Raw genomic sequence first — 57,671 nt, forward strand, 5'->3', positions numbered from 1 at the left:
AATTCCATATCACTTTTTGAATTAAAATTAATTAAACGTATAAGCCCTATAAAGTTAGATCAAATAACGTCTAGGCGCACTCATCCTTATAATTATTTTCCATACTTCTTTTTAATACCTATACTACTTATAATACTAACTTCTGTATTAGCCTACAACAAGATTATTACCGTAGTACAGGCTGCGTTCTTTATTATTTTATTCTTGAATACCTCTTCATTTATAAATATGTTTTTTTACTCTTATAACTTTATCATATTCTATATAGAGATTACCAAAAAGTCATCTGAATTAAGAAGCAAAAACAGAAAGTTAAACACCATGAATACTGAGCTTGTAGAGCTCAATCAAAAACTAAAGAAAAAAAATGCGTATCTAGAAGATTTTGCTACAATTACTTCTCATAATTTAAGAGAACCTATTATAGCTTTAGAAGAACTCCAAAAAGTATCGGAACAAATAACTTCAGACGAAAGTTTCACTAACGAAGAAGTACAAACTATGTTCAACACTTCTATCCAAAGACTTAATCAAGGTATAAACTCTTTGGTGCAATATCACAATTTTATTAAAAATGAAGATTTAATTGATGATCAAAAGATATCCTTAAAAGCTGGTATAGAATATATTTATTCCAATTTAGAAAAATCCATACCCAAAAATACATCCTTAACTATTTCTATTAAAGACGATCTTATTTTATCTAAAAATTGTATCGATACGGTGTTTAGGAATTTATTGAGCAATTCCTTTAAATACAAGCGAGAGAATGTTGATTTAAAAATCACAATTTCAGCCTACAAAGTAAATAACACATACAATATTCTATACAAGGACAACGGATCTGGTATTAACTTAATTTTCTTCAAAAAACATTTATTTAGAAAACGAAAAAGGTTTCATAAAAGAAGTCATAACTCAAATGGCTATGGACTTTACTTTACAGAGCTTTGTATTAAAAAGCTAAACGGTAAAATGGATATATTTAGCACACCTGGCAAAGGCACTGCTTTTAGAATTAAAATAAAACTTCCCCATTCATATGAATAAAACAGCAATCATTGATGACAACATGATTTTTAGGAAAGTGACAAAGGTGCTCTTACTAAAAACAGGTATTAAAGAAGAAAATATTCTACTATTTGATAATGGGAAAGAAATGTTTGATTTTATGGAAAATCAATCGGAAGACATTCATTTTCTACCTGAAATAATTTTTTTAGACCTAAACATGCCTGTAATGGACGGATGGGATTTTTTGAGCGCTCTTAAAGCTTTTAGACAAAAATACAATTACAATCCTAAAATCTACATTTTAACTTCATCGGTTGATGATAAGGACTATCAAGAAGTGATTAAAATTACATCTGTTGAAGATTATCTTATAAAACCTATAGATCAAAATACCCTAACAAAAATCTATCACAAATAATTTTTCTTAAAAACTACCCTAACTCCCTATTTTATTTAACTTTATCTATTGAACCAACACTGTTTTCATGGATAAAATAACATTATTGATCCACTGTAAGGACCAACCGAATATTATCGCCTCAGTTTCTAATTTTATAGCTAATAATAAAGGAAATATCGTTTATTTAGATCAGCATGTAGATAGAGAACAAGACATCTTTTTTATGCGTTTGGAATGTGAATTTTCTTCAAGTTCATTCTCTTTAGAAGATTTTAAAATGGATTTCAAAAATGGTCTTGTAAAAACATTCCATCTAAAGTGGAGAATTTACTCTTCAGAAAAGAAACCAAAAATGGCTGTTTTTGTTTCTAAATATGACCATTGTTTATATGACATTTTAGGAAGATATAATTCTGGTGAATTAAATTTAGAAATCCCTTTTCTTCTCAGCAACCATAAGGATTTAAAACCGATTGCCGATAATTTTAAAATTCCGTTTTACCATGTTCCTGTAACTAGAAATAACAAAACAGAAGCTGAAAAGAAACAACTAGAATTATTAGAATCTCATGATGTAGACTTTGTTGTTTTAGCCAGATACATGCAAATTGTGTCTAGCACAATTATTGATAAGTATCCTAATAAAATTATTAATATTCATCATTCATTCTTACCTGCTTTTGTTGGCGCAAAACCATACCATTCAGCCTTTAAACGTGGTGTAAAAATTATAGGTGCAACAAGTCATTACATTACAGAAGAATTAGATGCTGGTCCAATTATCGCGCAAGATGTTGCTCACATATCCCACACCTACACTATAAACGATCTAATAGCAAAAGGGCGTGATTTAGAAAAAATAGTACTTTCTAATGCTATAAAACTTCACGCTAATAGAAAGGTAATGGTTTTCAATAATAAGACTGTTATTTTTTCTTGATGCAGATTTTTAGCGTTTTAAAACTATACTTGTTTAATCAATTGAGTTATCTTTGATTACTCAAAAATCATTATATATCATGAAGAAAATATTCTTACTACTTACTGTTTTCTCACTTATTTCTTGTGCTGAATTGCAAGATGTTGTTAACCAATTACCACAATCTGGTGGAGTTTTAAGTAATGCTGATATTGCATCTGGACTGAGACAAGCTTTAGATCTTGGTATAGACAAACAAGTTACAAAACTGACACAAACCGATGGCTTTTATAAAAATGAACTCGTAAAAATCTTGCTTCCTGAAGAACTTCAAAAAGTAGACAAAGGACTTCGTGATATAGGGCTTGGTAATCTTGCTGACGAAGGTTTAAAAGTATTAAATAGAGCTGCCGAAGATGCTGTAAAAGAAGCTACCCCTATTTTTGTTAACGCTGTTAAAGGTATCACTTTTGATGATGCAAAAAATATCCTGCTAGGTGAGGATAACGCAGCAACTCAATATTTAACCTCTAAAACGCAAACCGAACTTTACGACAAATTCCATCCTGTTATAAATAATTCTTTTGCTAAAGTTGGTGCAGATCAAATTTGGTCTAACCTTATTAATAAATATAACGCTATACCTTTTACAAATGACGTTAATCCAGACTTAACGGATTATGTAACCCAAGAAGCTTTAAGTGGCGTATACACTATGATTGCTGTTGAAGAAAAGGAAATTAGAACTAAAGTTTCGTCAAGAACCACAGACTTATTAAAGAAAGTTTTTGCGCTTCAAGATTAAGAACAGCTCTCTTTTTACAATATAAAAAAGCAAAATCTATTAAGGTTTTGCTTTTATTTTTTAAAGTCCGTCTTACTTAATAAATAAATTTACAGACAATAACAAAACAACACTAAGCTGCTGTCTCATAACTTATTACTTAGAGGGCTATTAAACTACATTTAATTATATCCTAATATTAACATAACATTAGTCACGTAGAAAGTCAGCATCTTTGCAGTGCAAAAGATTAAGTTAGTAAATAGTCTTACACAAGATTAAGAAACAGTTAGTTAGTTAGAAGTCGGTATTGTAGTTAGTACCGACTTTTTTTATGCAAATAACCTACTAAAATATTTGTAAGATTCTAGCAAGCGACTTCCGTACCAAGAAAATAGTTCACCATCAACAATTACAACCTCTTTATCTGGAAAAATTAATTTTAATTCCTTTATATGTTTTTCTTTGAATGGATAAGGTTCGCTTGAAAGTAATATAACTTCAGCCTCTTTTAATTTTGGATTATCTAATTTGATTTCAGGATAGCGTTTTTCACCTTTAAAAACATTTTCGAAACCAGCATCATTAATCATACAATTAATAAATGTTTCTGAAGCTACCGCCATCCAAGGTTTCTTCCAAATAAAATAAGCGACTTTTCGTTTTTCTCTATTCTGAATTATAGCACGAAAGTCTAATCTTTCCTTTTTGATATTTTCAATCAAATCCAAAGCACGATCTTCTACTTCAAAAATTTCACCGTACATTTTAATAAGCTCAAAACAATCTTCTAGATTATTGACATCACTAATATGAATCGGAGCAACTTTATTTAAGCTTTCAATTATTTCAGGTGTATTTTCTTCCTTATTACAAAGAATGATATCTGGTTGAAGTGTCTTGATTTTGTCGACATGAATCTGTTTAGTTCCGCCAACAATAGTTTTGGACTTAAGAATATGATTAGGATGAACGCAAAACTTAGTAATACCAACTACGGAATTCTCTAAACCTAAATGCACCAATAATTCTGTTTGAGAAGGTACTAACGATACAATTCGTATAGGTTTTTGTTTTAAATCAACGCTTCGATGTAATTGATCTAACACAACCAAAACTATTATAAAAGCTTTAATTCATCTTTCATCTGAAGCTGTAATTCTTCTGCTTTTTTTGCAACTGCTTCGGCAAAGTCGTCGTTTTGTGACGCGTAGATAATTCCTCTAGAAGAATTTATTAGTAATCCTACATTATCATTCATACCATATTTACATACATCTTGAAGATTTCCACCTTGAGCACCAACTCCAGGCACTAATAAAAAACTATCTGGAATTATTTTACGAATGTCAGCTAAAAATTCGGCTTTTGTAGCACCAACTACATACATTAAATTTTGAGCATTTTCCCAAGTTTTTGAAGTTTCCAAAACTTGCTTATACAACTCTACTCCATCAACTGTTTTAGTTTGAAAATCAAACGCTCCTTGGTTAGAAGTCAAAGCCAAAAGAATGGTGTGCTTATCTTTAAACGCTAAAAATGGTTCTACAGAATCCTTACCCATATATGGAGCAACTGTAACACTGTCAAAACCTAGATCTTCAAAAAAAGCTTTGGCGTACATAGAACTGGTATTACCAATATCTCCACGTTTTGCATCTGCTATAGTGTAAATTTCTGGATGATTTTCATTAAGATATTTAATGGTTTTCTCTAGTGCTTTCCATCCTTTTAAACCGTAAGCCTCATAAAATGCTGTGTTTGGTTTGTACGCCACACAAAGGTGATGTGTTGCATCAATTATAGCTTTATTAAAAGCAAATATTGGATCTTCCTCTTGCAATAAATGTTGAGGAATTTTATTTAAATCTACGTCTAATCCTATACACAGAAAGGATTGCTTTTTTTTGATTTGAGTGATTAGTTGGTTTGTTGTCATCTAAAAGTTAATTAAAACAGTGCCTATAATATTATTTTCATCAACGAAACCTCTATATCTAGAATCTATAGAGTTATCTCTGCTATCCCCTGAGAAAAAATACTTTTCTTCAGGAAGAATGATTGGTCCAAAATTATTAGTTGTCCAATCAGAATTCTCATTAAAAATCTCATTGGATAACATTGACCTTTCTTTATCATAATTTCTATCTAATTGTATAGGTAAATCATCAACAAAAGAATCATCTAAGAAAGCAATAATAGAATCAGAATAATAATATTTATAGAAATCCTCATCTTCAATTTTCCCTCTGATATAAGCATTGAAAACTTTTGGTGAAATTTTATAAGCAAATCTTAAATTAATATCTTTATCTATATTAACGCCATTTACAAAGTAATTTCCATTTACACATTTCAAAGTATCACCAGGTACAGCAATTAATCTTTTTACAATTGTCCAACCTTCTAAACTATCTGAAAATTTAAAGTAAGCAAAATCTAATGGCCTAGGCTTTTTTAAGCTTGATCCAAGAAACCTAGATCCAACTTTTAGATTTGGTTCATTTGATGTTGATGGGACTTGAAAAGCCATCAAAACTCCGGACCATTTCAATAGCATATAAACTATTATGAAAGCCAAGAGAACAATAAATACAATTTTCTTTGTTTTCATATACTAAATTCCTGCTTTCTCACAGGAACGAAAAATAAAAAAGCCTCAAAAAAGAGGCTTCAAAATTTTAAATTACATCGTCGCTAGCTTTTAACAACTCCGTGTTTTCTGCTAACATCAATTCGTCTATTATTTTCTGAATATCACCATTAATGATATTGGATAAATCGTAAAGTGTTAAACCAATTCTATGATCAGTTACACGTCCTTGAGGATAGTTATAGGTTCTAATCTTAGCACTTCTATCACCAGAGCTCACCATACTTTTACGCTTCTCAGAATCTGCTTGACGTTGCTTTTCAAGCTCTAAATCGTATAAACGTGTACGTAAAACTTTTAAAGCTTTCTCTAAGTTTTTGTGCGATGATTTTTGATCTTGACAACTCACAATCATACCTGTTGGTTCGTGGTGAAGCTTAATTGCAGAATAGGTCGTGTTTACCGATTGTCCACCTGGTCCTGTAGATGTGGTACGCTCTATACGTACTTCTGTCATGTCTAATTCAAAATCAATATCTTCTGCTTCTGGCAAAACCATAACTGTTGCAGCACTGGTATGCACACGCCCTTGAGTTTCTGTTTGCGGTACACGTTGTACACGGTGTACACCAGCTTCAAACTTTAGTGTTCCGTAAACATCTTCACCTGAAACTTCAAAAATGATTTCTTTGAAACCACCTGATGTTCCTTCACTCTGACTTACAACATCTACACTCCAGCCTTTGTCACTGCAATATTTAGAATACATACGGTATAAATCACCAGCAAAAATACTAGCTTCATCACCACCTGTTCCTGCACGCACCTCAACAACTACATTTTTAGCATCGTCTGGATCTTTAGGAATAAGCATGAAACGGATATCTTCTTCAACTTTTGGAAGTTCTTCTTTAGCTTCCTCTAGTTGCATTTTTGCCATTTCTACCATTTCTGCATCAGAACCATCCGCTATGATTTCTTCTGCTTCAGAAATATTATCTAAAAGTTCTTTATAAACTTCACCTTTATCAACAATCTGTTTAAGATCCTTGTATTCCTTATTAAGTTTAATATAACGTTGTTGATCTGAAATAATATCTGGCTGAATAATCAGGTCGTTTACCTCATCAAAACGTTGTTTTACTATCTGTATTTTCTCTAACATCGTTCTTCAAAAAATTGGAAGTCAAAAGTACAATTTTTTATGGATTTTATAAGAATTGTATTTTATTCTAAATTCAGAAAATATTTTTTGCGGTCTAAGCGTTTTAGATAGTATGCTAAGGCAGGTTTCCTCTATACTAAACTACTATAAACCGCTCGCTTCCTGGTCATTTTTAGTGACTATTGGCATTACGGTAATTAATCCAGAATTGATATTGGCGCTATGCACCAAATTATTTCTAACAGGTTTGTTATGGTTAATGCTTTCTGACCGAAAGTTGAGAAGACGCTTAAACTTCTATAGAATAAGCGGTGTATCTGATTTAAAATTCTTCGGGACATTATTTTTAATAGATAGTATTATCACCGGAACATTTATAACCTTAATAAAAGGCTTTATTTAATTACCCTTAAACTTTAAAGACCAGACATAAAAAAAGCTACGGGAATTAATCCGTAGCTTTTCATATTTTAGACTTAAAACTGTTTTCTTATCCGCATTTAGAAGAACCACAATCGTTACAGGTTAAACAGCCTTCTTGATAAATTAAGTTTTCCGAATTACAATTAGAACATTTTTGACCTTTGGCTTTTGTTCCATCAGCAACATAGCGTTTCAATGCTCTTACTACACCATTTTTCCAAGTATTAATATTCTCACCATCAAGTTGTAGACTATTTATTAAATCAACTATTTTATCAATAGACATACCGTGACGCAATGTACTAGAAATAAGCTTGGCATAGTTCCAATACTCCGGGTTGAATTTATAAGACAGACCTTCTATCGTTGTTTTGTAACCTCTTTTATTTTTATACTGAAAATCATAACGAGAGTTACCATCTTCGTCTCTATTTTTAATAATAAGACCTCCTTCTGCCCAACGTGGAATTAAAATACCATCTTCATCATCCGCCAGTCCTGTAAAAATCTCATAAGGTTTACCATCTATTAACCCAATAAAGGCAATCCATTTTTCTTTATTATTTTGAAAACGGACAACATCTGCCTCTAAAATTTGCGGACGTTTTACTGGAAAAGCTGAAGTAGATTCTTCATTTTCGTTATCTTTCTTTTCATCATTAGAAATTAAAACACCAGATCGTGATCCATCCCTGTAAACTGTTACACCTTTACAGCCAACTTCCCAAGCTTTTAGATATAAATCACCGACCAATTCTTCAGAAACATCATTAGGAAGGTTAATTGTTACACTAATTGAATGATCTACCCATTTTTGTACGGCACCTTGCATAGTCACTTTACTCAACCAATCTACATCATTTGAGGTAGCTTTATAATATGGTGATTTTTGTACGAGCTCATCGAGTTCTTCTTGCCCATAATTTTTAGTAGTATCTATACCATTGACTTCCATCCATTGTTTAAATCTATGATGAAACACTACATACTCTTCCCATGAATCTCCAACTTCATCTACAAAATCAACCCTAACGTCTTTATCATTTGGATTAACTTTTCGTCGTCTTTTATAAACTGGTAGAAATACAGGCTCAATTCCTGAAGAAGTTTGTGTCATCAAGCTTGTAGTACCTGTTGGTGCAATAGTTAATAAAGCTATATTTCTTCTACCATACTCTAGCATTTCATAATATAATTTCTCGTCTGCTTCCTTTATACGTTGAATAAAAGGATTATTTTCTTCTCTTTTTGCATCGAAAATTTCAAAAGCACCTCTGTCCTTTGCGGTATAAACAGATGCTCTGTAAGCTTCAATGCCTAAAGTTTTGTGAACTTCAACAGAAAAAGCATTACCCTCTTCACTTCCATATTGAATTCCTAAAGCCGCCAACATATCTCCTTCGGCAGTAATACCAATTCCTGTTCTACGTCCTTCTTTGGCTTTTGTTCTAATATTCATCCATAAATTTCGTTCCGTAGCTTTAACTTCGTCTAACTCTGGATCTGCATCGATTTTCTCTAAAATAGCATCAATCTTTTCAAGCTCTAAATCAATAATATCATCCATAATGCGTTGTGCCACATGCACATGCTTTTTAAACAGTGTAAAATTGAATGATGCTTTATCCGTAAAAGGATTCTCTACATAAGAAAATAAGTTGATAGCTAACAAACGACAAGAATCATAAGGACATAATGGTATCTCGCCACATGGATTTGTTGATACGGTTTTGTAACCTAAATCAGCATAACAATCTGGCACAGACTCATTAATTATTGTATCCCAAAATAAAATACCAGGTTCAGCCGATTTCCAGGCATTATGAACTATTTTTTTCCATAATCTGTCAGCTTCGATAGTTTTGGAAAATTTAGGATTTTCACTAAATATTGGATACTTCTGAGTATAGTCCGTATTAGACTTTACGGCTTTCATAAAAGTATCATCTATCCTAACAGAAACGTTAGCACCCGTAACTTTTCCTTGCTCTAATTTTGCATCAATAAAATCTTCAGAATCTGGATGATTTATTGAAACTGACAGCATAAGAGCACCTCTTCTTCCATCTTGAGCCACCTCTCTGGTTGAATTTGAATAACGCTCCATAAAGGGCACAATACCTGTTGATGTTAAAGCAGAATTTTTAACAGGTGAACCTTTTGGCCTAATATGAGATAAATCATGACCAACACCACCACGTCGTTTCATTAATTGCACCTGTTCTTGATCGATTTTCATAATTCCACCGTAAGAATCAGAATTTCCTTCATTTCCTATAACAAAACAATTAGACAATGAGGCTATTTGATATGGATTACCAATACCTGCCATTGGACTTCCTTGAGGTACGATATATTTAAAATCTTTTATATGATCAAAGATTTCATCTTCCGATAATGGATTTGGGTAACGCGCTTCAATTCTGGCAATTTCTTTAGCAATACGCCTATGCATATCGTTTGGAGTTAACTCATAAATATTGCCTTGAGAATCTTTTAATGCATACTTATTTACCCAAACTCTCGCAGCTAAATCGTCTTCATTAAAATATTGTAATGAAGCTTCAAAAGCTTCTTCTTGTGAGTAAGTTTTGGAATGTACTTTGGACTGGGTTTGTGTACTCATGGTTAGTTTGTGATTTAAGTCGTTAGATGAATTAATTGCAACAGCAAAGTAAACAAAAATCAAAAACTTACAACATGGCAAAAATCAGAAAGTTTTCAAAAAAAATTCATAAAATATTAAAAATCATACATTTAAAATTTTATCAACACAAAAAAGTTAACAAAAAAATATTTTATTTTAGCACCTTTAAAAAAATAAGACAGATAAAAATCGTTTAACTCAAAGAGGTTTGAATAAGAAAATTTTTAAGAATTTGGAAATTACAAGCCAGAAAAAAGAATTATTTTGAATCACCCTATTACTAACTCTTTCCAATACTATTTAAGTCCACAACAACACCTACTCCAAGTAGCTGTTTCCACTGTAATTTAGGACCAGAAATAACATATTCTTGGTTAGTCGTTTCATCAGTTTCTACTTCGGTTTTGACATCATTATCGTACCTTAGATGAGAGCCTAACATCGCTTTTACGTATTTGTTTACTTTCATATCAAAAGTAAGCTCCCATTCTAAATCTACATTACCAAAACTATTGATGTAGTCTGTATAAAGCCTTACAAGACTATTCACTTTTATATTCTCAAATAACTCTTCTTCGTATTGATTTGTTAAAAGAATACCTAATTCATTTCTTGTTTTTTTCCCTGGTTTTAGTAGATTCCCTTCATCATCATAAATTGCTGGATCTACACCAAAAGCTCCAATATTTGCTAAATAATCATCTAGCACAAATGTTGTTTTAACAGTGAGCGGTGAGGCATAAAAAGACAAACGATCTATGTGCCTACCATATTCCATACCAGCTCCAAAAAACATGTAGCCTGGTGCCATAAATTTGGAAATAGGTTGCGAAGTATCAGGATAATTATATCCGTATGAAAATTGAGAATTAAAGCTAAACTTTGCAGAATAAAACCAATTACTTGTGGAGTCTTTTTGAAATCCTAAATTAGAAATTAATTCAATAACATCTTCTGTTTTTTGCACACTTTGATCTTCTTGTTTATTTATACCATAACGCAATGACACAGAGGAATTCCAAAATAGATATTCGTCTTTATATTTAGCAGCTGCTTTTCCTGTTGCAATAGCAGAAATAGAGTTTGCACCACCAGCATTCCAGTTTGTAAAAGATACTTGGTTAAGATACAAACCTACTTCTTTTACCATTTTCCAACTTGGTGCAATAACTTTTTTAGCTTCCTTGGACTTGAAAAACAAAGAGTCTGGTTGAGCTGTTAGATTATTTATAAAAAATAAGGAAGCTACAACTAAGAAATACGAAAAATATTTTGTCATTTTATTAATAATTGAATGTACCATACTCACTTTGAATAGTCAACTTCTTTTCATCTGAAGATTCTACTCTACCTATAACTTGAGCATTTACATTAAACGATTTTGAAATAGCTATAATATCTTCAGCTACTTCTGGCTTTACGTACAATTCCATACGATGACCACAGTTAAAAACTTGATACATCTCTTTCCAATCGGTTTTAGACTGTTCTTGTATCAATTTAAATAACGGTGGTATTTTGAACATATTATCTTTGATAATATGAAGGCTTTCTACAAAGTGTAAAATTTTTGTCTGAGCACCACCACTACAGTGCACCATACCGTGTATAGAATCACTTTGATATTTATTTAGGATTGCTTTTATAATCGGAGCGTATGTTCTGGTTGGTGACAACACTAGTTTACCTGCATCTATTGGTGAATCTGCTACTTCATCTGTTAGCTTTATTGTACCTGAATATACCAGCTCATCTGGCACCGCAGCGTCAAAACTTTCTGGGTATTTTTCTGCTAGGTACTTTGCAAACACATCGTGTCTTGCTGATGTAAGTCCATTACTTCCCATTCCTCCGTTATATTGAGCTTCATAAGTCGCCTGACCAAAAGATTCAAGACCAACAATAACATCTCCTTCAGAAATATTTGCATTGTCTATAACATTAGAGCGTTTCATTCTAGCTGTAACTGTAGAATCTACTATGATTGTTCTTACCAGATCTCCAACATCTGCAGTTTCACCACCTGTTGAGTGAATAGTAACTCCAAACGAATTCAAATCTTCAATAAGCTCTTCTGTTCCATTTATAATGGCTGAAATCACCTCTCCTGGAATAAGATTTTTATTCCTTCCTATTGTAGAAGACAACATAATATTATCTGTAGCACCAACACACAGAAGGTCATCAATATTCATAATTAAAGCATCTTGAGCTATGCCTTTCCATACCGATATATCGCCTGTTTCCTTCCAATACATATAAGCTAAAGACGACTTTGTACCAGCACCATCTGCATGCATTATTAAGCAATAGTCATCATCATTGGTTAAATAATCTGGAACTATTTTACAAAATGCTTTTGGAAATAAACCTTTGTCTATATTTTTAATAGCGTTATGCACATCTTCCTTTGAGGCAGAAACACCACGTTGTGCATATCTTTTGCTAACCGAATTGCTCATTGAGGATTATTAAGATTGGTTATGCAAAAATAAGGATTGTGTTTAATTATTAGGAACTATTGGGTTAGAATTAATAACTGTCTTTATTTTTTTTCTAAGTTTTTCTCTTTTTTTCTGGCCACCAAAGTAGACGTTAAGCCCTAAACCTATTCTGTAAAACACATCATCTGTGTCTCCAGTAGTCATTTCATCAAGCTCATCTGTAAAAGCATGATTATATTCCCCAAAAATCTTTAATCCTAAATGTTCTAAAACAATAACTTCAACACCAAACCCACCCTGAACTTTATTCGAAGTTTCCTCAAAATAGTTACTAGCATTATACCCTCCTCCTGCATATAAATAAGGTGTAAATCGACCAAAAGGGTTTAATAAAAGTTCTAAGTTTAAATCAAAAGACATAAAGCCTTTATTATAAAACTCTTTATAAGCTAGATTATACTTATTGTAAGTTGCATTAAAATTAAGATGGCTTGTAATATGGTATTTAAAACCACCTCTAAAGTAAATTTCAAATTCAGGATCTTGATAATCCCCATTTATGATAGAGTTTCCTGCTGCCACATCTAATCCCCAGACCCCTCGGTAATCATAGAAGTCGAGCCTGTTTATTATTAACTTTTCCTTTCTACTATTTTGTTCTTGAGAAAATGAAAAATTAATGCACACCAGGCACATTAAAGTAAATAAAAAAACGACTCTATGTTTAGAAATCATAAACTACAATTTAATAGTACGTTTATTTCACATAGATATAGGAGCGCCGCAATATAGAAAAATATTTAGCAATACATTAATTATGAGGAAAATGTATAACACAAAAAAAGATAAAACTGTTTCCAATTTTATCTTTCTTCTTTATGACAATAATTAAATTGCCTATGTTAAAAATCTTTTTTAAGATTCTGCTTGTAGCTTTGACTGAATATCTACAATGTTTTCTTTAGTAACATCGTTCAAGTCTTCTGAATTGTCTTGTGAAAGAATTAAGGTTGCACCCACAAGTATAGCTACGCTTAATAGTAACTTTCTCATTTTTACAAATATTGATTAATAGCACTACAAAAATACTAAATAAACCCCTTGTAAAAATGGGAGATACAAGTTTTTTAACATGATTTAACCCCCTTTTCGATAATTCGTTAAATGTAATCGACAAACGACATAAATCACAATTTTTAATTTAACTTTTGTACGTATGATTACGTATGCTTTTCAACGAATTAACATTCAAATAACACTCAAAATTACTATTTAGTGAATAGTAACTCCCTGTATTTTGTCAATGGCCAAAGTTCATCATCTACCAAAAGTTCTAGCTTATCACAGTTGTATCTAATCTTATCAAACAAGGGCTTAACTTTATTACAATAGCCGTCTGCCTTTTTATCTATATCTATATAGGTATTACAAGTTTTTCGCTCTTCCGTCATTTGCGTTACCAAAGAATTTATAGCCTCTATATGTTTTGAAATCTGCTCTATAAGAGACAATTGTTCTTTCGCTACTTCTTTAAAATTATCTCCATAAATAGTTTTTAAACCCGTAACATTCTTTATCAATATATTTTGATATCTCACCGCTGTTGGTACAACATGATTTCTGGCAATATCACCTATTACACGACTCTCTATTTGAATTCGCATAACATAGTCTTCCATCTCAATTTCATAGCGTGCTTCAGATTCAACTTTGTTCATCACACCTAAATTTTCAAAAAGTTCTAAAGTTGATTCTGATATTTTAACCTTTAAGGCTTTAGGTGTTGTTTTGTTATTACTCAAACCACGTTTCTTTGCCTCTTTCTCCCAATCTTCACTATAACCATTACCTTCAAAAAGAATAGTTTTCGACGTCTTAATATACTCGCGCAACACATTGAAGATAGCATCATCTTTTTTCATGCCTTTTCCATCTATCAATTTATCAACTTCAACTTTAAAATCGATTAACTGCTTAGCTACAATTGTATTTAAAACCGTCATCGGGTTTGCACAGTTTGCAATTGATCCCACAGCTCTAAATTCAAATTTATTCCCTGTAAAAGCAAATGGCGAGGTTCTGTTTCTATCTGTGTTATCCAGAAGAATTTCAGGTATTTTCCCAACAACATTAAGCTTTAGATCTGTTTTTTCCTTTGGAGATAATTTACCTTTCGTTACCGTTTCAAGCTCTTCTAAAACCTTAGTTAATTGCTCTCCTATAAATATTGAGATAATTGCAGGAGGTGCCTCATTTGCTCCTAACCTATGATCATTACTAGCCGAAGCAATAGACGCTCGAAGGAGCTCTTCATATTTTAATACTGCTTTAATAGTATTAATGAAGAAGGTTAAAAATTGAAGGTTACTCATAGGTGTTTTTCCTGGAGACAGAAGATTAACACCTGTATCTGTACCTAAACTCCAATTATTATGTTTACCCGAACCGTTGACACCCGCAAAAGGTTTTTCATGAAGAAGTACAGAAAAATTATGACGTTCAGCAACCTTCTGCATCACATCCATTAATAAAGAGTTATGATCTACAGCTAAGTTAGCCTCCTCAAAAATTGGAGCTAGCTCAAATTGATTTGGTGCCACTTCATTATGTCTTGTTTTTACAGGAATCCCTAAAAGCATGCATTCATTTTCTAAATCCCTCATGTAAGCCATTGCTCGATTAGGAATAGTACCAAAATAATGATCATCTAACTGCTGTCCTTTTGCTGGCGAATGCCCCAAAAGTGTTCTTCCTGTTAAAGCAATATCTGGTCTAGATGCCACTAGCGTGCTATCGATTAAAAAGTATTCTTGCTCCCACCCCAATGATGCATTTACCTTTTTTACATTTTTATCAAAATACTTACATACAGCTACTGCAGCATTATCTACTATCTGAAGCGCTCTCAACAATGGTGTTTTATAATCTAAGGCTTCACCTGTATAAGCCACAAAAACTGTAGGAATACACAGTGTAGTTCCATAAACAAATGCTGGTGAAGAAGGATCCCAAGCCGTATAACCGCGTGCTTCAAAAGTGTTTCTTATTCCTCCATTTGGAAAACTTGAAGCATCAGGTTCTTGCTGAACTAACTGACTTCCTTCAAATTTTTCAATAGATAATCCATCGCCTATAGTTTCAAAAAAGGCATCATGTTTCTCTGCTGTGGAACCCGTTAAAGGCTGAAACCAATGTGTATAGTGTGTTGCACCTTTAGAAACAGCCCATTCTTTCATTCCTGTTGAAATATGATCAGCAGTAACTCTATCTATTTTAGTGCCTTTTTCTATAGCTTCAGTTATACTATTTAACGCAGATTTTGTTAGGTACTGACGCATAGATGCCTGATTAAAAACATTAGCACCAAAAGCCTCGGAACGCCTTTTAAATTCTTTAATCTCTAATGGTTTTCTATTTAAAGATTCTTTTATAGCATGAAATCTCAATGTTGACATATTCTTAGTTTTTAGGGCGCAAAAATACGAATAAATGATTTTCTTAAAACACACCCCTTAAATATTAGGGCTGTTAATAATTAATTAATAACCTTTCATCTAATTACCCCTCTTTTTTTTGAGCAATAGAAAAAAATAACAATATTTGCACTTGAAAACCTATTAAATAACAACACAATGAGTAAATCTAAGTTAGAGTATATATGGCTTGACGGCTATAAGCCTACTCAAAATATGAGAAGTAAAACCAAAGTAGAAGAGGATTTCAGTGGAAAACTGGAAGATTGTCCTATTTGGTCTTTTGATGGTTCGTCTACAAGACAAGCTTCAGGAGGTGCTTCTGATTGTTTATTAAAACCTGTAGCAATCTATCCTGATCCTACAAGAAAAGATGGCTATTTAGTAATGACAGAGGTTTTAAATGCTGATGGCACTCCTCACGAATCTAATGGTAGAGCAACGATTGATGATGATGATAATGATTTTTGGTTTGGTTTTGAGCAAGAATATTTTATCATGGATAAGAAAACTCAATTACCTTTAGGTTTCCCTGTTGGTGGATATCCTGCGCCTCAAGGTCTTTACTACTGCTCTGTTGGTGGAAGAAATACTCACGGAAGAGCTTTTGTAGAAGAACATGCTGATTTATGTATTGCTGCTGGCTTAAATTTTGAAGGTATCAATCAAGAGGTTGCTTCTGGTCAGTGGGAGTTTCAATTGTTTGCTAAAGGTGCAAAAAAAGCAGGAGACGAAATCTGGGTAGCACGCTACTTATTAGATCGTTTAACTGAAAAATACGGTTACTATATAGATTATCATCCAAAGCCATTAGGTAAAGACATGGACTGGAATGGTTCTGGTATGCACGCTAACTTCTCTAATGAAGTATTAAGAACTTGTGGTGACAAAGCAACTTACGAAAAAATTTGTGAAGCATTTAGACCTGTTGTTCAAGAGCATATCGCTGTGTATGGAGAGTTTAACGATCAACGTTTAACTGGTGAGCACGAAACTCAATCTATAGATGAATTTAGCTATGGAGTTTCTGATAGAGGTGCTTCAATTCGTATCCCAATTATTACAGTTGAAAAAGGCTGGAAAGGTTGGTTAGAAGATAGACGTCCTGCTTCTAATGCTGATCCATACAAAGTAGCTGGTAGAATAGTGAAAACTGTAAAAAGTGCAGACGTTTAAGACAACGTAAATAAATATTAAGTTTAAAGAAGACTCATTTAAAATAAATGGGTCTTTTTTTTTTATTTAAGTGTTAAATAAATAAATACCATATATGCGCCAAACAATAGCATTCCTTTATAACGTCCTATTTCAAATCGTTTTGGAAGAATCATCAAAGGGATTAATACTGCTGCAAAAGCAATCATCCAGAATATATTAGTAGACAAGATTTCTGGTGTGTCAGGATTTACCGCAATAGGTTTTATGATAGCTGTTAACCCTAAAACAGATGCTATATTAAATATGTTAGAACCTATGAGATTCCCTAAAGATATAGCTTTTTCTTTCTTTAAAGCCGCAATTACCGAAGCCGCTAACTCAGGCACACTAGTACCAATAGCAATCACTGTAACCGAAATAGCATAATCACTTACACCTACTGCTTCCGCTAATTGTTTTGCCCCTTGTACTAACCATTCAGAACCAAAATACAAACCTGCCGCCCCAATTAGCAACCACATAACGATTTTGAAGTTAGAAACTTCAGCCAACGCATCGTTAACTTCATCCACATTTGCTGTTAAAGTTCTTCTTGAATTTCTTATTAAAATTATAAGAAAAATGACTAAAGCCACAAATAATATAACTCCTTCTAGAGCTGTTAAAACTTTATCATTATTTAAACAAAAATAAAGTGCAAATGATATTAGCATCATCATTGGCCAATTCAACTTATAAAATTCCCTATCAACAACTAATGGAGAAATCATAGCCGTAATCCCCAAAACAAGTCCAATATTAGCTATATTAGAACCTATAACATTACCAAGAGCTATATCAGAAACTCCATCTAATGCCGCCTGTAAACTCACTAAAAGTTCTGGTGCTGAAGTGGCGAAAGACACTACAGTCATACCAATGACAAGCTTTGAGATTTTTAATTTAAAAGACAATCCTACCGATGCTCTAACCAAAAAATCACCACCTACAACTAACAACGCTAAACCAGCAACAACAAGGAGTATACTCATATTCGTACTATAAAATTAAAGCTTTAATTATTTGAGTTGCGAAGATACTACTTCATTTTTACACAAACTAAAAACTAAATTTTTCGTTAAATAACTATTATTATAGTTTTATAACTACAAAAATAGTTATATTTGAAATATATCAATTAAAAAACAAATACAGTTATGCTAAAGCTCACAAATAAGGAAGAAGAAATAATGCATATTTTATGGCGGCTAGAAAAAGCCTTCGTAAAGGATGTACTTGCTGAGATAACTGATGATAAACCACATTACAATACACTTTCCACAATCATAAGAAACCTGGAAGAAAAAGGTTATGTTAGTTATAATGCCTATGGCAAAACCCATCAATACTACCCTATCATCTCTAAAGAAGATTACAAAACGAAATTTATGAATACCGCTATTGAAAATTATTTTAATAATTCATACAAAAACGTTGTGTCTTTCTTTGCCAAAGAAGAAAAAATAAGCGTAGATGAGCTTAAAGAAATTATTGCACTAATAGAAAAGAAAGATTGATTATGGAATATCTTTTAAAATCAAGTGCCGTAATTGCATTATTTTATCTTTGTTATAATTTCTTTTTAAAGAAAGAAACTTTTTTTGAGCACAACAGATGGTTTTTATTACTAGGAATATTAGCAGCTGCAATATTCCCTCTAATTATAATACCTATTGAAATCATCATTGAACCTGTAGCTATACCAGAAAATAATTTTATTGTCCCTGAAAATACTCCTATAAACTACCAAGAAATTAATACTGCCGAACCTTTCAACTGGATTAACTTATTTTCAACAATTTATATCTCTGGCGTGATACTATTTTTGATTCAATTTGTATTTCGTTTCGGATCATTAATTGTTCTGCTTTTAAGAAACCCGAAAAGAAAAGACAATCTATACACTTATGTATTTATCGACAAGAAAATATCACCATTCTCATTTTTTAAATGGATTGTTTACAACCCAAACAGTTTTAATGACGAACAATTAAAACTAATGCTGACACATGAAAAAATTCATGTCGACCAATTACATTCTATAGACCTTGTATTTACTGAATTGGCACGTGTTTTATTCTGGTTCAATCCTTTAATCTGGCTATATAAAAAAGATGTTCAACAAAACTTAGAGTACATAGCTGACAAATACACACAAAGTAAATCTAAAACACAAAAAGACTACCAACGCTTACTCTTAAAAACAAGCATTACAAAATATAATATTTCATTTTCAAATAATTTATACAATTCATCAATCAAAAAACGAATCGTTATGTTGAACAAATCAAAATCAAACAACAAAAGGCAGTGGAAATATTTATTAATACTTCCTCTCTTGGCAGGACTGCTTATAAGCATGAATACTAAAGAGGTTTATGTAGAATCTGGGGTTTCTAAAACATCTAGTGATAAAACCATAGAGCTGATAGTCACAGACAAAACTACTGACAAAGAGCTTGAGGCAATGTCTAAATTTGTTAAAAACCATGGAGGTTCTCTACTCTTTAGTAAAATCAAAAGAAATAAAAATAATGAATTGACCAATCTATTTGTTAAATTTTACGGACATAGCTATGGAGGTGGCAATTCAATAAATCCCATAAATTCTTTCTTAATCTACAAAGAGCTATATGGAGACAAAGGAGGTTTTGTGGGTAATCTAAATGGTTCAACCTTACATTTTGATGATCAAATAGATACTGAGACAATAAAACAAGAACGTATTAATACTTTAAAAGAAAGAGCACATCAATCTTTTTTAAAAAACACAAAGAATTCTATAAAAGTAATTTTCAATAAATCGATATCTGATGAAGAGTTAAAAAACATTTCAAAAGAGCTAAAATCTCAAGGAGTTGAAATGATTATCAATAAAATAAAAAGGAACAATAACGGAGAAATAACAACCATCAATATCACCTTTAAATCTAATGATAATAGTGCTAACTACGGAGTTTCTGGCAGCGTTGGTATAAAGCCATTTTATTTTGAAATGAATGAAGACAGGTTTGGTGTTGGAAATTTTGGCAATGATGAAATTATAATTATTGAAGAAATTGATACTACCAACAATAAAATACAGATATCAAAACCAAAAACATTTATTTACAACAAAAATGAAGACAAGCTGTATTCAGTAGACTCAACCCAAGCTAAAGAATATGATAATCAGAAAAACATAATGATTAAAAAAATTGAAGAAAAAATAAAAAATAACGACACTCAATATTATAACTCTTTAGATTCTGTGGAAATAAAGAAATTGACAAAACTAAAGTCTGATCTCTATTTTCAAAGTGATGAACCCGTACAAATTCACAGTGAACATATTAAAATATTAAAACCTAATGAAATAAAATTAAAATCTGCTTTCGATGAAACCCCAAGACCATTATATATAGTTAACGGTAAAACTTTTGAAAAACCTATTTCTACAATAAGTTCAAATACCGTCGAAAAGATGGAGATAATAAAAGGAGAAAAAGCTATAGAAGCTTATGGTAAAAAAGGCAAAAATGGTGTTGTAATAATTGATCTTAAAGACGAAAACATATGGACCACTAAGTCTAGTAATAAAGAAACTGATGCTAAATGGGAAATAGCCTACAGCGTACAATATTATGATGATGAAAACCCTACTCGAAATGGAACTTTAGTTTATATTGATAAAGATAGTAAAGATTATATTCTTGATCTTCAAAAAACAACACTCGAGAGAGAAGATATTTCTGTAAAATACTCAAAAATAGAAAGAAATAAAACTGGTGAACTAGTAAGCATAAAAATCACCCTGGAAAATAAAAATGGAAATAAAACAAGCGCCACCTACAAAGATAATAACGGAATTGCTAATATAGAATATGGGATTTCTGAAGGTAAGCTAGTAGTTAGAACCAGTAGCTTAAATTAAAAGTTACATATACAAAATCAAAAAAGCCAAACTTTATAAGTTTGGCTTTTTTGATATTTAATATATAAACTACCTCACAACAATCTTCTTCACGACAGAGCTATTTTCAGTTTTTAACTTTAACATGTATATACCAGAAACCAATTCTAAATCTATATAATCATTCACAGTGCTATAACTTTTAAGAAGTTTACCTTCAATAGAAAACACTTCTGCAGAAGCTTCGGAATGTAATCCTGAAATATAGATTCTATTATCTGTAGGGTTTGGGTATAAACTTACCTTTAGTTGCAATTCATCTTCAATGCTCAAAGATTGCGTCCATACATCACCTACATTATTTCCCCAAATGTATTCTATTAAATCTGGTTGATCTATAAATGGATTTCTATTGAACTGCCAATTATAAACCACATTGTTTCTATTCATTTCAAAATCATCTGGTGGATCATTTCTATGCCAATCTAACAAAGTTGCTAAATCACCAAAATCACCCACTGAGCTCTCCGGATAACCATTTACAATTTCTAAACCGTTATAACGGACTGCCATATAAAAAACACTCCTAGCCACATCGCCTCTAAACATTCCTAAAGTTCCAGAAGGTCCAGTGTATTGACCATAAAACTGATTACCTCTACTACTATTTTCTTGTCCATCAACCGCTCTTAAAGCATGTGCATCAGAATTACCATGTCTTAGAGAATCCGCTTCGGTTGTCCAATACACATCCACTCCATCTGCAACCTCATCTTCTTCAATACTGTAAAAACCACCTCTAGATCTTGGAAATGTATGTTCCCTATTCCATTTACCTATATTAGAAGAACCGGTTTGTAAATCTAACTTTGCTCTTCCTTCCTCCAAATAAACCAACCACACCTGATTACTGTTTAAAGGATTCTGATCCGCTTCTTCTAAAATATCTATAACATCTGCATAAGTTTGAGCCCTTACAGTTGTAGGGTCTGCAATAATATCTTGTAAAGCTTGTCTAAGTACTGTATCTGCCAAACCATCCAAACTATCGTAATAACCATTAGGCTGTGTACTAGCGACAACTCCGTAGGTTGGATTTACAGGAGTTCCAAAAGGTGCTACAGTAAAGTCGTTATCCACTACTCTAACTTCTACATAATTATTAGAAGGCACTATTGGTTCTACCAAATCTAAAAAACGAATAAGCAACACTTCGTCTCCCTCATCTTCATCATCATCAACCAAAGTTATACTTGTAGTTGTTGTATTTTGCCCTGCAGGAATTGTTAGTGAAGTATTTCCTGTATAATCCGAAGTATCGAACCCTTCATTAGACAAACTGATATTAAAATTTAAATCTGAGGTTACATTGGTCTCAGCTGTAAATGTAATATCAAAAGTTTCACCTTCGCCATATTGAGTATCACTCACAATTATTGATACAGGATTAATTGCAATTCCTGAACCATCATTTTCTCTTCTTGGCGTTGGTGTTTCAGAAGAAAAAGTAATATTTCCCAAACCATCATCAAATCGTTGTATTGATCTTGGATTAGCGTTAGTACCACTATCATTATACTGTGTAGTTTCTCCTAGTAAGGATAAAAGACCTGTATCCACTGCATCATTTGTACCGTAAACCATCGCATCAATTAAGTTAACCTGAGTTGCAACAGTTCCTTCTGGAAAATCAAATACTGATGCTTGATATATACCCACTGCATCTGCTCCATTTTGAATAACATTATCAGAGATTACACCCTGAGGAAATGGTCTTACTCCTACATTCCCAATAACCAAAAGCCCATTATTGTCTGTTGAATATCCATTAAGATCAATAACCATATAACTTGCATCTCCTCCACTAGTAGAACCATTAAAAAACACCAAAATATAACCATCAGTAGAAAAATTGGGAGTTTGAGATTTTAACTCAATAAACTCTTCGGTATCTGTACTTGGCGTATCTGCATCTAATTCATTTATAAGTAAAACTTGAGACCAATTAAGACTAGGTATTAAAAATAACATTAGAAGTAAAACTCTTTTCATATCAAATATTTTTTGCAAAGATAACCTAATATTAATCGGAAGTGTTAACTAAAAATTATTTAAGAAAACACAGGTTTTAAACACAGTGTTTTTTCATAATCTAAAATTTTGAAAAAGATGAAAAGCTAAAAAATGAGTGTTTTGGGAATAAGATTCCTCTACGTTTTAAAAAAAGACCTCAAAAAACCCCTACAAATATTACAAATTAAAACAATAAAGGATGTTTTGTAAAACAATTTAAAACTTATACGAAGACTTTATATAAAAATATATAATACTTTTCATTTTTAAAGTTACAAATGTAAATGCAATTTCGTCGATTTTTATAAAAACGCTTGGAGGAATATTTGTTCTCGATATATATTGAAAACTCAATCAAAAAAATAAAACAAATTATTAACCTCTAAACCAAAAAAATTATGATGACATTAGCTAAATTGATTATTGAAATAATATTTTCGATATTCTAAAAAATAACCAACCAATCAAAATACGTAAAACTTAGTTCTAGAATAAGTTTTACTATTTTTGTTTCTAAGGGAATAACACAAAAGTTATTTTACTAGAAAAAAATGAAAAAGGCTTTCTTTAAAATCTTAGCAAAACTTAATAAAGCTATTCTTCCCTCTTACAGTAAAAAACAACTAGACCTTAGCAGAGCATCTAAGCTACAGCTTGCTATTATAGGTTGGCGTGTTTTTGTGACAAAAAATGCCTTAGGCTAAAATTTATCTTGCCTCTTACCAAGTTTATTTTCACAATCAATTTAATTACAATTATCTCACTGATATTATTAAAGCGCTACCAATAGCTTATCATTTTGGCATATTACTTGTTTAAATCATAAAAAGCAATAACTTTAAAGCGCTATTAATTAATAATTATCATGAAGAATATTAATCTAATCCTCTGGGTTTTATTAGTAAACCTATGTGTATTACCCGTTAATTCTCAAAATCAAACATTAGAATATCCATTTGCAGAACCAGGAACAGATGTTTCCAGAGGCGTGTTCGGTGATGATGACCGCAAAGAAGTTAAGGATGCAGAAGGTTTTAAAGACTTTGTAAGAGCCACTGCTGTTATGATTCCTAAAACAGCCATTTACAACAATGAATTCTACGCATGGTCTTTAAGAGATCTCTTAACTAGAAAATTCGGTACCAACAAATTTGATGACAACGTTAAATTTTTGGACCAGCCGACTGTTGGATCCTGCACTGGTTTTTTGATTGCACCTGACGTATTAGTCACAGCTGGTCATTGCATCAATTCTATGGAAGATGCTAATAAATATGTCTGGGTTTTTGATTACACAAGTGACTCTGATTTTGTAGATGGCAAAAAATTAAAATTTAAACCCGAAAACATTTTTGAGGTAGAAAGTATAATTGCTTCAGATCTTACAGAAGACAATAAAAATGACTATGCCGTTCTTAAGCTAAAGAAAAAATCTAATAGAGCCCCATACCGTTTTAGAACAAGTGGTGAAGTATTGCTTGATGGACCTATAAACACTATTGGTTGTCCTACGGGATTACCTCTAAAATTCACTACCAATGCTACTGTAGTAGATACCAGCCAAGAAACTTGGTTTAAAAGTGATATAGATGCCTTTCCAGGAAATTCTGGAGGACCAGTTTTCGACAAAAACGGCTTTATTGAAGGTATATTAGTAAGAACTGCTGCTGAGTATAGTTTTTTTGCAGGAAAGTATACAGGTGATTATAAGTATGACTATTGGTGCGACTGTGTAAAGACTGTAAGTTTTCAAGATGTTGAAGACAATCCTGGATGTGCATCACACAGAATTACAAAAATACCAGTCAATATTCTTATAAGTTCCGTTTATGAAAATTTAGAATATGCCTTAAAGAACAAATTAGATGATCGTTTCAAATCTTGGTCAACTTATAAGTGGATTTTCAACCATAATTACTCTGATACCAATGGCAGGTTTGAAAAAATGGCTCTTAATTATAATAATAATTATGCATTAGGAATAGTATTAGAGTACACTGCAGAAAAACTTTCTGACGACTCAGCTAGAGAACTTATAGATTTTGCAATTAATAAAAATGATATTGAAACGTTAAAGGTCATCCTAGACAAAGGAATTTTTGCAGATGCTGGCATGTCTTCTACACATACAACTTTACAAAACGCCGTAATAAACAATAATAGTAAACTTGCCGAAACTCTTATTTATTATGGAGCTGATGTAAATATCAAGACAAAAAACAACGATAATTTATTGCATATAGCAGCTAAAAATGGCAACAAAAGTTTAGTTGAAGTTTTAGTAAAAAAAGGAGTCGATGCTGGTGCAAAAAACAAAGACAATAAACGTCCTGAAAAGATAGCAAAAGCAAATGGCTACAAGGATTTAGCTAAATACTTAAAAAAAGCTAGAAAGGGAAAGCTATAACAATCACGTTAAATCAAAATCAAGATGTTACGAGCCTTAACACAACTGTTTTACAAACCTCTGTCAATCATTTACTTGTTTGCAATTCTGATGTTTTCTTCATCATTATTAGCACAAAACAATGATTATATCAAGTTACAAGATTCAACTCTAGTTAAGTTAGATTCTTGTCTTAACAACCGAAGCGATTACAGTAATTTCAAGCTGATAAAAGTACAACCAAGTACTTCATTAGACAGCTTAAAAGTTCAAGTTGCCGCTAATTATAAAACTGAAGAGTTTCAAACTATTGAAAGGTTCAATACTTTTGATTTCAAATTTTGGCTACTTTCTAACGATAGTTTTAAAAACGTTGGTGATATAGAAATTAGGATTACCTACTTGATTGACAACTCACCTATTGAACAAACTTTCAAGATTTGTTTAACCTACATTGATAATAATAAAATTGGTCGTGGTCTTACAACTACAGAAGGTCCTGATTTTGTAAAACTGCCTATATATTTTGGAACTGACAGAAATTACACTTCATCAGAAGATCTTAATAAATCCTTTGGTGTAGAACGGTCTAAACTAAAATATGGTGTAGTAGATGTAAGTATTCCTCACGATCATCGCGTTGGGGAAGTTGAAACCCCATCCATCTGGAAATTCGAATTTTCAGAAGATCCTTCCAAACACGTTATGCTACATGAAATAACATTATTGGAAAAGCAAAAATTCTTCAAGAAACTAGCTGATGATATTCAGAAGTCCGAAAAGAAAAGTACCTTCTTGTTTGTTCACGGTTACAATACTTCTTTTAGTGAAGCAGCAAAACGAACAGCTCAAATTTCTTACGATTTAAAGTTTGATGGCAAAGCTGTCTTTTACAGTTGGCCTTCGCAAGCATCTACATTTAGATACGGAAAAGATGAAGAAAACATAGAATGGTCTCGGAAAAACATAAAACGCTTTTTAGAAGACTATTTATCCAAATCTGGCGCTGAAGAAATTTACCTTGTGGCTCATAGTATGGGAAACAGAGGCTTAACAAGAGCTATTGTTGAAGTCATGGAGAGCAAACCTGAGTTGCGTTCAAAGATTAAGGAAATTATTTTAGCTGCTCCAGATATTGATGCTGATGTTTTCAAAAATGAAATTGCTCCACAAATGGTTTCAAAAACCAAAAAGCCAATTACGCTTTATGTTTCTGCAGATGATTTGGCTTTAAAAGCTTCAAAATTATTACATGGAAATCCTAGAGCTGGTGATGCTGGTGAAAAAATGGTAATTCTAAATGGTATTGAAACTATTGACGCCACAGGAATTGACACTAGTTTCTTAAGTCATTCTTATTTTGCAGATACCAACTCAATCATATCGGATATTTTTGATATAATTCAGTCCGGACAACGTGCTCTAAAACGAAAAAGCCTTTATTTAGCTAAATTAAAAAACGAAATATACTGGAAGGTGAAACAATAGATTTTAGCCCTCCCTAATTTCCCCTATTATGAAAACAAAACAATACCATTTTCAACTGCTTGCATTCTTATTTGTACTTTTCTCAACTAGTACATTAATCGCTCAAGAACGTTACAGAATAACTTATGATTATCAGACTGAAAAGATTAATTACTTAAAATTAGACAAAAACAGTCAGGTTGTAGATACTTTAGATAAACCAAAACTGAAACGAAACAGTATTGTAGAAATAAAACTAAAAAACGTCAACCCATTTGCTGTGAAAGTTGCGACTGACGTTAAAGAAGAACAACTCATTAAACCTGGACAAGGATTTAATTTCACATCGCTTTTAGGCGGTATTAATTCGTTTTCTGGGAATAGTATAGACTTAAATACTTCTAGTCTTCCCGACTCCAACATGTTTAGATCCGAACCTGGTTCTAGAGGAAGTGCAGAAGCCAAAAGTAGTTTTGAAGATTTGAATAATACTATAACTAATGTTTCGGCCTTAAAAACCACATTAATTTCTAACCTTCTAAACCCTAATTTAGATAAGGAAACCATCCTTAATAATTTGATTACGACTGCTGATGCCGAACAAGATGTACGTTTACCTAGTGCAAAAGATAATTTTTACATGTACTTAGCTAAAGTTGAAAAATCTATAAAGGATAGCAAATCTAGCTTAGAAAGCAACATTAACCTTATGAGTAGCGAGATAGAAAAATCAAGCACAAGTACCGACCAAGAACTTTCTCGTGGTGAACTTGTTTCAAGAAATATTGCTTTAGCAGATTTACAACAACTCATGAATAACCTAAGCAAATCTACTTCTCAAAGCGTTCAAACCTTAGAGGAATTACGGTCTTTGTATACCGTTTTAGAAGCTTCAAACTTTGAGCAAACTTATGACTATGAACTTTCGGCTGACAAGGTGAATATTGAATTAAAATTTGTTCAGAGTGACTTTTCTAGTGACTTAGAAAAAGATGGTTCACAAACCACTCTAAAAACAAGAAACATACAATTATCTTCTAAAGGCGGATTCAAAATTAATACTAGTGTAGCATTAACCTTAAATAATTTTGGATCAAAATCTAAAGATTATTTCATTGATGACGATGGTTTTGTTGGTGCTGATGACAATGATCATTTTGTACCAAACCTTAGTACCATGGTAAATTTCTATCCATTTCTTGGTGAAACATTTAATGTTGGCGGAAGCTTTGGACTTTCCATTCCTATCTCTGGAAATGAAAATATAAACGGTATTAATTTTCTCTTTGGACCTTCCCTGTTTTTTGGCAGCGAGAGCCGCTTATCACTTTCAGGAGGTGTTGCTTATGGACCTGTAAAAAAACTTACAAACGGCATCGAAATTGGTGACGAAACAACCTTCGGAAGCATAGACAACTACACCAAAAACGTCTATGATTTTGGCTACTACTTCGGTATATCCTTTAGTCTTTTCGATTTAAACTAAAACTATTATGAAACAAAAAATATTTATCCTGGCAGCCTTAATGTTTAGCCTAAATGTTATGGCCGAAAAATATGCTTTAATCATTGCTGTTGGCAACTATCCTGCTAAAACAGGTTGGTCTTCTATCAGCTCAGTAAATGATGTGCCATTAATCAACAATGCTTTATTAAATCAAAATTTTAAAGCAGAAAATATCACTATTCTAAAAGATGAAGCTGCCACTAGAGCTGGTATTTTAAATGCTATTGACGAATTGCAAGCTAAAATTCAACCTGGTGATATTGTTGTAATTCATTATTCTGGTCATGGTCAGCAAATTTTTGACAATAATGGAGATGAAATTGACGGTAAAGATGAGGCAATAGTACCTTACGATGCCTTGGTAAAATACACCTCCAACTACAAAGGCGAAAATCATATTAGAGATGATGAAATAGGCAATATTATTACAAACTTTAGAAATAAACTTGGTGAAAATGGTCAACTTTTAATGTTGTTAGACAGTTGTCATTCGGGTTCTTCTACGCGTGGTGGTGTTGCTCGTGGTGGTGAAGGCACTTTTGCTCCACCAAACTGGAAACCTAGTTCTGACAGAAATACTAAAGGAAGTGATATGGTAGAAAAAACCACAGTTAGTGAAGATGCAGCGCCTTTTGTAATGCTTTCTGGAGCTTCCGCCAACGAACTAAACTATGAATATGAAGGTTACGGTTCTTTAAGTTTTGCTTTCTCAAAAGCTATGAATGAATTAGGAAGTGATTTCACATACAGAAAACTCTTCTCAGCCATTGCGGCAAACATGAATGTTATTTCACCAAAACAAACTCCAACTATTGAAGGTGATGCGGATTATAAATTATTTAAAGGTGAATACATAAAACAGCAACCTTATTTTGAAGTCACTAAAGTTCCGCGAGCTGATGTTATTAAAATTGGTGCAGGTAAATTACAACGCCTTTTTGAAGGTACAACCGTAAACATTCTTCCTTCAGGTACCAATAAAGTTGAAGACAACGCAATCATCACTAAAGGAAAAATTACAAGAGCAACATTTAACGAATCTATTATTAAGCTAGATACTCCACTAAACTCTACAAATGAAAAAAAATATTGGGTGTTTATTGATAAACAATCTTATGGAGATATTGCTCTTAAAGTGTATTTTGATAAGTCCCTAAAATCTAAAGGGGTTGAAAAAAGCGTTACCGATTTTCTTGCTGAAAATAAGCTTGGTGAAGTTGTAAAAGATTCCACCCAAGCCGATCTGATTATTGAAGAATTAAAAAAGAATACCGAGCTCTCAATTATTACTTCAAATGGAGGTAATGAGGTTTACAAACAAACCCGAATTGATGGTGATTATAACAGTAAATCAGTAACAAAAACGCTTTTCAATTACGCACAAGGCAGTTATCTCAAAAATTTAAAATTAGACAATCTTGATTATGAATTTGAATTCAAATTATTGCCTGCAAAAAAAGATGATTTAACAGGTGAAATTATAGATTTAGAAGAAACTGCATTCACAAATGAGGCAGGGAAATTTCAAGTTAACACTGAATACGACAGAGTCTATCTACAAGTCACCAACAAAAGTGACCGTCCATTATATTTCAGCATTATAGAAATAAACTCCAAAGGTGAAATTTTTCCATTTATGCCAAACAATAACTGTACACTAAACGACAATGAACGTTTAATTGCACCAGGAAAAACCATGACTTTTAAGGATTGTATTTACAATTTTGGCGATCCTTATGAAACCTTAATCTTAAAAGGTTTTGCTACAACTTCACCAATCAATTTCAAACCAACTGTAGAGTCAAATGGTGAAAGCGCAGGTACAAGAGGAGTTACAGATCCACTAGAGAGTTTTGTGGGACAAACCTATTCCCAATCTCGCGGAAGCAGTGGTTCTTCTGTTAGCGGACCAATTGATGGTTATAGCACAGAGTTTGTTTATGAAATTGTAAGAAAAAAATAGATGATTACCAGAAAAACATCTTGTGCTATTTTGTGTTTTGCTTGTTTTATTTCAAGTTTATCACTTTTTAGTCAAGATGTTACTGAACTCATACAATTACATAGGCAAAATCTTGAAAAACTTTACCAAACTAGAGGTGCTCCACCAGACTGGTTAGAAACAGGACATGTAGATGACCTTTATTTGAAATGGTGCTTAGACCATTATTCTAAACCCACTGCAATACTTCTCTATACGCATCAAGAAGATACACTCACCATAAACCTTTTTGATAATAATAGAAAAAAATTACAGTCCAAACTACCTGTAAAGGCTGAAGAATTGGTCCATCATATCAACAATGTTAATCTTTATTATTCTAAAGGTCGAAAAAATAAATCTCCGAAACTGAGAGGTTCAAAATCTGTTTCTAAGAAAAGAAGTCAACTAAAAACTAGCTTAAAAACTGTAAATAAGCTGTTATTACCCGATGCCTTTGGTCTAGAAAACTATGAGCATATTATCTTTGTTCCTGTTTTCAACATCTCTACACTACCCTTTTCTGCGTTTAGAATTGGTGATAAAGAACTCATAGATATCATGAGTTATTCTATAGCTCCTAGCTTGTTTGAGTTAATGGTATCGAACAAGCTCAATAATGATGACTACTACTATGAAAAACGACAGTATAATTGGGAAAATGCCTTATTTGTAGCTAACCCAGAATACCCTAGCGATTCCATTTGGAATTTCCCTGACCTTCCAGGAACTCTTAGGGAAGTCAATACAATCACCAAAAATTTCTCTGAAGACTCTTATACAAAACTTACAGGAAAGGAAGCTTCCAAAGCTAAAATATTGGATTCTATCTGTAATTATGACTTAATCTATTTTGCTACTCACGGTATATCAAATTCTGAAAATCCTTTAGAAAATAGCTTTTTAGTGTTATCGGAATCTGATAATTCTTCTGCATATTTTAGTTTAAGTGAAATAATGAACATTAGAAAAGAATGTTCTTTACATGCAGATCTTGTAGTGCTAAGTGCTTGCCAAACAGGTTTAGGAAAATCTCATGAAGGAGGAATTATAGGTTTAGCGCGTTCTTTTCAAATTGCTGGCGCTAACCACGTAGTGATGAGTTTATGGAATATTGATGATGAAAAGACCGCAACCTTTATGTCGTTTTTCTTTGAAGAATTAAGAAAAAGTAATGAGTTAATGCCTCATGAAGCTTTAAGACAAGCTACTTTAAGATTTAAATCAGAGATAGATAGTGATCCCAAATATTGGGCAGCATTTTCTATTTTCGGTGTACCATACTAACCAACAACACTAACATATGCCAACCAAAGCTATTTTTTTGCTATGCTTTTTATTTAATCTGTCTTTAATATTTTGCCAGTCAAATGAAGCTCAGCTTCAAAAGGAATTTGACCTTCAAATTGAAACTATTAATCAGCTCGCGCAAGCCGGAAATATCAACGAAGCTATTGAGAAAGCAAAATCAACTAAAGAATTTGCGTTTAATAATTTCAAAACATCAAATTATAATCAGAAAACAATTCTTTACAAGCTTAATTTTTTCTATCGCTACATTAAAAATTCTGAAGAGGAACTCGCCACTAATATTGAGCTCAATAAGTTAAGAGAAAATGACTTAATAGCAGAGTCTTCCTCATTTCAAAACTCTTTAAAAGAATTAATCTCTTTTTATAACCACACAAGTAATCCTAGAGAAGTAATTCCTGTTTTTACGCAAGCTAATGAACATTTAAATAATCACATTAAGGATGCTTTAAAACAACGTTTCGAAGACGAAAAATCACTATTTCTGGACAAAAACATAAAACCTTATTTTAATTTATTTCAGTCTTTTGCGTATAAAACCGATTACAAGTATCAAGTTTTCAACAATGTACTACTAAACAACACCTTACTTATAAAAGGTGCTCTTTTAAATTCTTCTAAAGATATTCTTAAAACATTAAAAACGCTAAATGATGATTTAATCTCTAAGAAGATAGAAATTTATCGTGATGAAAAAGACTTTATATCGTTACAACTATGTTTGCCAGAAAACCAAAGACACTCAGATTTAGCAACACGCCAAGAGCGATTAAGAGGTTTAGAATCTGAATTAATTTCTATTTATAGACAAAAATTTCAAGATCAAAGAGAAAATCCAATCAATTGGAGACGAACTCAACTTACCGAAAATGAGATTGCCGTAGAGTTTACACACTTTAAATACTATAACAAAAAGTGGACAGATAGCATTATCTATGTTGCCGAAGTCTTTAAGAAAGATTGGAGATATCCTAAGATTATTCCTCTTTTTGAAGAGGCTCAGCTAAAGCAAATTCTGAGTCAAAAATCAGCAACACAGATCTATCAATCCAGAGGATCTCAAGGCAGAAAAACCAATGCCACCAATTATGCAAAAGAGATATACAATCTTATAATTACACCTATTGAACCTTTACTAAAAAACAATAAGGCTATTTATTTTTCACCAGACGGTATACTGCATCAAATTGCGTTTGCGGCATTAAAATCAGAAACTGGAAAACTTTTGATTGAAGATTTTGAGCTTATACAAGTTAGCAATTCTACAGTAATTAAAAGAGAAAAGAATGAACCTCTGCCTAAAAATATTCTACTCATAGGTGGAGTCAATTATGATTTTGATGTCGATAAAAATGTTTCAATTTCTGATGAAAAAAAGGGCTATTTGGATATGCCAACATTTAGCAAAAGTAAATCTACAACCAACAGAAACTCTACTTGGCCATACCTACAAGGTACGCAAGACGAAATTGATAATTTAGAAAAACTATTCAACTCTAAAGCTAAACAGTGTAAGGTATTGAATGGTGATACAGCTACAGAAAACGCCTTAAAAAACCTGAGTTCAAATAGCCCAAACATCCTTCATATTGCAACCCATGGTTTCTTTTTTGAAGACCTTGATAATAAAGACTTAATTGAAGAAAACCAAACCCAATACCAACACTCTGAGAATCCACTTTTAAGGTCTGGCTTGCTTTTTGCTCATGCTAATTATGCTTGGTTAAATGGACACAACAGCTTTGAAGATGAAGATGGAATTTTGACAGCTCTTGAAATTTCGAATTTAGATCTATCACAAACAGATTTGGTAGTATTAAGCGCCTGTGAAACCGGTTTAGGAGATATAAAAGGTAATGAAGGCGTTTATGGATTACAACGTGCTTTTAAGATGGCTGGTGTAGATATGATTATAATGAGTCTTTGGGAAGTTCCAGATGTTGAAACCGCTGAGTTTATGAATCTGTTATACACCAACTGGCTCGAAGGACAAAACATAAGAGAAGCGTTTAGAAACACACAGTTATCTATGTCCAAGAAATATGAAGATAATCCAGAAAAATGGGCTGCTTTTGTACTTTTAGAATAAATTAGAGTGCTCTAATGAAATTTAAGATAACCTACATATTATTCTTTTTCACACTTCTTGGTCTTGCCCAAGATGGTGCTCGCGGTTCACAAGGAACAGCTGTAGCGTCGGCTAACTCTGGTGTAAAACGCGCTTTGGTCATAGGCATTTCAAAATACAAAGCATCTGAGCTCAATCTAAATTATGCTGATAAGGATGCCGAACTATTTAGGGATTATCTTATAAAAATAGATTCCATTCCTGAAAAAAACCTTACCTATCTTACTAATGAAGATGCCACCTCATTTAATATTTCTAATGCACTTTCAAAACTTATAGAGAACACTAATGAAGGTGATAAAGTTTATTTGTTTTTTGCTGGTCATGGCGATGTTGTAGACCAAGATAGTGTTGAAGAAAAAATTGGCTTTTTACTCGCTCACGATGTTAACAAAGAGCGTGAATATTACGGCACGCAAGGTGTTGTTCCTTTTAAAGACATTAACACCACTGTAAATTCAATCGCTAATAAAAACGCCAAAATTGTATTGGTTTTAGACGCCTGTAAATCGGGATTTTTATATCTCGATGGTAGTCAGAGGAATTTAGAAACCATAAACAATACCTTTGAAAATTCCACAAAGCTTCTCAGCTGTAAGCCTAATCAACTTTCTTATGAATCTTCAAACGAAACCAGCAACATTGGTCAAGGCTTTTTCACTTACTATTTAGTACTTGGATTAATGGGTGCTGCCGATAACTTGGTACAAGATTTCAACTTACAGTCTTTTGAACTTCAATCATTTTTAGATACCAATGTTGCTGCTGCTACGGCCAACAAACAATCACCTGTTGTAAAAACTACGAAGTCTACCGAAATTCTCAAGAAAGTAAATATCACCGACAAATCTGATGCTTTACTTCAAATTCAGAATTCTACAGCTATAAAAACACTTTTAGCCAATAGAAATGACACTTATAATGCAGAATCGACATTTAAAGACAATGATGGAATTATAGAAAAATTCAATAAAGCATTACAATCCAAAAACTATTATGGTTCAGAATCTAGTGCTCAAGAAATTATAAAAAATGCTGAAAGTGATAATTCTACTTCAGAAGAATTGGTTCAAAATTTAAAAGATAATCTCGTCAATGCACTTTCGCTTGAAGCACAAACATTAATTAATACCTACATCAGTAATAGCAAAAATTTACCTAGTGGAAATGTATTCTTAGAAAATGCTAAATACTTAGATATCTGCTTATCCTACATGAATGAAAATGACTTTATGTATGATCGGTTTTTGTGTAGTAAATTATTTTTAGAAGCTTACTCTACTATTAAACTACAGCGTTTCGATAAATACAACGAAGCCAAAGAAAAACTTCAATCTGCTCTTAAAATAGAACAAAAAGCAGCATATATTTATAATGCTTTAGGCATTATAATGAATGATTTGGAATATTATGAAGAGGCTTTTAAAAATTATCAAAAGGCTAATGAGTTAATACCTACTTGGTCCTTTCCTTTAAATAATATTGGTTCTAACTATTTAGACATTAATAATTACGAAAACGCAATTGATTTTTACACCAAAGCAAGCAAAATGAAGTTTGCACAAAAAATGTCTTACAACAATATTGGTGTAGTTTACGATCGTATGGGAAGGTTTAAGGATTCTGAAACTTTCTATCTTAAAGTGGGTGAAGTTGATGGTGATTTCTTAGATATTACACTAAGAAACTTAGCTAAGGTCTATAACAGCAGAGGTAATCTTAAACAAGCATATGACTATTTTGAGAAGGCCTATCAACAAGACTCTACAAATATTACAACTTTAACTGAATATGGTGAATTTTTAATTGATGAGGCATTAAATCCTGCTCGAGGAGAATTATTAGTCAATAGAGCCATTGAACTAGCACCATATCAATCTGATGGTTATAGAGAATTAGCAGACTGTTACAGAAGATTTAAAAGGGAAACTAAATTTTACCTTAAAGCAGATAGTTTATACCAAAAAGCAATTGAGCTGAATCCTCACGATACTTGGGCTTATGCCGGACGCGCTTGGAACTATAAGAAACTAGATAAAAACAATGAAGAAATTGAACAGCAATTTCTGAAAGGCATAAAAGCCAATCCACAAAAAGCAAGTGCTTATTACTACTTGGGTAATTATTATCCTGAAGATGATAAGAAAGAAGAATTTTATAAAAAAGCTATTGCGCAAGATTCATTTTATATGCCAGCATATAAAAGTTTAGTGAAAGTTTATAACGATAACAAAACATATACTGAATCGCTTTCACTCTTAGAGGGTGTTACACGTTGGAACTCTAAATCACCTGACATCTACAACTTAATAGGAAACACCTATTTTGAACAAAATGATTTTCAAAATGCTACGATAAACTATCAAAAAGCCATCACTCTAGATTCTACATATGCTAATGGCTTGGTAAACCTTGCCTATTGCGAACTAAAAAATAAAAATTACGAAAGTTCTTTTCAATATTTTCTTAAGAGTTTTAAGGCTAATCCTTACAAGTTAAAACTTAATGATTATGCACAATACTTTTTATTTGAAGCAAGAACCTCTAAAGACGATAAACTGAAATTATACGAGCTAGCCTACAAGCTAGAAAGTAATGCTGAAACCAGATATCTTTTAGCTAAACACTATTATCTTAATGATAAATCAGATTTGGCTGAAACTTTATTAGCAAATGTAAATCTTCAAGAATTGAGTAGATCGTGGAGAATTCAATATTTAAAGCTCATGATACTTTTAAATTTTGAAAGTGAATCCACAAAAAAAGCCAATCAGTTAAATGAAGAACTAAAAAAAGTCAATCCTAAGAAGGATAAAATTTTAAATGTTCTATTGCTCTACTTCAATAAAGACAAAAAAGAAGCCAAAGAGGCTATAAAAAATATTAATCCTTATTTTTTAAAGGATAAACAACTGCTTAAAAACTATAATTCAACAATTGTAGAAATCATAAAATCCCTAAGGTTATGAAAACTAAATTTTCCCTTTGTCTCATTTTTTTAATCACCTTTAATCTTTTTGCTGGTGTCAATCTCAAAAATGGCAATTTTTACATTTCTTACACTGATCTTTTAACCAAACATGTTCAATTTGTGTTTGGTGACTTTTCAAGGACATATAATTCTAAATCCATTAAAACCGGATTATTTGGTTACGGTTGGGGAACAAAATGGGAAACAGAACTGTACTTTTTTCCTGATGGTTATATTTCCGTACACGAATATGGTGCTGGTGGTAAATCTGCTTTTAATTCAGACTTAGTTTCAACTGAGAGTATTCAAATGATGGTAGACATTATCATCGATACAAAGTTAGAGCACGGTTTACTAGACAACAACCCTTCTGCCATATTAAAACTTCAGAACAAGCTTACGGACATGATGGATGTAAGACATGCCGAATGGCTAAACCTCAAAAAAGAAAATAAATTAGATTTTGAACAAGAACTTATTGACGGCTTAGTATTTGATGGCTTTTCTAGAGGAAATCAAAAAATTACGATTACCAACAATGGTTTTGAACGTATTAGCATCTCTGACCAAACAAAAGAATTCTTCGATATTAATGGTAGATTGATAAAGTACACTGATAACAACGGCCTTTATACAGAAATTAAATACGTTGATGATAAAATCACCCAAATGATTTGCAGCGATGGAAATGTAATTTATTTTAAAACCAATGATAATGGCTATATCATTGAAGCAAGATTAGAAGATAATGTTTCAACATATAAGTATGATGGAGACAACCTAGTCTACAACAAAGATGGTGGTGGTAATCAATACGCTTATGAATATGACAATATTCATAATCTCACCAGAATCATTTATAATCCCGTGCGTTTTAAAGGTGAAGCAATAGACGCTATGACAATTACCTATGAAGACCGAACGTATTATTGTTCTAGCATTACCGATAGAGATGGAAAAACTGTAAACTACGAATATAAAAAGTACTTTAATGAAGATGGAACTGAGGATCCCGATCATTATTCTACAACAGTGATAAAAGATGATTATTATGGTAATAAAGCCAAAAGTGAATATGAATACTTTATTAAAGTAGGTGCTAGTGGTAATCGCTATACGCACCAGATCATTACAACAATTCAAGGTATTACAACAAATACAACCTACGATGAGCAATGTGGAAATCCCATAAAAATCATAAAAGGTCGTAGAGAAACAGATTTTAAATACAATAACCGTTGTAGATTAATTAGAAAAACTTCAAATTATGGAGATGATATAGAAATGAAATATCATCCTACACTAGAAAAATTGACCTATGTTAGAAATGATCAAGGTGAATTCAATTTTGAATACAATACTAAAGGCAACTTACTTAAAGCTTCTAAAAGTAATGGAGATACTGTTGAGATGGAATATCTAGACAATGGTAAAATATCCAAAATGGTCTCTAATGATGAAACTTTACTTTTTAAGTATAATGCCATGGGAAAACCAATTGCTATAGAAATTGAAGGTGAAGGAAAAATCGATGTCACTTACGATAAATATGGCGAAATAGAGCGTGTAGATAGTGAAGATGGACATTCAATGGCTTTAAAGGTTACGCAAGCATTTCAAAACTTGTTAGCTATTGTTAAACCTTCAGGTGTCAATTTAGGCATGTAATATTAGTCATACATTAAATTTGTATCTTAACACTACGATTGTCAATTGAATTTTATTCCAATGAAACACATTTTACTTTCATTTTTACTTTTATCAGTATGCGTAGGAACTGCCCAAGACGGTGAACGTGGTTCTAGAGCTAGCTCAGTAGAAAATACTGCAGAAGGTGAAAAACGTGCCATAATCATTGGTGTTTCAAACTATAAAGAAGAAGCTCTAAAACTCAATTATGCAGATAATGATGCTTTGCTTTTTAAAAACTATTTAAGTCTTGCTGAAAAATTACCACAAGAAAACATAAGCCTTCTTATCAATGAAGATGCCGTAGCTTTAAATGTTGTTCAACAATTCAAAAAGCTATTATCAAAAATTGAAGATGGAGACACTACATATATTTATTTTGCAGGTCATGGTGATGTTGTGGACGATTTTGGTGAGAAAGAAGGCTTCCTACTTACGGCAGACGCTAATGCCAATCAAGAGTATTATTCTGGTGGAGTAATTCCTCTAGCCCTACTCAATAAAATTATAAGTAGCTATACTAATAAAGGCTCTAAAGTGATATTGATTTTAGATGCATGTAGATCGGGTTTTGTTTTTGAAGAAGGCACTCAAAAAAATATGGGGACCATTCAAGCTATGTTTGAAAATTCAACTAAAATCCTAAGCTGTGGCTCTAACGAGTTGTCTTACGAAAGTGGTGATTTAAATCACGGATACTTTACATATTATTTGGTTAAAGGTCTCACAGGAAATGCAGATAGCAATACTGATAATTCAATTATATATCGTGAAATAGATGACTATTTGTACGATAATGTTTCTGCTACAGTTTCAACTAAATTCAAGAAAAACCAAACACCTGTAGTTCGTACAAAAAATGATAGAGCAATCTATAAAACTATAGAACCCAATCAGCCTACAATAGCTTTTGAGGTTATAAACTCAGATATTGAAAAAGATAAAACCTTAGCTTCAAGAGGTGTTTCTACTACAGATTTAAAAGATAAAACCGCTGGCTCAGTTATTAAAAAATTTAACGATGCCATTGAAAGAAAATCATACCACGGCAAATCTTCTAGTGCTTATGAAATCTATAAATCGGCTAAACAGACTAATCAATTATCCGAAGGTTTAGCTGAAAAAATGGAAAGCATCCTTTTAAAAAAATTGTCTGGTGATGCACAACAACTTATCAATAATTATATTGATGGTTACAAAACTTTGCCTTCAAGTAAATCATTTGTTGAACAAGCTAAAAATCTGGATGTTTGTTTAGAACTTATTGGTGAAGACGATTACCTCAGCAACCGTATTAAGTCAAGCAAATTGCTTTTAGAAGCTTATGCTATTATTAAAAGCAAAAACTATTCGAGATATAAGCTAGCTAAACGAAAGCTTAATTCTGCTTTACAATTAGAACCTAGAGCAGCTTACATACACAACGCCCTTGGCGTAGTCTATAATCAGGAAAAAACCTACGATAGCGCACATTACCACTTCAATAAAGCAAAATCTTTGATTGTTAGCTGGTCTCAACCCATAACCAATATCAGTGATAACTTTTTAGACCAATATAAATATGAAGATGCTAAAACTAACTTGAGCAATTCGCTTGGTACAAACGGTATTAATGCTAATTTAAAACTTGGTGAAATCAACGAAAAAGAAGGTAAATACAATATTGCTGAAGACTACTATTCTAAAGTTTTAGAACTCGATACCAATAATACCTTTGCTTTGCAGAAAATGAGCCATCTTCAAAAATTAAAAGGCAATAATAAAGCCTCATTAGATTGGTACAAAAAAGCTGTTAAGTCAGATTCTATAAATTCTATATTTGGCTTAGGTTTAGTGAACTATATACAAGAAAATAAGCTTTCTGATGAAGAAGGTGAAAAATTATTACTAAACGCTATAGACTATGAACCTGAATCGTCTATCTTATATTCTGAATATGCTGACTTTTTAAGATTAACTCAAACTAAACTTACACGGTTACGATTAGCAGATTCACTGTATAAAAAAGCTATAGAACTCAATCCATACAACACCAAAGCTTATGCTGGAAGTGGCTGGCTTCAAGATAAATTCAAAAAACTTTTAAAAGCTAAACAAGCTTTTGAAGATGGTATTGCTAAAAACCCTGAAAATCCTGAAAGCTATTTCTACTACGCCAATTTCTTAAAAGAACGTGCAAATACAGTTGAGGACGCAAAGGCTTTGTATTTAAGCTCCATTGAAAAAGATCATTTTTTTATTCCTGCTTACAATGAATTGATCAATCTCTACAACAGTGAAAATGCACAAGAAAAGTCATTAGAACTTTTAAATCGCATGATAAACAAACACCCAGAAACATTAGATTTTTATAATCTATTAGGGCAAACCTATTTTTCAAAAGGAGAATACAATAAAGCTATTGAAGCTTATAAAACAGCTTCAGATATAGACAAAACTTACACCAAAGGTTATAAATCTCTTGGATATAGTTCATTGAAAACAGACAATATTGATGCAGCGAAAACATATCTTATTACCGCAGCAGAAAATGATGCCAATGAGGACACCAAAAAAGAAATATCAGAGTTTATTCTCACTATGGCTAGAGATAAACAAAAATTTGGTAAGCCTGAACAGGTAAAACAACTATTTGAACTTGCCTTCACCATTGATAACTCGGCCAAAACGGCTATAGTCTATGCTGACTTTTTATATCTTAATAACGAAGCTATAAAGTCTATAGAAATTGCGCTTCCTGCCATGAGTAAAGAAAATACTAAAGCCGAAAACATTAGCTTATTGGAAGTTATGACAAAGGCTGCTATTGATGCAAACGCTATGGATAATGTGAAATACTATTATCAAAACTTAATAAATCTTGATAGCACTCCAGATGCACTTTTAACTTCTGTTTATTTCAGATTTATTGGTGATATGAATACAAGCATGACTTTCAGAAGACGTGTCGATCAAAACTTATTACGATCTAATAAATTAAAAGACCAGTATAGCCAAAATACTATTGACAAGTATATTTTACTAGATTAAACTACCACATTTTCAAATTAGAACTCGCATTGATTTCTCTCAAGTCTGGGAATTGTTTACCATTGGTAAGCTGCATTACTTGTTTTAAAAGTTCAGAAATATCATCTTGTGTAAGTTCAACGGATTTTTCTAAGGATTTTTCAGTTAAAATAATACTACCTCCTAATTTCTCTTTTAACAGATTAATGTAAGCACTCGTAAAAGCACCGTTTCCTAAAGCTTTATTTTCATAAGCTACATCACCTCCAGAAGACGCAGAAATAACCGTAATACCACTTTTAGACAAGAAGTCATCAAAGACATCAGACACCACATTAGACAACCTGAACTCTGGTTCTTTTTTTGTACTTCGCGATTTAGAACCACGCTGCCCAGAACCTTCTGTTACGCTATTGTTTGAACCTGATGAAACATCTAAAGTATTTCCAGAATGACAGGTATCCATAAGCAATAGCTTATTATTTGCTTTAGATTGATTAAGCGATTCAATAATGGTATTAAATGCTAAACCGTTTTTTGAAACATTATTAAAATCCATATCGTGTGGTGCGTAATAATAATTCAAATCGTTGTCCAAGACTCCATGGCCAGCAATAAAAAGCACAACTTGATCTTCTGGCTTGGCGTTTTTAAATACTTCCAGAATCGTTTTTTCTATAGATTTTGAAGTAGCTTTTTCGTTAACTAAATATTCAACTTTGGTACTTTTAAATGACGGTGATGTATGCTTAATAAAAATATCTTCAGTTGACATAAAACGTTCTTCAACAAGCGGTTCTCCTTCAAAAACATAATGCAATTGATTATCTACAATAGACAGTCCTTTTACGCTATCTGAAAACACCTTTTCATCCAATACATCTCCTTCTAAATTATATTTGATAATCTTGTATTTGAAATTTTCACCATGAGACTTAATCACAGAAAACGTTTTACCATCCTTAGCAATAGATAACTGATCTAAACTTTCAATTTTTGGGATTTTCAACTTGAGTGGTAGTTCATCTTTTAAGTCTAGATTTTTATAATATGAATTGCCATCTAAATCCGAATAAAGCAAATGTTTACCATTTGATGAAAGCGCTTTTAAATACACCAAATACACATTCGCTGAATCTATAGCTGTTCTTTCTGGTTTTATATTATAGATATCTGGATTAAATTGTATTTGAGTCGTATCCTTTTTTTGGAAATTACCCAAAGCCACAGTTACTAAATTATCTAAACCTGAAGCAGATGAAAGCTTGGCCCAACCATCGTTTTCTAATATTGTAAAATTATCCGTAGACATATATTCGTCGTCTTTTTTTATGGATAATTTTAATTTTTTGAACTTCTCAGTCTTAACATCATACTTGTAAAAATCGCCGTTATCCGACTTTACAACAAAGCTCTCATTATCTAATCCAGGAAAGAATATTGGGTCTACCGTATATGTATTTATAGTGACGTCTTCAGGAAAAGTGATGGCTGTAATTGTCTTGGTTTTAAAATTCCACAAGTAGTTTTCCTCGTAATTACTTTCTAACCATAAATGGCCATCAGCCGTTAAAGGCTCTAAATTAGAAAGGCTCTTATAACTTCCAAAATACTTGTTGATATCCGTCAACGGAGTATCGTCTCCATCTTTTAGTGTATAAGGATTTCCAAAGAATTTAGTCTTGTAATTTTGAAATGCTTCATCCGTTACAGTGCCATAAATTTTGGCAATATCAAAGGCATCTTTATCTGCGTAGGTGAGATTATAGGCATTTTGCTCGTAATCTGATACGCCTACAGAAAGCACATATAAATCTCCTTTTTTCTGCTCTACTGTCTTTGGAATTGAGTTTTCCTTTTCTATATCGACTTTAGTGTTTTCATAAAGATTTGCAGTTCTTAGACGTAAGGCTTCATCTAAAAGTTTTAAATATTCTGCATTTGGTTTTCCGATAGACTTCAACACTTCAGAAGGATTAAAGTAATCTTTTTCTAACGTCTGTATTGGAACAAGCTTTTTATCTTGAGTAGACACTATGTAATCTTCAGGATTTGTATTACTGAAATAGAAATTATCACTGTTTACAAAAACATGGCTGTCTTTATCTGGATGTATCATTTCTAATACTGACTTAAGTCCATTTACTGTGTAAATTTTAATCTTACCATTACTAAAACTTGCCATTAGTTTTGAACCGTCTTCATTAAGAGAAATCTTTTCTGGAAATTCTGAGAGTGGAAACTTATATATTTTTTCTCCTATAACTAAACCTATATTCTCTACAGACAATACCGTAACATCGCCTTTACTTGCTACATCAATAATATTTAAACAATCTAAAGTTTTTGTCTCTACAGTATTAGAATCCGAAATTGTAAATGTTAAGGTAGATTGGTTGCAGTTAAATGGATCTATTTGATAATATGAATTTGAAATCAAAAAATCACGATCACCATCAGCATAGATTTTATATCTCCCATCTTTTAATTCGGTTGAAAAAATAGTTTTTAGAGATTTTATGTCTTTTATAATAACTTCATTTTCATCTGAAATTAATAGCAGAAACTCACCATTTTTAGAAAACTTACCAAACTTATACTTTCCTTCTATTTTAGTAACAGTATCTCCGTTTAAGATGGCAAACTCTTGTGGATCTGTATGGCCGCCATTATAATATACTTCAATACTTAAAAGTAAATCTCCTGTAATTGAATTATAGTCTAGAATACTTCGTTGCCTAACTTCTTTATACGACAGTTCTTTCACCATATCATTTACAATATCGTATACAAAAAAGCCATACTTATTATCATATTGCGAGCCTTTTTTATATCCATAAAAAGGTTTTAATCCATTTTCTTTATCAAAAGCTATTTCGGTGCTCATATCTGAGTAACCGTGAGTAACTTCTAAATAATCATTATAACTTAATGTTCCGAATCTGTTATTGAAAGTTCCTGTTTCAAAATATTTTAATTGGTCGGCATAGAATGTTAAACTTAAGCTAGATTCTTTCAACGCTTTTCCGTAAATCAGCCAATTATTATTTGGTAAAAACATTCCTGAATAAAAAGCTCTTGTTTCCTTAGGAATACTACTAACAATACGTTCTTTATTATAATCAAAAACCGCGAAACGAGCTGAGCTTACAATATTCTTATGGTATTCTTCAAAAAACAATATTTCATCAGTACTTTTAAGATATACTGCTTGTGTAGATCCTTGAGCTGTTTTTGGATTTAAATCTTTAAAATTAAGACCTTCCTTTTCAAGAATTACAGGTTGAACAAATGAGTTATTTGCTGTTATTATAATTGTTTTTAAACCATCTCTTTCGGAGTGTGAAACGTTTATAAAGTTCGTATTAAAGTCAATATCATGAATAGATTTTGAAAAAGTTGCTGTACTAGAAAGGTTGTAAATTTCAAGTTTACCATTAGTATTGTTGGTTGTGATGGCAAACAATTGACCATCATCAAAAAATAAATCCTGAATTTTTAATGCCTCAGGAATGTCAATCTCCGTGATATTTTTATAATCATTACCTACTTGAAGAGACACACGTAATTGTTTTCCAATTTGCCCTTCTACCAAAGCCATAGTTTTAGTGATAGAGTCATAAGCAGCCATAGTTACTTGTGCCGCCACAAAATATCTATTAACCTTCTCGAATTTAATGTTATAGAGGTCAACAATATTTAACGATTTATCTGGATTAGTATCTTGAATAATTATGGCATCTTTTTGATTCCCAATAAACGCAACATTGGCTTGCATTTTTTGTAATACTTTCTGATCAAAAACACCAATACTGATTATAGAATCCTGACTTCCGTCGGTAAATGCCAATTTTTGATTTATTGTGAGTACTCTATCATCAAACAACAATTTCATGTCTGTAATAGGCAAACCTGAAGCCGGCTTTATGGTTTTTATAACACGTTTAGTTTCCGAATTGTAAGCTAGGATTTTTCCGGATTCGTCTGCTGTAAAAAAATAAGGATATGCATCTGATGCTACCACATTTGTAATCCTAGCTGAATGATAATCCCTAAGTTTAATATCTACATTAGAATCTTGAGCTCCGGATTTAAAAATTAATAGAACAGTAAAAAAAGTAATTATGTATTTCACTCTATTTACAAAGTCCATAAATTTCGCAAATTGTAGTTTCTATTTCGGCATCAGATAAGCCCAAGGCTTCCAAATCCGTTAACAATGCTGTATAGTTCTTTACTTGTTCAGCATATTGATTTCTACTAATCAATTCAAAACTGTAAAACGTAAGATTATCTAAACTTGGAAACTCTTCAGTAGTCACGGCCCATTCAAAAGTATTGTCTTCTGAGAAAAATGGTTGAGTTTTGTATAATGAGATTTGGTTTCCATTTGTTGCCAGTTTCAACATCTCATCTGTTTTTTTATTTCTGACAAATACATAATAGGAAGAATCTACTTCATTAGTTTTCCAACTAAAGGTTAGTTTTGATGAGGCCAGCATGACACTATCTTTTGGAAATTCCATTAAAATATCTCCTCTGAACACACCTCCGATTACGGTAGAACCTTCTTCTTTTTTGACAAACTCGTCCCAAATTACTTTAAAGTACTTCGAGGTTAAACTACCCGACTGTTGAGTCTTTAGCTTCAGGATATCCTTGAATTTAAATTGACCATTACTTTCAACTTTATAAGCTTCACCAGAAGCATTAATAGCCGTTAATTTTGAGGATGAATCTAGGATAAGGGTTTGGTTCTTATTAATAAACTTTCCTTTTGAGAGTGGTTGAAGTTTGTTAGTTGTTTTCGCATAAGCACTACCATTAAGTTTAAAAACACAGAGGCTATCCTGAGCTTTCAATAGAAATGTAAAACAGCAAAAAAACATTACAACAACTGACTTTTCCATTCGTATTTTTTATTGAGAAATATTACTAAATGCTCATAAAAATCTATCATTCCTATACCGAATAAAGGTAAAATGATGATAGGCATAATATTAACATATACATTAGCTTGAAGCATTAATAATGCCAGATATAACAGAATCACAGAAATAATTAGCTGCACAGCTTTCTCGGTTAAATCATAAATAAAGCTATTACGTTTATACAACTTCATAGAAAGAAGTACAGTAATATATGTAATTATAAAAGCTATAAGATATATGATAAAAGTAGATACTTTGGAGATGTAGTTTTTATTGATAAGCATATTCAAAATATTAGCATGAATAGCGACTCCATAAGTATCTGGAACAGCTCTACCGACCCAAGCCTTATTGAGAGGTGTAAAATGTTTGTCTTCTATATCATAAATTTCATTACCATTACCTAAATACCCAAAAATAACCACTGCGTCTTTTATTGCAGGAATCTCATCAGTATTCAAAACCTCATCAATGCTAAAGTTTAAAAAGACATCTTTATTACCAATGTAGTTTATTGGTAACGGTTCATTTAATTTTTTTAAAGCATATTCTTCATCTATATAACCAGCAGTTTTAGCAAGTTGTGAAGTAAAAGACAACTCTTGATTTTCTTTTTTAGCACCTAAAAAATCACGAATTACAGTGTTTTGTCCATTTAGGTTTAAGTTTATGAATCCTTTTTGTAAACCATTAACTTCAAAATAAGAGTGGTTAGTTACTGCGGAATCATTTTCGCGATAATACGCTGTTACTATATTGGGTGTATTAGCTAAAGTACTTTTTAAAATAGAGTCTGTAAATTGACTTTTTTGGTCTTTGAAGATAATATCTAAACCAATTGCTTTAGGATTTTGCTTTGAAACAACTTCAATTGCTTGCGCTAATTGAAACCGGTCTGCATGCTTAATATTAACTAATATAATATTAGAATTTACACGCTGATTATCTAGTCTCTCTGCATAATATATATCGGTAAACTTAAAGTCTTTAAAAGCCTTTTCAAAAGGATCTAAAATTGTAAGATTGATAAAAATAAAATATAAAAGTCCAGCGACCACAAAAGTCATTATGGTACATAAAAGTGCATCTTTGCTTAAAGAACTTTTATAAAAAAACCTCATTGAAAATTAGTTAGCGATTTTTTCAATTGCAGATGCTCCATCAGAAATAATAGCATCTTTGTTATCACTCAACATCGTTGGCAATTGATTAATATACTTGCTCTTATTGCCTTCATATTCATCTAATCTTACATTCACTTTAACTATTCCGTAATTCTCGTTCCCATCTATTTGCGTTGTAAACGGTATATCATAATACCACGGAGATAAAATTGGTTGTTTGATAAGATTATCTGCTCCATACTTCAAATTTTTGAAATCATATTCTTGCTCAATGAGTGTAGCGCTTTTAGGGGTTCCATCATCTCCTCTCCATTGTCCTTCAATAGATATTGAGATTTTAGCATTTAGATTTTCGTCTGTATAAACCTTAGTTTTAGAGAAGAAAATGCGCAATTCATTAAAGCTTAAACGTGTAATACTTGGATTTTCAGGATCACTAATAAGCTCTATTTTAGCATAAAAATTGAGTAAATCATCTTCTTCTAGTCTAATAACATCATCCAATTTTAGAGATTGAGCAGCACCACGAGATTTTGGCATGCTATTAAAATCTTCTTTTACTAAAGTCGTTATTCTTTCTTTCTCTGTAACATCATTAGGTTTCGAATATTTCTTGATTTCAATCTCTTTATAAGTTTTCTCAACCTCACCTAAATCTGTATTGTAATAATTATTGATAGACAATGATTGAGAATACGTATTTGTCAAAGATTTAGATGTTTTTTCTGCCAAATATGAAGCACCAAAAAACACTCCTTGCAAAACCGTTTCTATCATACCACCTCTAGTATCTGCACGTTTTAGGTTTACTACAAACTCTTCGTTAGATTTAATATTAGATTTTTGGTGTACACCACAGGAATAGGCTAAAACAGCCAATAGAATAAAGATTGTTTTTTTCATGATAGCAAGACTTAATATTTTACTAATTTATACAAAAAAGACAAAAACCGAACCGTTTTAGAATTTATAAAGAAAAAGGCAAAGTATTTCCTGAAATTATTTCAGTTACTCTGCCTTAAAAACCAATCTAAATTTAATTTTTTATTCCTTCAATGGATTTCCTTTTACAATAATAAATTCTGTTCTTCTATTAATTTGATGATCTTCATCTGTACATTTTGAACCACAGTCTACTTTTGGGTCTTCCTCTCCTTTACCTACACCTGTGATTCTACTTTCATCTATTCCTTTAGAAATTACATACTGTACAGTTGACTTTACTCTTTGTTCTGATAATTGTTTATTATATTTTTTTGAACCTATGTTATCTGTATGGGATTCCGCTAAGATTTCCATCTTAGGATACTTTTTCATAACTGCTACTAGTTTATCTAGCTCAAAAGCTCCTTGAGAAGTAATATTAGCCTTATCAAAATCAAATAAAATTGGATCTAAGACTACTTTTTCATCTTTGATTATTTTTTCAATTGGTGATAACAATATCTGTATAGTTTCTTTTTCATTTTTACTACCACTAAATATAGTAGACACACTCTCATAACCTTGTAAACTTGCCTTTATTTCAAGAGCTTTATCACAAGCTACTTCATAAACTACATTTCCATTATTATCTGTTACTTTTTCAACTACTTTATCTAAATGATTTTTTATAACAATATCTACTCCTGATAGAATCTTCGACGTTTCCTCATCCAAAACTGTAATAGTTACTTCTACCCTACAAGGTTGTATTCTTTCTATGGCGTATATATCATCATTACCCTTTCCACCTTCTCTGTTAGAAGACACAAACCCTTTACCTGTTTCTTCATCAATCGTAAATGCTAAATCATCCGATCTACTATTTACAGGCACACCAATATTTTGAACTTTATTATTTTCATCAACATAAAACACATCTAATCCACCTAAACCTAAATGACCTGTTGAAGAAAAATAAAGAGTATTGTTACTGCTTACATAAGGAAACATTTCATGTTCTACAGTATTAATTTCATCACCTAAATTCATAGGTTCTCCGAAGGTACCATCCTTATTTATTGCTACCTTAAAAATATCATAGCCTCCAACGGATTGTGGCATGTTTGAGACAAAAAATAAAGTATTTCCATCAGCACTTACTGCTGGATTTTTTACTGAATAATTTTTATTATTGAATGGTAACGGTTCTACATCATCCCATTTTCCATTTGTTTTAGTTGCTTTAAACAAATAGATAACGCTAGTTTTAGTTCTATTTTCCTTATTTTTTATGTAGTCTCCATCAAAAAAACTTTCGCGAGAAAAATACATAGTGTTGCCATCTGGACTAAAAGACACTAGACCTTCATGATACTTTGTATTAATAGAACCTTCTACTTGCTGTGCATCTTCTTCTGTACCTTCACCCAAGACTACTTGGTAAATATCTAAATATGATTCGTTATCCCATCTGTATTTTTTTCCCGAAGTGTCTCTTCCTGATGCAAAATACAGAACACCATCTTGTTGTGTACCACCAAAATCTGATTCTGTAGAGTTAAAATCCAAACTGGTTAACTTATACAGTTGCTCTCCTTCTAGAATACTTTTTACATAATCAGGATTCTCACTGTAAGCTTTTGCACGTTCATCCTTTGGATTTTGTTCTACAAATTTTTGCATCCAAATCTCAGATTGCTCGTACTTACCATTAGCCTTTAACATTTCAGCATATTTATACATTGTATTGGCATCCTGAGATGTTTCTAAAGCTTTAGCATACCATTTTTCTGCTTCTTTAGTATTGAAAATATTAAAATTTGCCTCAGCTAACTGCGAATAAACATATACATCTGCTTTATTGCTACTTACCAGTTTATTATAACTTTTTATAGCTTTGAGGTATTCTAATTCGGTAAAATATTTATCTGCCTCCTTTGTATCTTTATTTTGAGCAAAAAGTCCAAATACACAAGTAAAAAACAGAACAATCGTAATTTTTAAAGGTTTCATAAGTATCTACTTAACAGATTAAAAAAAGCGTGGTGAGTTTGAAATTTTCTTGAAAGTTCTGATGTCAAAGGTTATAAATACTTCATGTGAAGCATTTGTAGTTATATTTAAATCAGAAACTATATTATCGTAAGCATAGCCAATTCTAATATCTGGTGTTATGGAAAAATTAACCATTCCACTAAAAGAATCGTCTAATCTGTATCCAAGACCAACTTCTACAAAATTGTACATAAAAAGATTTGCATTAAGATCGAAACTTACAGGACTATCTATTGCCATTTTTAAAAGACCGTGTGGCTTTAATTTAAAATTATCTGACAAATCAAAAACATAACCAGCTGCCGCAAATAAATGCTGTACTTCAGACCCTATTTTGTTTCCATTAGTGTCTAAATGTACCGAATTTAAAAGGTTTGGCATAGATAAAGCTGCGTAATATTTATTTGGCTTATAAAAGTATGCTCCTGCACCTATGTTAGGTGTTACCTCATTAATATTTGATACTAATGGATCATCTTGCTGTAAAACAACTAAATTAGATAAACCTATATCATGAAACGTTGCGCCTGCTTTTATTCCAAACGCAAGTTTATGTTCGTTAAATAATGGTATTGTATAAGAAAAATCGGCATAAGCATTGGTTTCACTCACAGGCCCTATTTCATCTTTTATAACAGATACCCCTAAACCAACTTGTCCTCCTACAGGTGCATGCACAGAAAAAGTCCCTGTTTTTGGTGCACCTTCTAAACTATTCCATTGTGTTCTATACAAAGCACCTATTGATATTGCTTCTGTAGATCCTGCATAAGCTGGGTTTAGCACATTCATATTATACATGTACTGTGTATATTGAGGGTCTTGCTGAGCTTGTATTTGCATCACAAAAAGCAATGCTATAATCAGTATATATGATTTATTCATTATGATTACGTAAAAATGATTGTTGATTATTTTTCTCTATTAACATATACCCAACCCATTTTGGTTGAATTGTCTTGAAACACTAGTGTATAAAAATAAGTTCCGGTTGGAAGTTTATGACCTCCACTAGAAACACCATAAAATTCATTAACATAACCATTGGACTTATCAAAAACTTTAGTGCCATATCTATTAAATATTTCTATGGCTTTTACGTTAAAACCAGTTAAATCGAATCTATCATTATAACCATCCTCGTTTGGAGTAATGACTTCAGGAATAATACAATTTTCTATAGTTACCGAAGCGTATTCTGTTTGAGGACATGCTCCACTAGTTGTATATGCTATAGTATATGTTGTGCCTAAAACACCATTTGTAATTTCGCCTGTATCAGGATTTATTAAAGCTCCATCTGTTGGCTGATTGTCAAAGGAAAAAACACCACCCAAATCACCTAATATTTCTGCTACAGCTCCACAAGTTTCAGGAACCAAAACAAATGAAGCATTACCTGCATCTAAAGTTGTTACTGTTTGGATACTAGAATCCGGACAAGAACCTGATGTTGTATATTCAACTGAATAAGACGTATTAGGTTGTGCATTTATAATTTCGCCTGTAGCTTCATCTAACAAAGCACCATCACTTGGCTGAGGATTGAATTGAAAAACGCCACCTAAATCTCCAGTTACATTAGCAGTTCCTCCGTCACAAGTCGTCGCAGAATAGGTAAAGGAAGCATCTTCACTACTAGCTACACTAACTGTAGCTGACTCTAAAAGTGTTGCTGAACAACTAGAATTTTCCGTAGATTCAATATATGTTACATTGATGGTTTGATTTGATGATACATTTGAAATTAACACTAATGCATTTCCCGAAGCATCTAGTACCACTGTTTCATCCGCACCTCCATTAATATTATAAGTCACTTCTGCATTCGGTGTTCCTGTTATTGTGAATTCTGCATTATCTCCTTGACATATCGTAGGTATAACAGCTTGTACATCATCTATTGACACCTCATTTACCAATACACTAAAACTTTTGGTAACGGTATCACCACAACTATCGATGATATCAACAGAATAAACAGTGTCGACTGCTGGAGAAAACTCTGGATCTGGCAAAAACACATCACTAACTCCTTCTGATGGTGACCATAAATAGGAAACAGCACCATTATAAGTAACATCTACTGTATCTATTACATCACCAGAACAAATTTCTGCATCTAATACATCTTGTGTGTCTGCAAAAGACAAATATTTAAAACATATCTGCTGAAGGTTATGATACAAACCTGTAGACCCTGTAAAACCAAAATATATTTGAGAAGTCCCATTAAAAGCTGTGTTGACTAAATCACCTGTATAAGTAATTCGTTCCTCACAATCAAAAAGTACTGTTAGTGTTTGCGAAGCAGCAACCCAAGCAATTTTTATTTCGTGAAACTGATCATCTTCTATATTAGGGTTTGTAGATAAAGCACTAACTGGACCTGCTAAATTTGAAGCAGCAGAATGAAATGTACTTCCGTTAGATATTAATGCTATATGGTCGGACGCTAAATCACCTCTCTCGCTATTTTGGTAGGTATCGAACTCTACTGCAATTGAAGACATTATACCTGCATACCCTAGACCATTACCTTGTTGCCCAACCTCATAAGTCGGGTTGTTTTTCATGACCAATGTAATGCCATCTGCTCCATCGTCATCGTTTGCACCAAAGTTGGCGTCAAATATAATTTCGAAATCAGCCGTAAAATCAATAGCATTATCATACCATACAGCACCTAATTGACCTTGGGTATTTGAAGTGATGACATAGCAGTCGCCTCCTCCAGAATAGGCATTACCTAAAAAATTAGGATCTAATTGAGCAAATGCTTTAGTTAAGCAGAGAAAAACGACACAAAGGAACAGATAGTTTTTCATGTTTTGAGTATTTATTTTTAGTGTTCACCAAAAATCTCTATACTCAATGATTTTCTATATCAAAATTGTTACAATATGTAGAATTATTGTTTCACACTATGATTTTCAACATATTCCGATGGTGTTAACCCATAAGTTTCCTTAAAACATTTTGTGAAATATGACGGACTTCCAAAACCTGTTTTATAAGACACTTCAGATATATTGTTCCCAGCCTTTAAAAAAGAAGAAGCTCTTTTTAATCTATAAATCTGAATAATTTTACCAGTTGAGATATTTGTGAGTGCCTTTATTTTTCTGTGCAAGCTAGTTCTACTCATATTCAATCTAAGCGCCAGATCATTAACCCCAAATTGTTCATCATCTAAGTGTTCTTCAAGAATTTGATCAATTTGAATTAAAAAATCATCCTTAACTTCTGGCTCTGTAACTTCTAACTCATTACTTGGTAGCAACTTTAACTCTTCAAATATTGTTTCTCGTTGCTTTTCTTGAATTTCAATTCTATTTCTTACTCTAAGCAACAACTCAGAGACACTAAAAGGTTTAGTAACATAATCGTCAGCACCAACCTTCAAGCCCTTTAACCTACTTTTTAATTCGGTTTTAGCGGTTAATAAAATTATAGGTATGTGGTTAGTTGCTATGTTTTCCTTTAATTTCTTACACAATTCCAAACCATCCATATTAGCCATCATAACATCACTAATAATTATTTCTGGAATTATGGCTTGAGCTATTTTTAAACCTTTCTCTGCACTCTCAGAAAGTACAATTTTATAATAGGGCTTTAAACTAATGGATAAAAACTCTAGCATTTCTTTATTATCCTCAACCACAAGAACCGTAGGTAAGTCTTTATCATTAGTAATAAGTGGCAATAACTGATCCTCAATAATCATCTTAGGTTCAGTAATATCTTCTACTTTTTTATAAGGAAGCATTATTGAAATTACTGTACCAGAGTTTTTACCTGTTTCGCTTTCAATTTGTATTTCACCCTTTTGTAATTTCACCAAATCATAAACAAGGGCCAAGCCTATTCCACTACCAGTAGCATTAGATTTGTTATCTGGTAAATTCACCTGATAGAATCTCTCAAAAACATGAGGTAAATCCTTTTTTGATATTCCTGTGCCATCATCTTCTACTTTGAGAATTAAACCCTCAAAAGATTCGGTCATGGTAATTTCTATTTTGCCTCCCTCATAACCGTACTTTATAGAATTGGAAACAAGATTATTGATTATTCTTTCTAATAAATATGGGGAAAATCTATATCTAGCTGATAAAGGTGAAATAAGATCTATTGAAATAGCTTTTTCGTTTGCCTCCTCTTTAAAAGCTTCAATACACTTTTTTAAGGACACTACGATATCACCGTGTAAATAGTTGGGTTTTAACATCCCTGCTTCCAACTTAGCTATATCCAATAACTGGTCTGAAAGGTTTAATAAATTGTTAGCATTGCGTTTTATTATTTTTAATAATTGCTTTTTATGCTTTTTATTATCTGTATTTTTTAATTGTTCAACAGGAGCAATGATAAGAGACAATGGTGTTCTTAGTTCATGAGTCATATTAGTAAAGAACTTAGTCTTTATCTTATTTATTTCTCTAAAATGCTTTGCTTCTTTACGTTGTAGTTCTATTTCTTTTCTTATAAATTTTTGTTTTATTCTCCAATTTATAAAGAAGTAAACCATACTAATAACACAAACTACATAGAGTATAATTGCCCAAGGTGTTAACCACCAGGGAGGAGATATGGCTATAGCTATTTCTTTTACCTTATCACTCCACAAACCTGATGTGTTTGTTGAATTAACTTCAAAAACATAGTTGCCTGGTGAAATATTAGTATAAACAGCTTCTCTATAGTTATTTGAAGGAATCCAACCATCATTATAGCCTTTTAATCTATACCTATACTTTATATCATTTGGATAGCTATATTCTAGAGCTACAAATTCAATTGCTAGATTATTTTGGTCGTGTGGAAGGTTTATTTCCTGTATATCGTTATACTGAAAAAAAGATTGTTGATCTTTATTATAGCTGTCATTATTAACCTTTATTGATGTTACTGCTACATTTGGAGCAAAGTCATCTTCCTTAATTTTTAATGGATCGAACATAACACCTTTACTGATGCCACCTAATGCAAAAAGTCCATTTGGCATTATCAGTTGATGATACCTATTAAACTCCATAGTAGGCAAACCATGAGTTAATGTATAGGTTTTCTGTTCTTCAGAATCAGGATTAAATTTACTAAGACCCTTATTTGTACCTAACCATAAAGCAGCTTGATCATCTTGCATTATCGTATAAATAGTATTGTCCGGTAAACCCTCTTGATTTGAATAAAAATCAGTTTTTAACGTTTCCTTATTCAGTTTTATTAACCCACTGTAACTGGCAATCCAAAGAATATTTTTATCCCTTTTATCTAAAATGACATTAATTAAATTATTAGTTGGAAAACTTTCATCTTCTGATTGTTTTTGGAAATGTTTCAATTTACCATGCTTGTCAATACATACTAAACCATTATACTCTGTGGTTATCCAAATTGAATTTTCATCATCTACAATTAAAGCATTTGGCTTTAGTTCGCCTTTGAAGTTTTTATATAGAAGTAAGGTTGAAGGATGTATTTCCCACTCTTCAGCATCAAAATTGTACTTATAAATATTCTTGTTTTCATCAATAACCAACGGACTACCATTTTTACCAATAGCAATACCTTTTAAAGGAATAAAATCCTCTGTTCCATCCAAGGGTATTTCGTCCAGCTTTATAAGTTCTTTTGTATCTAGATCATAATAAGAAACCGTTCTGTTAATTGCCATCCATATCTTTCGATCATTTTTTACTGATCTTAAATGATACGCGGGCAATAATGTGCCCTTTCGTTTTAAATCGAATTTAAAGAAGTCTTCTAGTGCAATATTAAACTGGTTCTTAAAGATGCTTATTGCAAAATCATCTTTGTATTCAAAGGTTTTAAAATCGATATTTAAATCAACTTGATAAATACCATCTGTGTTTACTGCTACCCATATTAAACCAGATTTATCTACTAAAAAAGCTTGGGTGTCTATATCCTTTTCATGCAAAATACTTTTGTTAGGCTTGATTCCTCCCAGCTCCTTTATACCTATGAGATCATCGTAACTATAGATTTTATTATCTACAAAAAAATATTCCTTACCATCCGGACCTGTTTGTATTTCTTCTGGATTTACCAACAAATCATCTATAATTAATTGCCTTCTATAAACTGATGTTGTTGGGTTATAGAAATAGAGATAGCTCTTGCAGAACCACATTAATTCACCATTATCTCTTTCTGTTAAATCCGAAACTGCTCTGGCTATATTTTTATCACCATCATAATCACTTTCAAAACTAACTTTGAAAGGCATAGGGTTTAATTCAAACTTATCTAAACTTTCATTGTATTTGTTAAGCCCTTTCTGACTATATACCCATAAAGAGTTATTCCTATCATAAAATACGGATCTAATTGTATCCTCTTCAAAGCGATATTTTTTACCAGCTTTTTTATTTAAACTGTCTAGTCTATAAAGTAAAATTGTTTGCTTATCAAAATAGCTCCATAGCCTATTTTTACTATCTATTACACAACTACTTGTTGATATTGGTTGCTCATATTCTTTAGTATCTTCATTAGTAATCATGTTGGTTATACAACCCGTCTTTAAATTCAATAAATCAACCTCTTCTGTTTCATAAAAAATCCACAGTTTTTTATTCTCTCCTTTTTGTAGCTTAGAAATAATATTAGAAGTTATTGAGTTATTCTCACCAGGAATATGATTTATAGTTTTAATTTCATGACCATCAAATCTTGCTAAACCGTTTCTAGTTGCAATCCACACAAACCCATCATCATCTTCTACAATATCTGAAACAAATGATTGAGGAAGACCATCGTCTACTGAAAGATGACGTGCATTCTGAGAAAAACCTAAGAAAGAAACAAATAGAAATAAAAGAAAGTCTAGTTTTATTTTCATAAATAACTTTAAAGAACCAATATAAAAAATATCTAAAAAAAAAGGGAAATAAGGCAGACACCTATATTTCCCTAATTTTCGCTATTAACAATTTACGTTATTGATTAAGGATTATTTTTTCAAAACTTTAAATGTCTTTGATTGACCTAAATCATTAGATACTTTTAGAAGATACATCCCACTATCCAATGAAGAAACATCAACTTTTCCCTCTTTAAATTCAACATCAATTCTTTCTCCTAAAATATTGTACATTGATATATCGTACACATTTACCCCTTCAATATAAA

General features: G+C 32.1%; 39 protein-coding genes (2 of these 39 only partly in view). 18 read left to right on the plus strand and 21 right to left on the minus strand.

The genetic code is table 11. The features are described 5' to 3' along the window. The 4 genes from AC2H4K_RS03070 to AC2H4K_RS03085 form a co-directional block, all read left to right on the plus strand. Positions 1-1,050, plus strand: the 3' portion of a protein-coding gene (locus AC2H4K_RS03070) for a sensor histidine kinase (RefSeq protein ID WP_281138247.1). Its footprint begins 540 nt before the window's first position; only the last 1,050 of its 1,590 coding nucleotides appear in the window; the start codon falls outside the window, past its left edge; it ends in the stop codon at positions 1,048-1,050. Beyond that, entirely contained in the window at positions 1,043-1,432 is a 390-nt protein-coding gene (locus AC2H4K_RS03075; RefSeq protein ID WP_129761587.1) for a response regulator, read from the plus strand. Before AC2H4K_RS03070 ends, AC2H4K_RS03075 begins: the two co-directional genes overlap by 8 nt. 67 nt (positions 1,433-1,499) lie before the next feature. Next, positions 1,500-2,354, plus strand: a complete 855-nt coding sequence (gene purU / locus AC2H4K_RS03080; protein WP_281138249.1) for a formyltetrahydrofolate deformylase — start codon at positions 1,500-1,502, stop codon at positions 2,352-2,354. Between the two features lie 79 nt (positions 2,355-2,433). Further along, positions 2,434-3,138 carry a DUF4197 domain-containing protein gene (locus tag AC2H4K_RS03085; RefSeq protein ID WP_281138250.1) on the plus strand — a complete coding sequence of 235 codons (705 nt, stop codon included), beginning with the start codon at positions 2,434-2,436 and terminating at the stop codon, positions 3,136-3,138. A gap of 311 nt (positions 3,139-3,449) precedes the next feature. Here AC2H4K_RS03085 and AC2H4K_RS03090 read toward each other — a convergent pair whose 3' ends face one another. From AC2H4K_RS03090 to prfA, 4 genes are all read right to left on the minus strand, one after another. Further along, positions 3,450-4,226, minus strand: coding sequence for an ABC transporter substrate-binding protein (locus AC2H4K_RS03090; protein ID WP_348634876.1), 777 nt, complete (start codon positions 4,224-4,226; stop codon positions 3,450-3,452). A gap of 11 nt (positions 4,227-4,237) precedes the next feature. Next, positions 4,238-5,056 (minus strand): orotidine-5'-phosphate decarboxylase, encoded by an 819-nt coding sequence (pyrF, locus tag AC2H4K_RS03095; RefSeq protein ID WP_281138252.1) that lies wholly within the window; start codon positions 5,054-5,056, stop codon positions 4,238-4,240. Continuing rightward, entirely contained in the window at positions 5,057-5,731 is a 675-nt protein-coding gene (locus AC2H4K_RS03100) for a S26 family signal peptidase (protein WP_281138253.1), read from the minus strand. It abuts the gene before it with no gap. A 67-nt stretch (positions 5,732-5,798) separates the two neighbouring features. Further along, the gene (gene prfA, locus AC2H4K_RS03105) at positions 5,799-6,875 is read right to left on the minus strand and encodes a peptide chain release factor 1 (RefSeq protein WP_281138254.1); all 1,077 of its coding nucleotides are present in this window, start codon (positions 6,873-6,875) and stop codon (positions 5,799-5,801) included. Positions 6,876-6,987: 112 nt separating this feature from the next. Here prfA and AC2H4K_RS03110 point away from each other — a divergent pair, with 112 nt between their 5' ends. After that, positions 6,988-7,278: a hypothetical protein gene (locus tag AC2H4K_RS03110; protein ID WP_281138255.1), complete on the plus strand. Its 291-nt coding sequence runs from the start codon at positions 6,988-6,990 to the stop codon at positions 7,276-7,278. Positions 7,279-7,365: 87 nt separating this feature from the next. Here AC2H4K_RS03110 and AC2H4K_RS03115 read toward each other — a convergent pair whose 3' ends face one another. The 6 genes from AC2H4K_RS03115 to AC2H4K_RS03140 all read right to left on the minus strand — a co-directional run bounded on the left by AC2H4K_RS03115 (position 7,366) and on the right by AC2H4K_RS03140 (position 15,844). Continuing rightward, positions 7,366-9,924, minus strand: coding sequence for an adenosylcobalamin-dependent ribonucleoside-diphosphate reductase (locus AC2H4K_RS03115; protein WP_281138256.1), 2,559 nt, complete (start codon positions 9,922-9,924; stop codon positions 7,366-7,368). Positions 9,925-10,225: 301 nt separating this feature from the next. Beyond that, complete coding sequence (locus AC2H4K_RS03120; RefSeq protein WP_281138257.1) at positions 10,226-11,224, minus strand: DUF3078 domain-containing protein; 999 nt, start codon at positions 11,222-11,224, stop codon at positions 10,226-10,228. Positions 11,225-11,228: 4 nt separating this feature from the next. Further along, positions 11,229-12,407, minus strand: coding sequence for an AIR synthase related protein (locus AC2H4K_RS03125; RefSeq protein WP_281138258.1), 1,179 nt, complete (start codon positions 12,405-12,407; stop codon positions 11,229-11,231). Positions 12,408-12,449: 42 nt separating this feature from the next. Next, positions 12,450-13,124, minus strand: coding sequence for a putative outer membrane beta-barrel protein (locus tag AC2H4K_RS03130; RefSeq protein ID WP_281138259.1), 675 nt, complete (start codon positions 13,122-13,124; stop codon positions 12,450-12,452). A gap of 180 nt (positions 13,125-13,304) precedes the next feature. After that, a complete protein-coding gene (locus AC2H4K_RS03135) occupies positions 13,305-13,442 on the minus strand; it encodes a hypothetical protein (RefSeq protein ID WP_281138260.1) in 138 nt (45 codons plus the stop codon). Positions 13,443-13,657: 215 nt separating this feature from the next. Then, complete coding sequence (locus AC2H4K_RS03140) at positions 13,658-15,844, minus strand: glutamine synthetase III family protein (protein ID WP_493742806.1); 2,187 nt, start codon at positions 15,842-15,844, stop codon at positions 13,658-13,660. Between the two features lie 177 nt (positions 15,845-16,021). Here AC2H4K_RS03140 and AC2H4K_RS03145 point away from each other — a divergent pair, with 177 nt between their 5' ends. Then, positions 16,022-17,038, plus strand: a complete 1,017-nt coding sequence (locus AC2H4K_RS03145; protein ID WP_281138262.1) for a glutamine synthetase beta-grasp domain-containing protein — start codon at positions 16,022-16,024, stop codon at positions 17,036-17,038. Between the two features lie 62 nt (positions 17,039-17,100). On the opposite strand, the gene AC2H4K_RS03150 is transcribed toward AC2H4K_RS03145, so the two are convergent. After that, a complete protein-coding gene (locus tag AC2H4K_RS03150; protein WP_281138263.1) occupies positions 17,101-18,051 on the minus strand; it encodes a calcium/sodium antiporter in 951 nt (316 codons plus the stop codon). A gap of 165 nt (positions 18,052-18,216) precedes the next feature. On the opposite strand from AC2H4K_RS03150, the gene AC2H4K_RS03155 reads away from it, so the two are divergent. After that, positions 18,217-18,576 carry a BlaI/MecI/CopY family transcriptional regulator gene (locus AC2H4K_RS03155; protein ID WP_281138264.1) on the plus strand — a complete coding sequence of 120 codons (360 nt, stop codon included), beginning with the start codon at positions 18,217-18,219 and terminating at the stop codon, positions 18,574-18,576. A gap of 2 nt (positions 18,577-18,578) precedes the next feature. After that, on the plus strand, positions 18,579-20,972 hold the full coding sequence (locus tag AC2H4K_RS03160) for a M56 family metallopeptidase (RefSeq protein ID WP_281138265.1): 2,394 nt from the start codon (positions 18,579-18,581) through the stop codon (positions 20,970-20,972). Positions 20,973-21,041: 69 nt separating this feature from the next. On the opposite strand, the gene AC2H4K_RS03165 is transcribed toward AC2H4K_RS03160, so the two are convergent. Next, positions 21,042-23,003, minus strand: coding sequence for an endonuclease (locus AC2H4K_RS03165; RefSeq protein ID WP_493742807.1), 1,962 nt, complete (start codon positions 23,001-23,003; stop codon positions 21,042-21,044). A gap of 572 nt (positions 23,004-23,575) precedes the next feature. Between AC2H4K_RS03165 and AC2H4K_RS03170 the strand changes: the two genes are divergently transcribed. The 10 genes from AC2H4K_RS03170 (at position 23,576) to AC2H4K_RS03215 (ending at position 41,494) form a co-directional block, all read left to right on the plus strand. After that, entirely contained in the window at positions 23,576-23,728 is a 153-nt protein-coding gene (locus AC2H4K_RS03170) for an SsrA-binding protein (RefSeq protein ID WP_493742808.1), read from the plus strand. Positions 23,729-23,889: 161 nt separating this feature from the next. Continuing rightward, a complete protein-coding gene (locus AC2H4K_RS03175) occupies positions 23,890-25,431 on the plus strand; it encodes a trypsin-like peptidase domain-containing protein (protein WP_493742809.1) in 1,542 nt (513 codons plus the stop codon). Between the two features lie 24 nt (positions 25,432-25,455). Beyond that, positions 25,456-26,898, plus strand: coding sequence for an alpha/beta hydrolase (locus tag AC2H4K_RS03180; RefSeq protein WP_493742810.1), 1,443 nt, complete (start codon positions 25,456-25,458; stop codon positions 26,896-26,898). A gap of 28 nt (positions 26,899-26,926) precedes the next feature. Further along, positions 26,927-28,363, plus strand: coding sequence for a hypothetical protein (locus tag AC2H4K_RS03185; protein ID WP_493742811.1), 1,437 nt, complete (start codon positions 26,927-26,929; stop codon positions 28,361-28,363). 7 nt (positions 28,364-28,370) lie between these two features. After that, positions 28,371-30,347 carry a caspase family protein gene (locus AC2H4K_RS03190; RefSeq protein ID WP_493742812.1) on the plus strand — a complete coding sequence of 659 codons (1,977 nt, stop codon included), beginning with the start codon at positions 28,371-28,373 and terminating at the stop codon, positions 30,345-30,347. Beyond that, complete coding sequence (locus AC2H4K_RS03195) at positions 30,348-31,652, plus strand: CHAT domain-containing protein (RefSeq protein WP_493742813.1); 1,305 nt, start codon at positions 30,348-30,350, stop codon at positions 31,650-31,652. It abuts the gene before it with no gap. Between the two features lie 16 nt (positions 31,653-31,668). Next, entirely contained in the window at positions 31,669-33,765 is a 2,097-nt protein-coding gene (locus AC2H4K_RS03200) for a CHAT domain-containing protein (RefSeq protein WP_493742814.1), read from the plus strand. Between the two features lie 14 nt (positions 33,766-33,779). After that, positions 33,780-36,773: a caspase family protein gene (locus AC2H4K_RS03205; protein ID WP_281138274.1), complete on the plus strand. Its 2,994-nt coding sequence runs from the start codon at positions 33,780-33,782 to the stop codon at positions 36,771-36,773. Continuing rightward, positions 36,770-38,443, plus strand: coding sequence for a DUF6531 domain-containing protein (locus AC2H4K_RS03210; RefSeq protein ID WP_281138275.1), 1,674 nt, complete (start codon positions 36,770-36,772; stop codon positions 38,441-38,443). Before AC2H4K_RS03205 ends, AC2H4K_RS03210 begins: the two co-directional genes overlap by 4 nt. A gap of 60 nt (positions 38,444-38,503) precedes the next feature. Further along, a complete protein-coding gene (locus AC2H4K_RS03215) occupies positions 38,504-41,494 on the plus strand; it encodes a caspase family protein (protein WP_493742815.1) in 2,991 nt (996 codons plus the stop codon). A gap of 1 nt (position 41,495) precedes the next feature. Here the strand turns inward: AC2H4K_RS03215 and AC2H4K_RS03220 are convergent, their stop codons facing one another. From AC2H4K_RS03220 to AC2H4K_RS03260, 9 genes are all read right to left on the minus strand, one after another. Beyond that, positions 41,496-45,608, minus strand: a complete 4,113-nt coding sequence (locus AC2H4K_RS03220) for a caspase family protein (RefSeq protein WP_281138277.1) — start codon at positions 45,606-45,608, stop codon at positions 41,496-41,498. 1 nt (position 45,609) lies between these two features. After that, positions 45,610-46,383 carry a hypothetical protein gene (locus AC2H4K_RS03225; RefSeq protein ID WP_281138278.1) on the minus strand — a complete coding sequence of 258 codons (774 nt, stop codon included), beginning with the start codon at positions 46,381-46,383 and terminating at the stop codon, positions 45,610-45,612. After that, positions 46,362-47,525, minus strand: coding sequence for a CHASE2 domain-containing protein (locus tag AC2H4K_RS03230; protein ID WP_281138279.1), 1,164 nt, complete (start codon positions 47,523-47,525; stop codon positions 46,362-46,364). The genes AC2H4K_RS03225 and AC2H4K_RS03230 overlap by 22 nt, the downstream gene beginning before the upstream one ends. 6 nt (positions 47,526-47,531) lie before the next feature. Beyond that, positions 47,532-48,431, minus strand: coding sequence for a hypothetical protein (locus AC2H4K_RS03235; protein ID WP_281138280.1), 900 nt, complete (start codon positions 48,429-48,431; stop codon positions 47,532-47,534). Between the two features lie 141 nt (positions 48,432-48,572). Further along, the gene (locus tag AC2H4K_RS03240) at positions 48,573-50,465 is read right to left on the minus strand and encodes an OmpA family protein (protein WP_281138281.1); all 1,893 of its coding nucleotides are present in this window, start codon (positions 50,463-50,465) and stop codon (positions 48,573-48,575) included. Positions 50,466-50,483: 18 nt separating this feature from the next. Further along, positions 50,484-51,392: a PorP/SprF family type IX secretion system membrane protein gene (locus AC2H4K_RS03245; protein WP_281138282.1), complete on the minus strand. Its 909-nt coding sequence runs from the start codon at positions 51,390-51,392 to the stop codon at positions 50,484-50,486. A gap of 26 nt (positions 51,393-51,418) precedes the next feature. Next, positions 51,419-53,335, minus strand: coding sequence for a lectin-like domain-containing protein (locus AC2H4K_RS03250; RefSeq protein WP_493742816.1), 1,917 nt, complete (start codon positions 53,333-53,335; stop codon positions 51,419-51,421). 83 nt (positions 53,336-53,418) lie between these two features. Further along, positions 53,419-57,381, minus strand: coding sequence for a hybrid sensor histidine kinase/response regulator transcription factor (locus AC2H4K_RS03255; protein ID WP_281138284.1), 3,963 nt, complete (start codon positions 57,379-57,381; stop codon positions 53,419-53,421). Between the two features lie 111 nt (positions 57,382-57,492). Continuing rightward, positions 57,493-57,671 carry the 3' portion of a T9SS type A sorting domain-containing protein gene (locus AC2H4K_RS03260; protein ID WP_281138285.1) on the minus strand. Its footprint extends 1,744 nt past the window's final position, so 179 of the gene's 1,923 nt are visible here — the last part of the coding sequence; its start codon lies off the right edge, out of view; its stop codon occupies positions 57,493-57,495.

The sequence above is a fragment of the Winogradskyella sp. 266wxhm genome, assembly GCF_058964685.1.

Bases quoted from the DNA above. Each gene is read 5' to 3' on its own strand.
- AC2H4K_RS03100 (WP_281138253.1), bottom strand. From the start codon at position 5,731: ATGAAAACAAAGAAAATTGTATTTATTGTTCTCTTGGCTTTCATAATA.
- AC2H4K_RS03170 (WP_493742808.1), top strand. From the start codon at position 23,576: ATGAAAAAGGCTTTCTTTAAAATCTTAGCAAAACTTAATAAAGCTATT.
- AC2H4K_RS03165 (WP_493742807.1), bottom strand. From the start codon at position 23,003: ATGAAAAGAGTTTTACTTCTAATGTTATTTTTAATACCTAGTCTTAAT.
- AC2H4K_RS03215 (WP_493742815.1), top strand. From the start codon at position 38,504: ATGAAACACATTTTACTTTCATTTTTACTTTTATCAGTATGCGTAGGA.
- pyrF (WP_281138252.1), bottom strand. From the start codon at position 5,056: ATGACAACAAACCAACTAATCACTCAAATCAAAAAAAAGCAATCCTTT.
- AC2H4K_RS03155 (WP_281138264.1), top strand. From the start codon at position 18,217: ATGCTAAAGCTCACAAATAAGGAAGAAGAAATAATGCATATTTTATGG.
- AC2H4K_RS03160 (WP_281138265.1), top strand. From the start codon at position 18,579: ATGGAATATCTTTTAAAATCAAGTGCCGTAATTGCATTATTTTATCTT.
- AC2H4K_RS03240 (WP_281138281.1), bottom strand. From the start codon at position 50,465: ATGAAACCTTTAAAAATTACGATTGTTCTGTTTTTTACTTGTGTATTT.
- AC2H4K_RS03125 (WP_281138258.1), bottom strand. From the start codon at position 12,407: ATGAGCAATTCGGTTAGCAAAAGATATGCACAACGTGGTGTTTCTGCC.
- AC2H4K_RS03085 (WP_281138250.1), top strand. From the start codon at position 2,434: ATGAAGAAAATATTCTTACTACTTACTGTTTTCTCACTTATTTCTTGT.
- AC2H4K_RS03075 (WP_129761587.1), top strand. From the start codon at position 1,043: ATGAATAAAACAGCAATCATTGATGACAACATGATTTTTAGGAAAGTG.
- AC2H4K_RS03120 (WP_281138257.1), bottom strand. From the start codon at position 11,224: ATGACAAAATATTTTTCGTATTTCTTAGTTGTAGCTTCCTTATTTTTT.
- AC2H4K_RS03110 (WP_281138255.1), top strand. From the start codon at position 6,988: ATGCTAAGGCAGGTTTCCTCTATACTAAACTACTATAAACCGCTCGCT.
- AC2H4K_RS03225 (WP_281138278.1), bottom strand. From the start codon at position 46,383: ATGGAAAAGTCAGTTGTTGTAATGTTTTTTTGCTGTTTTACATTTCTA.
- AC2H4K_RS03145 (WP_281138262.1), top strand. From the start codon at position 16,022: ATGAGTAAATCTAAGTTAGAGTATATATGGCTTGACGGCTATAAGCCT.
- AC2H4K_RS03180 (WP_493742810.1), top strand. From the start codon at position 25,456: ATGTTACGAGCCTTAACACAACTGTTTTACAAACCTCTGTCAATCATT.
- purU (WP_281138249.1), top strand. From the start codon at position 1,500: ATGGATAAAATAACATTATTGATCCACTGTAAGGACCAACCGAATATT.
- AC2H4K_RS03175 (WP_493742809.1), top strand. From the start codon at position 23,890: ATGAAGAATATTAATCTAATCCTCTGGGTTTTATTAGTAAACCTATGT.
- prfA (WP_281138254.1), bottom strand. From the start codon at position 6,875: ATGTTAGAGAAAATACAGATAGTAAAACAACGTTTTGATGAGGTAAAC.
- AC2H4K_RS03190 (WP_493742812.1), top strand. From the start codon at position 28,371: ATGAAACAAAAAATATTTATCCTGGCAGCCTTAATGTTTAGCCTAAAT.
- AC2H4K_RS03200 (WP_493742814.1), top strand. From the start codon at position 31,669: ATGCCAACCAAAGCTATTTTTTTGCTATGCTTTTTATTTAATCTGTCT.
- AC2H4K_RS03205 (WP_281138274.1), top strand. From the start codon at position 33,780: ATGAAATTTAAGATAACCTACATATTATTCTTTTTCACACTTCTTGGT.
- AC2H4K_RS03130 (WP_281138259.1), bottom strand. From the start codon at position 13,124: ATGATTTCTAAACATAGAGTCGTTTTTTTATTTACTTTAATGTGCCTG.
- AC2H4K_RS03195 (WP_493742813.1), top strand. From the start codon at position 30,348: ATGATTACCAGAAAAACATCTTGTGCTATTTTGTGTTTTGCTTGTTTT.
- AC2H4K_RS03115 (WP_281138256.1), bottom strand. From the start codon at position 9,924: ATGAGTACACAAACCCAGTCCAAAGTACATTCCAAAACTTACTCACAA.
- AC2H4K_RS03140 (WP_493742806.1), bottom strand. From the start codon at position 15,844: ATGTCAACATTGAGATTTCATGCTATAAAAGAATCTTTAAATAGAAAA.
- AC2H4K_RS03210 (WP_281138275.1), top strand. From the start codon at position 36,770: ATGAAAACTAAATTTTCCCTTTGTCTCATTTTTTTAATCACCTTTAAT.
- AC2H4K_RS03230 (WP_281138279.1), bottom strand. From the start codon at position 47,525: ATGAGGTTTTTTTATAAAAGTTCTTTAAGCAAAGATGCACTTTTATGT.
- AC2H4K_RS03250 (WP_493742816.1), bottom strand. From the start codon at position 53,335: ATGAAAAACTATCTGTTCCTTTGTGTCGTTTTTCTCTGCTTAACTAAA.
- AC2H4K_RS03245 (WP_281138282.1), bottom strand. From the start codon at position 51,392: ATGAATAAATCATATATACTGATTATAGCATTGCTTTTTGTGATGCAA.
- AC2H4K_RS03235 (WP_281138280.1), bottom strand. From the start codon at position 48,431: ATGAAAAAAACAATCTTTATTCTATTGGCTGTTTTAGCCTATTCCTGT.
- AC2H4K_RS03150 (WP_281138263.1), bottom strand. From the start codon at position 18,051: ATGAGTATACTCCTTGTTGTTGCTGGTTTAGCGTTGTTAGTTGTAGGT.
- AC2H4K_RS03185 (WP_493742811.1), top strand. From the start codon at position 26,927: ATGAAAACAAAACAATACCATTTTCAACTGCTTGCATTCTTATTTGTA.
- AC2H4K_RS03255 (WP_281138284.1), bottom strand. From the start codon at position 57,381: ATGAAAATAAAACTAGACTTTCTTTTATTTCTATTTGTTTCTTTCTTA.
- AC2H4K_RS03135 (WP_281138260.1), bottom strand. From the start codon at position 13,442: ATGAGAAAGTTACTATTAAGCGTAGCTATACTTGTGGGTGCAACCTTA.